This is a genomic window from Roseimaritima multifibrata (assembly GCF_007741495.1).
Lineage (GTDB): Bacteria > Planctomycetota > Planctomycetia > Pirellulales > Pirellulaceae > Roseimaritima > Roseimaritima multifibrata.
On record NZ_CP036262.1, the window covers coordinates 576713 to 634383 of the forward strand.

Annotated in this window: 37 protein-coding genes (1 of these 37 cut by a window edge); 7 read left to right on the top strand and 30 right to left on the bottom strand. The window is 54.9% G+C overall.

Annotated features, from left to right (window positions below; all coding sequences use genetic code 11):
- Both FF011L_RS26115 and FF011L_RS02260 read left to right on the top strand, forming a co-directional pair.
- Positions 1–187, top strand: the 3' portion of a protein-coding gene (locus FF011L_RS26115) for a rhodanese-like domain-containing protein (protein ID WP_218932962.1). Its footprint begins 185 nt before the window's first position; only the last 187 of its 372 coding nucleotides appear in the window; its start codon lies beyond the left edge, outside the window; it ends in the stop codon at positions 185–187.
- A gap of 55 nt (positions 188–242) precedes the next feature.
- Positions 243–1793, top strand: coding sequence for a cytochrome B6 (locus FF011L_RS02260; protein WP_145349881.1), 1551 nt, complete (start codon positions 243–245; stop codon positions 1791–1793).
- 220 nt (positions 1794–2013) lie between these two features.
- On the opposite strand, the gene FF011L_RS02265 is transcribed toward FF011L_RS02260, so the two are convergent.
- Complete coding sequence (locus FF011L_RS02265; protein ID WP_145349883.1) at positions 2014–3039, bottom strand: Lpg1974 family pore-forming outer membrane protein; 1026 nt, start codon at positions 3037–3039, stop codon at positions 2014–2016.
- Positions 3040–3672: 633 nt separating this feature from the next.
- Between FF011L_RS02265 and FF011L_RS02270 the strand changes: the two genes are divergently transcribed.
- The gene (locus FF011L_RS02270; protein ID WP_145349885.1) at positions 3673–13638 is read left to right on the top strand and encodes a dockerin type I domain-containing protein; all 9966 of its coding nucleotides are present in this window, start codon (positions 3673–3675) and stop codon (positions 13636–13638) included.
- Between the two features lie 168 nt (positions 13639–13806).
- On the opposite strand, the gene FF011L_RS02275 is transcribed toward FF011L_RS02270, so the two are convergent.
- Positions 13807–14841: an Lpg1974 family pore-forming outer membrane protein gene (locus tag FF011L_RS02275; protein ID WP_145349887.1), complete on the bottom strand. Its 1035-nt coding sequence runs from the start codon at positions 14839–14841 to the stop codon at positions 13807–13809.
- 383 nt (positions 14842–15224) lie between these two features.
- Between FF011L_RS02275 and FF011L_RS02280 the strand changes: the two genes are divergently transcribed.
- Positions 15225–23036, top strand: coding sequence for a dockerin type I domain-containing protein (locus tag FF011L_RS02280; RefSeq protein WP_145349889.1), 7812 nt, complete (start codon positions 15225–15227; stop codon positions 23034–23036).
- Positions 23037–23177: 141 nt separating this feature from the next.
- On the opposite strand, the gene FF011L_RS02285 is transcribed toward FF011L_RS02280, so the two are convergent.
- The 6 genes from FF011L_RS02285 to FF011L_RS02310 all read right to left on the bottom strand — a co-directional run bounded on the left by FF011L_RS02285 (position 23178) and on the right by FF011L_RS02310 (position 29637).
- Positions 23178–25133 carry a fructose-bisphosphatase class III gene (locus FF011L_RS02285; RefSeq protein WP_145349891.1) on the bottom strand — a complete coding sequence of 652 codons (1956 nt, stop codon included), beginning with the start codon at positions 25131–25133 and terminating at the stop codon, positions 23178–23180.
- Between the two features lie 534 nt (positions 25134–25667).
- Entirely contained in the window at positions 25668–26402 is a 735-nt protein-coding gene (locus tag FF011L_RS02290; RefSeq protein WP_145349893.1) for a sensor histidine kinase, read from the bottom strand.
- A gap of 145 nt (positions 26403–26547) precedes the next feature.
- Positions 26548–26943, bottom strand: a complete 396-nt coding sequence (locus FF011L_RS02295; RefSeq protein ID WP_145349895.1) for a hypothetical protein — start codon at positions 26941–26943, stop codon at positions 26548–26550.
- 119 nt (positions 26944–27062) lie between these two features.
- On the bottom strand, positions 27063–27275 hold the full coding sequence (locus tag FF011L_RS02300; RefSeq protein ID WP_145349897.1) for a hypothetical protein: 213 nt from the start codon (positions 27273–27275) through the stop codon (positions 27063–27065).
- A gap of 737 nt (positions 27276–28012) precedes the next feature.
- Positions 28013–28468 (bottom strand): c-type cytochrome, encoded by a 456-nt coding sequence (locus tag FF011L_RS02305; RefSeq protein WP_145349899.1) that lies wholly within the window; start codon positions 28466–28468, stop codon positions 28013–28015.
- 200 nt (positions 28469–28668) lie between these two features.
- Entirely contained in the window at positions 28669–29637 is a 969-nt protein-coding gene (locus FF011L_RS02310) for a CNNM domain-containing protein (RefSeq protein ID WP_145349901.1), read from the bottom strand.
- A 174-nt stretch (positions 29638–29811) separates the two neighbouring features.
- On the opposite strand from FF011L_RS02310, the gene FF011L_RS02315 reads away from it, so the two are divergent.
- Positions 29812–30738, top strand: coding sequence for a PAC2 family protein (locus FF011L_RS02315; protein ID WP_145349903.1), 927 nt, complete (start codon positions 29812–29814; stop codon positions 30736–30738).
- Positions 30739–30834: 96 nt separating this feature from the next.
- Here FF011L_RS02315 and FF011L_RS02320 read toward each other — a convergent pair whose 3' ends face one another.
- The 8 genes from FF011L_RS02320 to FF011L_RS26120 all read right to left on the bottom strand — a co-directional run bounded on the left by FF011L_RS02320 (position 30835) and on the right by FF011L_RS26120 (position 35754).
- The gene (locus FF011L_RS02320; RefSeq protein WP_145349905.1) at positions 30835–31305 is read right to left on the bottom strand and encodes an Hsp20/alpha crystallin family protein; all 471 of its coding nucleotides are present in this window, start codon (positions 31303–31305) and stop codon (positions 30835–30837) included.
- Positions 31306–31396: 91 nt separating this feature from the next.
- On the bottom strand, positions 31397–31789 hold the full coding sequence (locus FF011L_RS02325) for an Hsp20/alpha crystallin family protein (RefSeq protein WP_145349907.1): 393 nt from the start codon (positions 31787–31789) through the stop codon (positions 31397–31399).
- A gap of 126 nt (positions 31790–31915) precedes the next feature.
- Positions 31916–32341, bottom strand: a complete 426-nt coding sequence (locus tag FF011L_RS02330; RefSeq protein WP_145349909.1) for an Hsp20/alpha crystallin family protein — start codon at positions 32339–32341, stop codon at positions 31916–31918.
- 10 nt (positions 32342–32351) lie between these two features.
- The gene (locus tag FF011L_RS02335) at positions 32352–32639 is read right to left on the bottom strand and encodes a hypothetical protein (RefSeq protein WP_145349910.1); all 288 of its coding nucleotides are present in this window, start codon (positions 32637–32639) and stop codon (positions 32352–32354) included.
- A gap of 174 nt (positions 32640–32813) precedes the next feature.
- Positions 32814–33008 carry a hypothetical protein gene (locus FF011L_RS02340; RefSeq protein ID WP_145349912.1) on the bottom strand — a complete coding sequence of 65 codons (195 nt, stop codon included), beginning with the start codon at positions 33006–33008 and terminating at the stop codon, positions 32814–32816.
- 114 nt (positions 33009–33122) lie between these two features.
- Positions 33123–34820: an AMP-binding protein gene (locus tag FF011L_RS02345; RefSeq protein ID WP_145349914.1), complete on the bottom strand. Its 1698-nt coding sequence runs from the start codon at positions 34818–34820 to the stop codon at positions 33123–33125.
- A 7-nt stretch (positions 34821–34827) separates the two neighbouring features.
- Positions 34828–35265, bottom strand: coding sequence for a CBS domain-containing protein (locus FF011L_RS02350; RefSeq protein WP_218932963.1), 438 nt, complete (start codon positions 35263–35265; stop codon positions 34828–34830).
- A gap of 228 nt (positions 35266–35493) precedes the next feature.
- A complete protein-coding gene (locus FF011L_RS26120; protein WP_218932964.1) occupies positions 35494–35754 on the bottom strand; it encodes a BON domain-containing protein in 261 nt (86 codons plus the stop codon).
- 209 nt (positions 35755–35963) lie between these two features.
- Between FF011L_RS26120 and FF011L_RS02360 the strand changes: the two genes are divergently transcribed.
- Positions 35964–36965, top strand: coding sequence for a TIGR00341 family protein (locus tag FF011L_RS02360; RefSeq protein ID WP_218932965.1), 1002 nt, complete (start codon positions 35964–35966; stop codon positions 36963–36965).
- A gap of 203 nt (positions 36966–37168) precedes the next feature.
- Here the strand turns inward: FF011L_RS02360 and FF011L_RS02365 are convergent, their stop codons facing one another.
- From FF011L_RS02365 to FF011L_RS02415, 11 genes are all read right to left on the bottom strand, one after another.
- On the bottom strand, positions 37169–38206 hold the full coding sequence (locus FF011L_RS02365; protein WP_145349920.1) for an alkaline phosphatase D family protein: 1038 nt from the start codon (positions 38204–38206) through the stop codon (positions 37169–37171).
- A gap of 167 nt (positions 38207–38373) precedes the next feature.
- On the bottom strand, positions 38374–39057 hold the full coding sequence (locus FF011L_RS02370; RefSeq protein ID WP_145349922.1) for a hypothetical protein: 684 nt from the start codon (positions 39055–39057) through the stop codon (positions 38374–38376).
- A 26-nt stretch (positions 39058–39083) separates the two neighbouring features.
- The gene (locus FF011L_RS02375; RefSeq protein ID WP_145349924.1) at positions 39084–40622 is read right to left on the bottom strand and encodes a DUF1501 domain-containing protein; all 1539 of its coding nucleotides are present in this window, start codon (positions 40620–40622) and stop codon (positions 39084–39086) included.
- 12 nt (positions 40623–40634) lie between these two features.
- Positions 40635–44366 carry a DUF1553 domain-containing protein gene (locus FF011L_RS02380; RefSeq protein WP_218932966.1) on the bottom strand — a complete coding sequence of 1244 codons (3732 nt, stop codon included), beginning with the start codon at positions 44364–44366 and terminating at the stop codon, positions 40635–40637.
- 245 nt (positions 44367–44611) lie between these two features.
- Positions 44612–45112, bottom strand: a complete 501-nt coding sequence (locus FF011L_RS02385) for a fasciclin domain-containing protein (protein WP_145349928.1) — start codon at positions 45110–45112, stop codon at positions 44612–44614.
- A 99-nt stretch (positions 45113–45211) separates the two neighbouring features.
- Positions 45212–47653 carry a right-handed parallel beta-helix repeat-containing protein gene (locus tag FF011L_RS02390; protein WP_218932967.1) on the bottom strand — a complete coding sequence of 814 codons (2442 nt, stop codon included), beginning with the start codon at positions 47651–47653 and terminating at the stop codon, positions 45212–45214.
- A 94-nt stretch (positions 47654–47747) separates the two neighbouring features.
- Entirely contained in the window at positions 47748–49043 is a 1296-nt protein-coding gene (locus tag FF011L_RS02395; protein WP_145349933.1) for a Gfo/Idh/MocA family protein, read from the bottom strand.
- Between the two features lie 108 nt (positions 49044–49151).
- Entirely contained in the window at positions 49152–50129 is a 978-nt protein-coding gene (locus FF011L_RS02400; RefSeq protein WP_145349936.1) for a DUF4886 domain-containing protein, read from the bottom strand.
- Positions 50130–50183: 54 nt separating this feature from the next.
- A complete protein-coding gene (locus FF011L_RS02405; protein WP_218932968.1) occupies positions 50184–51749 on the bottom strand; it encodes a N,N-dimethylformamidase beta subunit family domain-containing protein in 1566 nt (521 codons plus the stop codon).
- A 186-nt stretch (positions 51750–51935) separates the two neighbouring features.
- A complete protein-coding gene (locus tag FF011L_RS02410; protein ID WP_145349940.1) occupies positions 51936–53093 on the bottom strand; it encodes a right-handed parallel beta-helix repeat-containing protein in 1158 nt (385 codons plus the stop codon).
- Between the two features lie 130 nt (positions 53094–53223).
- Positions 53224–54432 (bottom strand): sialidase family protein, encoded by a 1209-nt coding sequence (locus tag FF011L_RS02415; protein WP_145349942.1) that lies wholly within the window; start codon positions 54430–54432, stop codon positions 53224–53226.
- On the opposite strand from FF011L_RS02415, the gene FF011L_RS02420 reads away from it, so the two are divergent.
- Positions 54431–54790: a hypothetical protein gene (locus FF011L_RS02420; RefSeq protein ID WP_145349944.1), complete on the top strand. Its 360-nt coding sequence runs from the start codon at positions 54431–54433 to the stop codon at positions 54788–54790. The genes FF011L_RS02415 and FF011L_RS02420 overlap by 2 nt on opposite strands.
- Before the next feature lie 119 nt (positions 54791–54909).
- Here the strand turns inward: FF011L_RS02420 and FF011L_RS02425 are convergent, their stop codons facing one another.
- The 3 genes from FF011L_RS02425 to FF011L_RS02435 form a co-directional block, all read right to left on the bottom strand.
- On the bottom strand, positions 54910–55695 hold the full coding sequence (locus tag FF011L_RS02425) for an SMC-Scp complex subunit ScpB (protein ID WP_145349946.1): 786 nt from the start codon (positions 55693–55695) through the stop codon (positions 54910–54912).
- A 6-nt stretch (positions 55696–55701) separates the two neighbouring features.
- Positions 55702–56430, bottom strand: a complete 729-nt coding sequence (locus tag FF011L_RS02430) for an SDR family oxidoreductase (RefSeq protein ID WP_145349948.1) — start codon at positions 56428–56430, stop codon at positions 55702–55704.
- Between the two features lie 261 nt (positions 56431–56691).
- A complete protein-coding gene (locus FF011L_RS02435) occupies positions 56692–57462 on the bottom strand; it encodes a phosphatase PAP2 family protein (RefSeq protein WP_218932970.1) in 771 nt (256 codons plus the stop codon).
- Positions 57463–57671 lie beyond the last annotated feature (209 nt).

Sequence of the window (57671 nt, forward strand, 5' to 3'; positions counted from 1 at the left end):
CGTGTTCTGCGGTAGCGGCTGCATCGCCTGTATCGCGGCGAGCGTTCTGCAGCAAAACGGGTTCGCAACTGTTCACGACCTGCCTGGCAGCGTGTCGGCATGGAAGAAAGCCGGCTTCGAGTTGGTGACATCGTCTGACGCAAAACCAATGACTCGTGAGACAAACAAACTAAAAACGGATTACTAGATCCGGTGACTTACAGATTCCTCTATCTGATCTTTACTAACAAAGGAGAAGTTCAATGTGCAAACGACTAAGTTGCTGGGCCGTAATGGCGGCCATGATCCTGACCGGCGGGTTGGCACCTGTCGCCGCACAACAGAGTGAAAAGCAAACTCCTAAGGAAGCTCCCGCAGGGGATGCTGTCGCCGACGCGCAGGCATCTCGAGAAGTTCCAGTCAAGCGGCCGGAGCAGAGAAAGAACGAACATGATCGCTCAGACGTCTTTGACGCTCGGAAAGCTTGGCCCTCGTCCCCGGTCTTCGAAAAACAGCCAAAGGAAGGAAAAATCTCGGGCTTTGATTTCTATCGCGATCCGCTGAACTCCGACCGACCATACCAAACGTTTGAGGAAATCTTCGAAAAGGAGAATGCTGGAAAGCCGAATGTAATGGAGGCCCAGCGAGCGTTCTTGGAGAGCCGCTACGTCTTGGAGCCACGATTCGACGCCAAGGCAACGATGTCGCGAGGGAAACCGCTATGCGTGGGGCCGACGGCGAGACTGCCGAACGGGATGACATGGGAACAGCTTACCGAGATGACGCCAGAGGAGATCCAGAAGCAAGGCGTCTTCCCCTATCCATCGCTCCCTCATCCGCTCCAAACCAACGGAGGTCAGGTCTTCCCGCGGATGCAGATCGATATGTTTCCACGATTGGAGCGATTTGACGTGGACCACGACCTGCCCGAGGCGTTCTTGCCAGAATTCCCGCCCGCCATTTACCTCAACAGTCGGCCGGAACTGGGCGACGTCTCACGCGGTGAGGTCGTTTCGATCAACAACTACTACCGGCTGTTCAAGGACATACTGACACCCGTGCAACTCGACGGACTGCGCCTGCTTGTCACGCCATTTCCGCAGGAGGAGTTCAATCCAACCGATGACCGCAAGAGTGCTCAACCAAGCCTGGGCGTGACTTGCTTAGATTGCCATGTCAACGGCCACACGACCGGCCAGTTCCACCTCAACCCGGACATGCGTCCCGAAGAGCGGCGGATGCGGCTGGACACGACCAGTTTGCGGGGAATGTTCAACCAGCAGATCCACGGGTCGAAACGGAGCCTGCGCAGTGTCGAGGACTTCACCGAGTTCGAGCAGCGGACAGCGTACTTCAACGGCGATGAAATCCACGCCATCAAGAAGGGAATGAACATCCTGGACAGGATTCAGGTCAGCCACATGGCTCAGATGCAGAATATGTTCGATTTTCCCCCTGCACCGAAGTTGGACCCGATTACCGGACGGCTTGATTCCAAAAAGGCGAGCGAAAGAGAACTCCGGGGTGAAAAATTGTTCTTCGGTAAGGCAGGGTGCGCCCTATGCCATCCAGCCCCCTTCTATCTGGACGACAAGATGCATGACCTTCACCTGGAACGATTCCTCAAGAATGAACCGGGCGATGGACCGATCAAGACATTCACGCTGCGTGGTATTAAGGACAGCCCGCCCTACCTGCATGACGGTCGCTGTCTCACTCTGGAAGATACCGTCGAATTCTTCAACCTCGTTCAAGGACTAAAGATGACTTCTGAAGAGAAGAGCGATCTAGTCGCCTTTTTACGTTGTCTCTAATCATGAGAAATGAGACTTCCCCCAGTGAACCTGGGCAGTGAGCCAGTGTTGTCCGAAATGACCTCCGCCGCATTGCGTTCAGAAGCTCAGGCGACACACCTCCCGTCAACACGGATGACCACATGTTTGGACTGTGACGACGGTGGCTACATGAAAAAGCCTTGCGATTGCTTTCGCAAACGTAAGGCTTTTCGTCGTCGAGATAACTGATTGTTGGTGGTTAGAAGTGATACTCGACACGGGTTACGAAACCGTCGAATGTGAAGTCGTCACTGAGGTCACGGTAGTTGCCCGCGTTGTTTTGTACCGCTCCGATCCAATCCTCTGTTTTGACTGTTCCCATCCACGAGTTGAACATGTAGCCCGCCGTGACTCGCAGTCCACAGCAATGCTGCCAGCCTGCTCCGACTTCCAGATCGAGCATTGAAACCATGCGGCCTGCATCCCATCCGGAGGAAACTCGAATTGGGTCAACGTTGCTTGAGTGCAGGTAGGACGCGTCGAATTTGCCAGCCAACAAGCTGGCGTTTGTTTTGCCGTAAAGGAATGTACCGCGGCGCAAGTGATGCTCGATGTCGGCACCCAAGCGAAGGCCGGCACCGTTGAATTCAATGTCGCTTGTCACGGTTTCCGTCAGGCCCGCGCCGGTATAGACAACGCTCAGGTCCTGATCCAAACGACCGTATCGAGCACCGATCGTTAGGTTCGCTGCCGTGCACGCGTTTGACAAGACAATAAATCGATAGTCTAAATCGGCAAGCTGGAAGTCGATGTCGTAGCTGCCAGAAGCGGAGAGAACATTTGCGGCGGCATTCGCTTCGTTTGGATGAACCAGCAACTTGGCCAACGAAAGAGGAGCGTTCACATCGACTTGATCGGATTGGCTGCTGCTGTAACCGGTGTAGGACAACGAGAAACTGCTGCAGTGGTCGAGTGCTTTGGTCAGTCCCACGCGAAAGCCTAGCTCGGCTTCTGGATCCAGAATTCCGACGTCGCCTTGGGGTACGTTGCCATTGACCGGCAAAGCGTAGGAGATTTCGGCGTCGCGGGCGCGAAGGACGAGCAGTTCGCCAAAGACGCCAGAGCGATGAGCCCAGGCGGGCGTTTGATAAACGGGCGAACCGCTATTGAAAGCTGCCGGTTGGACGGCCGAACCGTTCAGGTCCACCGGCTCGTTTGCTGCAGCCAAACCGCTGTTCAACGCGAGCAAACCGAACATCGCGCCGAAAAGTGCTTTGATTTTCATGATTTTTCCTGATTATTATCCAAGCCGTTTCCTGTACAGCCTCGCCTGATAAAGGCTGTTATCGGCAAGCCGCCTTGGGGGGCATTACACCACACGGTTTCCCTCTTACATTCGCTGTAACCGTGCGTTTCATATGATTTGGTGCACCGCTCGCTAAGAGGAGAGGATGATTCCCAATTAATTTACGCAAGTCTGATAACTGCTACTCGGGGATCGCAATCGGGCATCCTCTTTGGGAAACCGGCAATGTTGGGCGATGAATTCGACGGCGATGAAGAGGGCGATCTTGAGTCGTTGGTCGATTTGATCGCGATGCGTTTGTCAAGCTGAAATTTAATAAAACGATTTAAAAGACTAGCTTTTGCAAATCCCGCACTTTACTATGCCTTCCCGGGTTGCCTGTATTGCGTAGTCCGCGAGCGGGGCATGTGGGCACGCCAGGTTTCACTTTGAAGACTCGAACGGACGCTAAAGTCCGCGCATCTATTTACCGCATCAGCACCAGTGTCGTCTCTGCGAGCGTGCTCGCACCATCACGACTGCACCTGTTTCCTCGAATAATCCCACCTTCACATCAAGAGCAGCGTCTCAACAAGCGGCCTATCCGCTTCCAGCCCGTTGAGGAACATCGCCATGAAAAATAATAATCGTCGAAGAAATCGTATTCATTTGTCCAGTGCTGAGAAGCAACGTCGCGCGATTAGGCGTCGGCGGGAATCGAAACTGCGATTCGAAACCTTGGAAGATCGCCGGTTGCTGGCAACGTTTGCCGAGGCAGGTGCGATTCTAAATCTGGAATTAGAAGCCGGCGAATCGGTCGGCATTGTTGCGAATGCGAATACCTATGAACTGACGATCACAGGTGGCACGGGAAATTGGACTGGAAGCAATAGCGGCAATGTCACCGGCGCCGGTAGCAACCCACTCACCGTCACGGCGGCCGGTCAGATCCAGTTTGATACGATCAACATCACAGATGCCGGCACAAACGCGAATACGTCGGTAACATTTGATGGCGGTGTCGGTGATTACACAGATGCCTTCTCCATTGCGCTGACCGACGCCCTCGCCGGCAATATCACCTTCGCGGCCAACAGCAATTTTGATACAGCCGATGGGATCTTAACCGCTCAAACCACCGCTGCCATTACCGTGAATGCCGGCGTAGGTGTGACGCAGACAAACGGAACGTTATCGCTGAGCGCGGGCACCAGCATCACGGCGCCTGGAATTGACAATGGGATAGCAGATATCACGGCACCAACCATTTCACTTGCTGCTGGTGGAACTGCGGCGATTGGCAACAGTGCCGCCAATCGCGTGGAAGTGGATGCTGGAACACTGAACGCAACGACTGTGGGAAATCACATTTGGCTGGCAGACACAGCGGGTGGTGTTGCGCTCGGGAACCTGGATGCTGGCAGTGCGATGATCCTGCTGGACGTCAACGGCCCCATCACCGATGGTAACGGGCCTGCAGTGAACTTGACCGCAGGCAATGGAGTCAACCTGACGACCACCGGGCCTGGTAGCGCAATCGGTACGGTTGGTGATCCGATCGAGACCGCGATCGGGGCGCTCTCGGCGACGACTAACGATGGGGGCATCTTTGTTGCCGATTCAAATGCCCCGGGACTGATCGTCAACGCCGTCGTGGCCAAACAGGGTGGCAAAACTCCGTTCATCGGCGGCAGCAATGAGGTTGTGGTGGACCTTCCAGCGGTCAGCGGTACCCATGACGTTTCCATTACCGCTCAGGGACCCGTCATGCTCAACAGCGTTGTCGCCCCGGACGCGGTGACGCTTAGCTCCGCAACCGGCGTCATTCTGGACATGAACCAGGAAGCGAACGATATCCTTGCCCAAAGCGTGACCCTGATCGCCGATGGTGCGGTCGGCCAAATCACCGACCCGATTGAAATGACGGTCGAGCGTTTCAGTGCCAACACGACCGACGGCGATATTTTCCTTTCGCAAGGAATCGTCGGTACGGCGACATCTGTTGTTGCGGGTGGCGCAAACAATGATGTGGTGGTGAAAAGTGCAGCGGAAACCTTGCGAATCAAGGTCATCGCAGCACAAGGAAACGTCACCGTGCGGAACGCCGTTGGATCTTTATTAGATGACAACGGTGGAGCGGTAAATATCTCCGGACAGGTCGTCGACTTGTCGGGAGCGACCGGCATTGGAACTACCGGTGATCCGCTGGAGACAACCGCTGTCGATCTGGTCGCAACCGTCACGGATTCAGCTGCTCCTATTTTCATCGCGGAGACGAACGGACTCAATTCGGTCGCGGCCAAAACCAACGCTGGCGACGTGACGATCACCTTCACCGGCGGGCCGCTTCAGTATACGGCAAGTACGGAAGTGCTTTCCGCATCCGGCGCAGCTGTGACCTTTGAGACAACGTCCGGAAATGTCAAATTAGACGTCGTCGACGCGGGAGCAGGCGACGTGATGGTCACTGCGCCCGGAGCGATCACAGATGACACTAGCGATAGCTTGCTGGACCTCCGCGGTGGGACGGTCACGCTGCTTGCGGGTACCGGCATCGGTGCTTTGGGAAATGAAATCGACACGGAAGTTGCGACACTGATCGCGACGACCACAAGTGGAGGTGTCTTTATTCGAGAAACCAATGCACTTTCGTTGACTGCTTCGACGCTTGGCGGGGATATTGATGTACGCACCGCGACCGCTGACATGACCCTGGGGCAGGTCTCGGCGACTGGCCTGGTAACTCTGCATGCCGGCGGCGCCATTCTGGACGGAAATGCTAACACCGACAATGTCTCAGCAGACACGCTGGACCTTGTCGCGTCGAGCGGAATTGGAACCGTCGGCGATGGGCTGGAGACGTCGGTCAACGATCTGACGGCCAGCGGAGGCGCGGGCGGAGGGCTATTTCTTAGCAATAACAAAACGTTGACGCTAACTTCGGCGTCGGCAACCGGAGGGAACGTCTCCGTCGCGGCCGCCGGAAACCTGACGCTCGCCGGCGCGTTGACCGCGACCGGTCAGGATGTTGTGTTGTCTGCCATCGGCGAATTGATTGACATGAATGTCGTCGGCGATGATATCACCGCCAACCTCGCCACATTGAATGCGGCCAAAATCGGCGTCTCTGGCGACAAGATTGAAACCCGTCTAACAGGCATTACCGCGGCAACGACATCTGGCGGCATTTTCGTAAGCAACACCGGCACGAATCTTGCGCTAGTCGCGACGGCGCTTGGACAGTCGGCCAATATCGATATCAACACCACGGGCGATATCGTGTTGGATACGGCCACAGCGCAAGGGGACACGGTCAAGCTTCGAGCGGGCGGGGCGATTACCGACGGCAACGATCCTCCGCCGCCCACCCAGGTCAACATCACCGCCAAGACGCTTGATATTGCCGCTCCCGGCGGCATCGCGACGACTTTTAATCCGTTGGAAGTGGACGTGGATCAGGTTGCCACCGTGGACGGCGGAACGAACGGCGCCAGCGTGACCAATGCCGGCCCGCTGTTGCTGACCGAAGCAGCCATCCAATCTGCAGGTGTGGGCACCCTGGCGTTCGATGCCGAGTCGATCACCATTGAAGATATCGGCGACGACATGGCAACGCTGGCAGCTAACCGATCGCTGGAACTGCGCACGCAGACGGGCGATATCGTTTTTCTCGATTCAGCCGACACGATTGAAACCAATGGCGTAGGCACGATCACCATCCAAGCCGGAATGATTACGGGTAGTGGCGGGGTGGCCGTGCTGGGCAATCTAAAGACGGCCGGCGGCGACATCTTGGTCACTGCCGATAAGCACATCACGATCGGGCAACTAGACGCGGGCAGCGGAGATGTCACGGTCCAATCACTTTCCGGAATCATCCTGGATGGCAACGGCGCAACAATCAACGTGATCGCCGGGACGACGACGCTGGTCGGTGCCGCACCGACGGCTCGCGAGGCCGAACTTCACGAAGAGTTCAAAATCGCAGAGGCGGCGGCCGCGAGCGCAGAGGCGGCCGCAAAAGAAACTTCGGCGGAGGCTTTCGGCAGTGGATCGGAAATCGTGGCTGCCGCGACGGTTCAGGCTCAGGCGGCGGTTAATAGTGCGATTACGTTGGTCGCCACCAAGCAAGCCATTTATGACCCACTTAATCAAACTGCGTCGGACTTGGAAATCGCCATCGAGGTATCTTCAGGGATCGCTTTCGGTTTGGATATCGGAGCCACTGCGGCAGAAACAGCCGCCGCAGTAGCCCAAGTCATTCCGCTTACTGGTGACGGAGGGGCGGCAACCGTTGCGTCGGTAATCATTATCGCTTCCAAGGTCGCCGACGCGGCCGTGCTGGCGGAAACGATTGCGAAAGATAAGATTGATACGAAAAAAGGAAATGCGGAGACGGCGCTGACGGAAGCGAAAGGGGAACTTGCCGCAGCTAGATCTACCTTGACATTGGCGACGCAGACTAGAAATGCGTTCCAAGAGTCCTTCTCTATCGCCGATGCATCGGCGATCAAGGCAGGGATTGTTCGTGACGCTTCGGCACGTGTTCGCGACCAGGCAGTCCTGGCCCGCGATCAGGCCAATGTGATTGGCACCTTCGCTGACCCGCTGGGCCTACAGATAACAGGCGTTATTAATGTGACTGCCGGCCCGACCGACAGTTACCTGCAGGTTGTGGGCGACACCGCCGTGGATTTGATTCAGGCTACCGGCAGTGTCACGTTGATTTCGACCGGAGTGATCAGCGATGCCGACGCGGGTGGTGGCGCGGACATCACTGGATTGGGGCTGACAACGATCGCGGTCGGTGGCATCGGGACCGCCGCCGATCCGCTTGAGACTCGCGTCGACACGCTCAACGCCAGCAACACGACCGGGGGCGATATCGCGATTGCCAACACCGTTGGCGCGCCGGCAGCCCTCGACATTACGGGTATCTCGAATGTTGGTGGCGGCGATGTGATTATCTCGAATCAGGGTAGTACCGCCGCTGGGCAAGGTATCACGATCAGTGGTCCAGTTAGTGCGGCCGGAGCTGGAGCAGGAGTCACGATCGATTCCGGTAGCCCGCTGACGGTGGCCGCCGACGTGTCGGCAGCCGGTCCTGTCACACTGACTGCGGCGGAAACCGCAGGGGCCGGCGACGACTTGACTGTCAATGCTGGCGTGACGATCGAATCGACGGGTGCGTCTGTTTTGTTGCGTGCCGGTGACAATATCAACGTTGCCTCGACAGCGACGATCAAGGCCGTTACCGATATCACGATCACCGCCAATTTCAACGACGACGCTGCCGATACAGCGGGTGCGGAAGTGGTTGTCGCTGGATCGCTGATCGCCCCCTCGGCATTGATCAATGTCGACCCAGCGGCCGATGACGATGACACGTTCATCATTACGCCTTCGGTTTCTACTCCGATCACGGTGGATGCCGAAGACGGTAGCGACACACTTAACTTTGTTGCCGATGGCCTAGCCGTCACGATCCTCGGCAACACGATCACGGCCGCTGGCCGAGCCGCGGTGACATTCAATAACTTTGAGTTCGTGAATATTCTGAATTCGGGCGGCGACGGCAGCGTCACGCTGCTGACGGCCCCCGGCGACGCCGACGTGATGGTCCTGACCGGAACCGGTCAGGGAGCGGGCACGTTCACGTTGAATGGAGGCATCCCCATCTCGTTCAGTGGCACGACCAGCTTCACCTTCAACGCTGGCGACATGGACGACGCGATCACCGTGTCCCCGTTCGCTACTTCGGTGTTGCCCTGGAATGTCGCAGTGACCATCGATGGTGGCGCCGGCACCGACCGCATCACGTACAACAACGTGGTGGGATTGTTCGATCATACAATTGTGACGGCAACCGCTCCCGGAGCGGGGCACATCGATTCACCCGGCGTGACGTCGGCGTTGAACAGCCAATTGGTCTCGTTCACAAACGTTGAAGACATCACGGCCAACGCCAATCCCGGTGAAGACGAGAGCCTGACGGTGAACCACCGCGACACCTCGGCTGTCGATACAACCTCGTTGCTCTTCGATCCCGCCCCGGGTGGCGATGATCTCCAGCTTGACGGGTTGTTTGACATGGTCATCGACACGGACAACTACGTTGGCCTAACGATCAACGGCAGGGGAGGCGACGACACCTTCAACGTGACGCCCGGTCCCATTCCTGTACGCATCGATGGCGGCGACCCTGTCGGTTCGACCGCTGGCGATCTGATTAACTTTACGCCTTCTAGCGTCTTCATTATCGAACCTGGTCCGGAAAACGATGAGGGTGGATTTAACGCGATTGGCAGCCAGCGAGTCAGTTGGGACCACATTGAGGAAATCTCTGTCACCGGTGGCGGCCCCAGCGTCTTTCTGGGAACCAATGGTGACGACGACATCACCATCATTGCGCGAGACAGTTCAACCCACGCTGCGGCGGACGGTGTGCAAGACTTTACCGTCAGCCTGAATAACGGGCCGAGCATCCTGTATCTGGACTCCCCGGTCTTCTTCGTCGATGCCCTGGGTGGGGACGATGATGTTGTGGTTCGCGAGGCGGCGCCCAACGGCGCTGCCTGGAATGTGCAACTGTTCGTCGCTCAAGGGACCCCGGGCATGCCGACCGGTGACCAAGGCGACGTGTTCGCTTTGGAAACGCCCGGCACTCAGACCGTTGACTTTACACCTAACCCAGCTTCCTTCACGATCCCCACGCTGCCCGCTGGCGTAACGCTCACCATCCCCTCCCCCTCGGGCGTTGATACGGCCATCGTCAACGATGCTACCAACACGTCTGTAATATCGCTGACGCCATTTAATCTCAGCGTTCCGCTGGCGAATTTCGTCTTCACTTCGTCGCCGGGCGGTGTTGACACGATCCTTTATAACGGTCTGGGCGGTGGGGATGCCCTGACCATGCATGGCAGCGCCTTTGACGACACCTTCATCATTAATCCAAGCAACGGTGGCAGCGGCAGTTTCCGCTCCGACCTCTCTCCTACGTTCGACTTTACTGGCGCCGACGCGATCACCGCGACAGGCGGCAGCGGCGGTTCGGACGAAGTGATTGTTGAGGGAACCAACAGTAACGATGTGATTACGGCATCGGCCGCGACGCGGATGGTGACCGTCACCGATTCCACGGGGACAACGCTGAATCCAGTTGTCCTGGGAGCAGGTATCGATATCGCGACGATCGAAGCCAAAAAGGGAGACGATTTGATCTTGGCGTCGCCTGATCCGGTAGGCGGGGCAACGGTGCAGTTCAACATCCATGGCGACCTGCCCAATGCCAGCGACCGATTGGTTGTCGAGGATCAAGGCATTGGAAACACGGTTCAACACCATCAGGGTACCGATGGGCGAAGTGGTTCGGTGATCGTGGGGGCTTGGCCGCCAGTATCGTACGAAGGTATCGAATACATCGATATCTTGCCGCTTGACGACGACAGTAGCAGTCCGACGTTTGGTGGTACTGGCTCCGATGGACTGGGACGCATCGTTGTGTTCCATCCAGATCCGTTCTCACAAAACAACAGCTTCCGTAATCCCACGGAATTGCCCGACTTGGCCCAGCATACGGCCAAGCCGAACATCAGTCCCGGTGGCTTGGCCGATCCGTTTGGACCGGGCTTTGACTTGCCAGGCGACGTGGACTGGTACCGATTCATCGCTCCGAAGACCGGGACTTTTCGGTTTGACGTGCTGTTCGATACGGTTGGCACTTTAGCAAATGGCCAGCCCGGATTGCCTGGTGACGGATTGCTTCGCGTTGATATGTTTGAAAGCGATGGGACGGCGATCGTTCGCTTGCCTACCGAGACTGACGCAAACATGCAGACGATTGGTGTCGAAGAGGGCCTGAGCTACTTATTGCGTGTGCAGGGGCAGACTGTCGATTCGATCAACTTGTACGACATCAACGTGGTCGATCTGGACTTGTTGGGGCCGCAAGTCTTTGATCCGGACGGGCCAGGTCCTCTGCACGCCGTACAGATCACTGACAATCCGACGTACAACCTCTTTGATGTCAAGCCTATCAGCCAAGGGCCAACGCCACTGGTTCATAGCTTGACCGTCAATATTCAAGATTTGCCGATTCGGTTTCCTGGGTTTGTCTACGGCGCACTAGACGCCGACGTTTCGTCAGCGGTTGGGCATTATCAGGTGGTTGGCGATCACAACGGAATCGTTGCAATCTCGAAGGTGATTGTGCGAAATGCTCCTGCCGTGCAAGGCGAATTAGCGACCGCTACGATTGAAATCCAGTTTGAGCAACCGCTTCCGGACGACCGCTTCACACTCACGATCTCCGATTCGGTTGTGGATCCTGGCGGAAACAAGTTAGACGGTGAAGGAAATGCCCAAGAACCGCAAGGCACGCCAGCCTTCCCGACTGGCGACACCATCGCCGGAGGGGATTTTGTGGCTCGCTTTACTGTCGATAGCCGAGCGGAAATTGGAGTTGCAGCTCTGGGAAGCGTCTACGTCGATACCAACGGCAACAACCTGTTCGATCCCGAAGCGGTGAACAGCGACGATACCAATGAAGACATCGTTTACAAACTGGGCTTCCAGACCGACAACACCTTTGCCGGCAATTTTGCTGCCCCTGGTGATGTGGCTGATGGCTTCGACAAACTGGGCAGCTACGGTCAGGTCGCCGGTCAGTACCGCTGGTTGATCGATACGAATAACAACGGCGTCGCTGATTTGGTGATCGCCGATCCTGCTCAGGTGAATGGTCGGCCGGTGGCTGGTAACTTCGATGGTAACGTTGCTAACGGCGACGACGTCGGATTGAAGGATGGCACGATTTGGTATCTGGACACCAGCCATGATTTCCAGGTCGATACCACGCTCAACGGCGACATGGTTGGCCTACCAATCGTGGGCGACTTCGACGGTGACGGCATCGACGATTTGGGAGCCTGGGCCGATGACGTTTTCTCGCTGGACTTGAGCGCCGACGGGATCGATGGATTTACGGACCAGCAGTTCACGTTTGGCTTCCCCGGAGTTCGCGAGATTCCCATCGCTGCGGACTTCAACGGCGATGGACTGGATGATATCGGATTATGGAATCCCGATGGCGGTGGCGTAGCTCCTGGGGAGCAGTCGGATTGGATGATCCTGCTCAGTCAACCGGCATCGAACGTTCAGTTGGACACAGGCGTCTTTAACGGGGTGGATTCGATTAGTTCGGCCAATCCGCAAGGAACCTTTCTGGCGGACGACTTTGTCCCCGTCGACCCCAGTCAAGAGTATCACCTGTCCGGTCAGGCTCGATCTGGCGACGGAGCGGGTGGCCAATTCGAAGCGAATAACCGCCAGTACTTTGGCTTTGCCAGCTACGATTCCGATCAATTACAAATTGTTCCGTTCCATGTGAATCGGTTTGCCAATGCGGCCGATACGCAGCTAGCCGCACCGCTGAATCCGGGCGATACGCAAATCGTTCTGCAAGATGCGAGCGGCTGGGCCAATGCTGGGGCCGCCCATCATCGCAGTCTTGCCTGGTATGGGTACACCAACAGCGATGGCTATACCTATCCCGACTACACCTACACTCGTAACGTAGCCAGCAATTTGACGACCGGCCTGTGGAGTGCCGGTGGGATTGCGGGGAATGTGATCACGCTGAACCAACCTTGGGCAGGACCTGCGATTCCCGCCGGAATGGCGGTTCGCAATACGATGTCTGGTGGGACGTACAGCTACGCTGCACTTTCCTACCAATCGGTTCCCGAACAGTGGACAGAGTATGGCGCGACGCTGTCGGGCAGCGGTATGGGTCTTACCCAGTTCCGCCCCGGTACAGCCTTTATTAAACCGGTTATGCTGACCAACTTCGTTGCAGGTTCGACCAACCTGATCAACTGGCGAAACGTAGAAGTCAGTGTATCCACCGCGGCAGTGCCGGTCACCGATCGGATTGTTCCGAACCCGCAAGGGGCTGGCAACGTGATCGATTTTACTCCTGAACCGTTTGGCCCTGACTTGTATGCCAGTTACGGAGATGCTTTTGCTTTGCCGGTTGTTGGTAACTTTGATCCGCCCGTCGTTCCGGCGTCGGGCTCGATCGATCCGGTCGTGGTCGTCGGCTTGAACGCCACGAACGCTGTGGATGCTTACGATGTGGATGGCAGCGGGACTGTGGAGCCGAGGGATGCTTTGGCGGTGATCAACTATCTGAATCGTCACGGTAGTGGTGCCTACGGTGAAGGCGTGCAAGTTGAAGCGAGCGGGATCCAACAGAGCTTTGGTTCAATGCCGGACGTCAATGGCGACGGCAGGGTCGAACCTCAAGACGCACTGCGAGTGATCAATCGACTGAACCGTTTGAGCCGCGATGCTGCGTTGCAGGGGGAGATCGCTGCAGGACTTTCGGCGAGGGTGACAGCAGAGGACAAGGACGCTTCGCTGCAAGCCGGCGATGAACTTGCCGTGCTGGATGCCTCGACGCGCAAGTTGACGCAGTCGGACACCGAGGAGGTCTTTTCGCAGTGGCCCGCGGATCTAGCGTTTGACTCTGAATCGGACGAGGATGAAGAAGACGATTTGGAGCAGCTGGTCGATTTGATCGCCCTGGGACTGTAGGGTTCAGGCGATCCTGTTCACGGAGACAAGCTTTTCGATGCTCGTCAGCGCGTGGTCAGGCCCAAAATTTCCACCGTCTGGCAACGATAGCTACATGGAAAAAGCCTTGCGAATACATTTGCATTCGTAAGGCTTTTCGTTGAAGGACAATCGCTGATTGTCGCTTGTTTAGAAGCGGTACTCGAAGCGAGTCACGAAACCGTCAAACGTGAAGTCATCACTGAGATCACGGTAGTTGCCCGCGTTGTTTTGTACGGCTCCGATCCAATCCTCTGTCTTGACGGTTCCCATCCACGAGTTGAACATGTAGCCCGCCGTGACTCGCAGTCCACAGCAATGCTGCCAGCCTGCTCCGACTTCCAGATCGAGCATTGAAACCATGCGGCCTGCATCCCATCCGGAAGAAACTCGAATCGGGTCAACGTTGCTTGAGTGCAGGTAGGAAGCGTCGAATTTGCCAGCCAGCAAGCTGGCGTTTGTTTTGCCGTAAAGGAACGTACCGCGGCGCAAGTGATGCTCGATGTCGGCACCCAAGCGAAGACCGGCACCGTTGAATTCGATGTCGGTTGTCACGGTTTCGGTCAATCCCGCGCCTGTATAGACAACGCTCATGTCTTGATCTAAACGACCATATCGGGCACCGATCGTGAAGTTCGCCGCGGTGCACGCGTTTGATAAGACGACAAATCGATAATCCAAATCGGCAAGCTGGAAATCGATGTCGTAGCTTCCAAAGGCTGTCGGAACATTGGCGGCGGCATTCAATTCGTTCGGATGAACCAACAGCTTGGCAAGCGAAAAGGGAGCGTTCACATCGACTCGATCGGATTGGTTGCTGCTGTAGCCCGTGTAAGCCAACGAGAAACTGCTGCGGTGATCCAGTGCCTTGGTCAACCCAACGCGAAACCCTAGGTCGGCTTCTGGGTCCAGAATCCCCACGTCGCCTTGGGGTACGTTGCCATTGACCGGCAAAGCGTAGGAGATTTCGGCGTCACGGGCGCGAAGGACTAACAGTTCACCGTACAGACCGCTGCGGTGTGCCCACGGTGGACTGCATGAAACGGGCGCGCACTCTTCGTACGCTAAATGACTCTGCTGCTGGATAAGTGGCTGATCCAACGCGGCTGGGGATTCCGCGGAGGCGGAAACGCAGGTGGTTATTAGAAAGCCAAGCAGCACTCCATGGCGAATATTGTTGGTCATTTTTATCGTCCGAATTGATATGAGCGGTCCGTCAGATGTGAGGGGTATTCAAGGGGCTTCATCGGAAGGGTACGGACCCCTCATGCACCACCGAGTGCTGTGGTGAGAAAACCGTAATAACTGGACTAGTTTGCCACGGATTGCCCGTAAAGCTGAGATCTGAGGGAAATAGGCAGGAAGGGTAAGAATTCGCATGGTGGCATGCGCCCACCAATTCAGGCTGGAAACGCCTATTAGCAATTCGATTAAGTCAAATGTTTTTTAACGATTATCCGAATTTGATTGACTTTGCGGATTGTCAAAATTAGCCTCGTTGGTTGCCTCTGGTTATTCGCTAGAGGGGGGGCGTGGTGTTGCAACTTTGATTTTTTCGGGAGATTGGTATGTTGATTCGGAGCGAACGCTTATCGAGAACCTCGGTTGGAATGAGGCGAACCGAGCGTCATATTCGCCGCCAACGTCGTCTGATAGTGGAATCTCTGGAAGATCGGCGATTGCTGGCGGTGTTTACCGAAGGCATCGATTTCTGGGGGCCTCAAGGACCTCAGCCGACGATTAATGCTCAGGTCGAAAACATCCCCAGCACGGGCGCTGGTGCGAATCCTGTTGTTGGTGCCGTCCACACGGTCCTCCCCGATCCGACTGACGCAGATGTCCTGTACCTAGGCGCGACGAACGGCGGAATCTGGAAGACCACCGACGCGACTGCAGCCAGTCCAACTTGGACGCCACTTACGGATCAGTTCGCGTCATTGTCAACCGGAGCGATGGAGTTTGACACGACTGATGGTACTAACCAAACGATTTTGGTTGGCATCGGACACACTAGCAGTTGGAGCAGGATCGGCGGCGCGCTGACCGGTCTGTTGCGGACAACGGACGGTGGAGCAACATGGGATCCGTTAGGTCAAGATGATTTGATCGGTCGAAATGTTGTTGGTGTGGCGATCCGTGGCAACACAATGGTCGTGGCTGCAAACAATTTTGGTGGCGGTGTGGGGGGAGGGATTTATCGTAGCGATGACGGTGGTGTGTCTTTCGACTTGGTTTCGGGCACTGCAGGTTTGCCGACGGGTGCTGCGTTTGACTTGGTCAGTGACCCAACCGATAGCAACCGACTGTATGCATCGGTAAGCGGCATTGGATTGTTTCGAACAGATGACCTCGGAGTCACTTGGAACAACATCACGTCAGGGGATGCATCGCAAAACGCCGCTTTTACGGCGCTGGGGAACAATAATGGCGAAATGTCCGTCGCTTCCAATGGACGCGTGTATGTGGGCGTGATCGCAAATGGACAGCCCAATTACCTTGGCTATTCCGATGACCCCACATCTCCTGCGCCGACTTGGATGGAAATGGATTTACCGGTTACGCAAGAAAGTGACGGTGATTTTGAAGGACTTAGTCCTCGCTCCAAACCTGGTGGCCAGGGGGCCATTCACTTTTCGATTTTGGCCGATCCTAATAATCCAAGTATTGTCTATGTCGGCGGTGATCGACAGGATTCACCATTCGTTAATGCAATCGGCTCAAATAACTTCACAGGCCGCTTGTTCCGAGGCGATACTACGATCGCATCGATTAACCCTGGATCGACAACAAACATTCTGTCGCCCCAGTGGGAACATTTAACCAATGTGCAAGATATGGGGTTCGTTGATGGCGGGACGGCCAGCAATAGCTCGCCACATGCGGATTCGAGAGAAATGGTATTTGATGCCAACGGAGATTTGATCGAAACCGACGACGGGGGGATTTACCGACGGACTAGTCCCACCGACAACACCGGTGACTGGTTTTCCCTCGTCGGCAACCTCCAGATCACCGAATTTCATGACATCGCCTACGATTCAAATTCGGATATTATTATCGGCGGTGCTCAGGATACCGGAACTCCCGAGCAAACTGCCACGGGTTCGCTTACCTACGACAGTGTGACGCAAGCCGATGGTGGGGATGTTGCTGTCGATACGCTTGTCGGAGGTGGCAACTCCCTGCGGTACGCGAGTACGCAGAACTTTACGACTTCGTTTCGCTACCGCGTTTTCGACGCTGGAAATAGTCAGGTCGGTGCGACAGTCTTTCCATCGCTGGCGGTCGGCGGCGGGGGGGCTGCGATTACCAGTCAGTTCGCAACTCCCGTCATCACCAATGCGGTTGCTCCGAACCGCTTGATTTTGGGCGGCGGAAATTCGACCTATGAATCGATGGACCGCGGCGAGAATCTGACCGAGATCGCGCCAGGGTTGGTCATCAATGCGCCTGGTAATGGAGACCGAGATGGGATTCCTGTGGTTTACGGGGGACGCCTGAACAACGTGGACAATCCTGAAATCCTGTACGTTGGCTCAGGCAACCAAGTCTTTTTGCGAACCACTGCTGCCGGGCCATTGAATGCCACGGCAGCCTTGCCTGCGGGGGCTACGAATGTTCAAGGGATTGCCGTCGATCCAGAGAACTGGATGACGGTTTACGTCGTCGATTCGGACCAAGTCTTCCGTAGTTTCGATGCGGGGGACGCCTGGGAAGAGGTTTCAGGGAACCTCAATGATTTCTTGTTGCGAACGGTTCGTGTTGTTAACGGACCGGGAAGCGACGCGGTGCTGGTGGGCGGTGCCAACGGCGTTTATCGAATGCTGACAACCAGTGACCAAGTTTGGACCGAATACGGTGCGGGACTGCCAAACGCGCCAGTGTCGGAGCTAGTTTACGACACGACCGACGACCTGTTTCTTGCGGGGACCTTGGGAAGGGGAGCCTGGACCGTTGACTCACCCATCAATTTGTTCACACCAAGCGTGCTCACCGTCTGTGGCGACGACGATCACCTTAACCAAGACGATCAGATTCGATTGATGCTGAATGCGGGAAACCCGACACTGCTGGATGTGTTCGTTAACAATCCGGGGACCGTCCCCGATTTTCAGATGCCGATCGGGTTATTTCAGCAGATCAACGTTTTTGGAGTCGGAGGAAATGATGAATTGATTATCGATTCTTCAAACGGTTTGCTAAGCCTGCCTATGGGGATTCGTTACAGTGGTGACGGCGTGTGTACAAGTCGCGAGGGTGACGCTGCGGATCCGATTGTTGGACTAGATAGAGGTTTTGATAGGCTGACGATTACGACGGTAGACAGCGGAACCGAATACGTCAGTGAAGAAGTCGCAGTCGGTCAGCTCCCCGGTTCAGGACGACATTCGATCAATGATGCGTCGGGCAGCCAAGTCGTTTGGTTTGAAGAACTCGAACCGGTAACGACGATCGTGAATGCGGCAACGTTTGCGATCACCAGCATTCCGGGGCTCGCCAGTTTGCTGCAAGACGACAACCATGTCACCTACGAAGCGCCGCAAATCTTGCCGGCGCCTGCAGGACGCGTGACGGTCGACAACTTTGAACCAATCGAGTTTTCCAATAAGGCGAACGTGACCATCAATCTCGGTTCGGGGGACGATTTCTTTGTCGGGAATCACAACGGTTTGCCGACCGGGCTAGAAACTCTCACGGTTAACGGCGATGCAGGCGACGATTCCGTTCAATTCGAAAACATTCCCGACGCGAGTTCGACCTCGTTTGTTTCGGTGACGATCAACGGAGGTGTCGGTGACGACTTGCTGGATGCTCGCGAGGTACAAGTGGAAACAGCGTTTGCCTTGCGTGGAGATCAGGGCCGCGACACGTTGGTCGGCGGGCGAGGCGATGATTCGCTACAAGGTGGCGACGGTGACGACTTGATGGTCGGCGGCGATCCACGGGCGTTTGCTGCGGGATTTTTGATTGGTGACAACACGTATGACGGCGGCGCTGGTTTCGACCAAATGGGCATTTACGGGACGGATCAGCTCAGTCCGTTTTTCGATGATGCGATTGCGGTGACGCAGAGTAGCACCTCGTCGCTGGTTCGCAACTTTAACGGCAACTCTGCGATTGAAACGTTTAGCGGGCTTGAGGAAGTTCGCATCGATTTGTTTGCTGGTGATGACCTGGTGACGATCAATATCGACGATTCGCTGTTCGATATTGGCAATGACCCTCGTCCCGACGTGTTGCGATACCATGTGGTTGGGGGAGACTCCAACACTGGCGATTTGTTGCGGGTCGTTGACGATGGGATTGGCGATACCATCCTGCAGAGAATCGCTCATGATCGTCAATCAGGTACCTTTACGATCGCCCCAAATCACTCATCCGTGACGCCTTTCGCGATGCCTTCGCAAATTGTCTATGAGGGTATCGCGTTCGCTGAAGTTGCAAATGCCGATCCGGTCAGCGGTGGTACCGGCACGGACGGTGCGGGACGTTGGGTGGTTTTTAAACCTGATCCCTTTGAGTCCAACAACACGCTTCCTAACGCCACGTTCTTGGGGGCGGGAGCCACGATTAACGTCGATCCAACAATTGATGGATCCCTGGCCTTGGACCGCGACTTCTATCAAATCACGGCCGCCTCCACTGGCGTGCTTGATTATCGCGTCTATTTTGAAACCCTTCCTACGCTCGCAAATGGTCGTGGCGGGTTGCCGGGCAATGGCGAATTAAGGGCGCGAGTCTACGATTCAGACGGAACGCTCGTTGGCGTCAGCACCAATCTGTTGGATGCTGCTGGCAATATGATCGGATTAAGGTTCACGCACGGTGCGGTCGAAGATCAGACCTATTACTTGCGCGTCGAAGGACAAACGAACGCAGCCCTCAATGTCTATAGCGTTGCGGTTGAAAATGAAGTGGCGCCGGTCCCTTCGGTTGTCGATTTGCAGGCGGCGTCTGATTCGGGACGCCACGATAGTGATAACATCACGAACGTCGTTACCTCCACCTTCGACATCCTTTTAGATGACGATCGATTGGACACTTTTCTAAATCTGGATTTGTTGCCCGATACGTCCGATGACAATACGGCCAATGCCGCGTTCGACTATGGCGTCGAAGTCTTTAACAACGAAGTCTCGCTTGGCTTTGCATTCTACACCGGTGTTGGCAACACTTGGCGATTCACGGCCGCCCCTGGTGATTTGCTGGAAGGTCACAATAACTTTGTTGAAGCCGCCGTCTGGGTCCGCGACAGCGCAACGCCTGAACAAATTGGGCGTGGCGAATTAGGTGGGACCCTTCAGGTGACGTTAGATACGGTTGCTCCTCCTGTCAGTATTGTCGGTATCAATCCAGGGCAGACCGACACCGGCGTTATCCCCCAGGCTCTTACCTTCACTGACCGGATTACCTCCGATGCGGAAACAGGTTTCTGGGGAATTGCCGAAGCCGATGCGATTGTGCGTCTGTATGTGGACGGACTTCAAACCATCAATAATGACAATAACCTAGTCGACAATCCTGGCGAGTTTCGATTGACTGTTGCCTCCCCGCTTGACGGTGATGAGGTTTTCGAAGTGGGGCAATGGCAAGCTAGCTTTATCCGCAATCTAAATGACCCTGCGTTCTTTGATTACGATGGCCTTCGGGAGGTGCTGGTCACCGCCGAAGACCTTGCTGGAAACGTGAATACAGTTAACGATGCCAATGGAGATGACGGGCAAGTGCTCGATGTTTTCATCGACACACAAGGCCCACAGGTTACGGATATCGAGATCACGGGGCATTCGGCTTACGATTTGTTCGATATCAAGCCGGCACAAGGTCCGACGCCGCTTGTCAATGCGCTGACGGTGTCCGTGCAGGACTTGCCGGATCGCATCATTCAATTTCTCTATGACGCTTTGGAATCGGAGACGGCCAATAGTCCTGGCCATTATCAAGTCATTGGGGATCACAATGGCAGCATTGCTATCGATAGTGTCGCGTTCACACCCGATGTGCCTGTCCCCGGTAGTCCAGCGACCGGAAAAATTCAGATCAATTTTGCCAATCCCCTGCCCGATGATCGATTTACGTTAACGATCTCCGATGCAGTGGTCGATCCTGCGGGCAACGCCTTGGACGGTGATTCCAATGCCAGCCAACCCAACGAAGCTCCGGTATTCCCAAGCGGCGATGGTCAACCCGGCGGTGACTTTGTGGCTCGCTTTACCGTGGATTCTCGAGCCGAAATCGGCACCTTTGCGTTTGGAGGCGTCTATATCGACACCAATGGTAATAACGTCTTCGATCCCGAAGACATCAATAGTGACGATACCAATGAAGACATCGTCTACAAGCTGGGTTTCCAGACCGACAACGTATTCGCGGGTAACTTTGTCGCCGGTGCGGGGGACGTCGCCGATGGCTTCGCTAAGCTGGCGGCTTATGGTCAAGTCGCTGGTCAGTTCCGCTGGTTGATCGATACGAATAACAATAGCGTCACCGATTTGGTGGTCGCCGATCCTGCTCAGGTGAATGGTCGTCCCGTCGCTGGTAATTTTGATGGCAACGCCGTCAATGGCGATGAAGTGGGATTGAAGGACGGCACGATTTGGTATCTGGACACCAGCCATGATTTCCAGGTCGATACCACGCTCAACGGCGACATGGTTGGCCTACCAATCGTGGGCGACTTCGACGGTGACGGCATCGACGATTTGGGAGCCTGGGCCGATGATGTCTTCTCACTGGACCTGAGCGCCGACGGGATCGACGGCTTTACGGACCAGCAGTTCACGTTTGGCTTCCCCGGGGTTCGCGAAATTCCCGTCGCTGCGGACTTCAACGGCGATGGACTGGATGACATCGGATTATGGAATCCCGATGGCGGTGGCGTAGCTCCTGGCGAGCAAGCGGATTGGATGATCCTGCTCAGTCAACCGGCATCGAACGTCCAGTTGGACACAGGCGTCTTTAACGGGGTGGATTCGATTAGTTCGGCCAATCCGCAAGGAACCTTTCTGGCGGACGACTTTGTCCCCGTCGACCCCAGTCAAGAGTATCATCTGTCCGGTCAGGCTCGATCTGGCGACGGAGTGGGTGGCCAATTCGAAGCGAATAACCGCCAGTACTTTGGCTTTGCCAGCTACGATTCCGATCAATTACAAATTGTTCCGTTCCATGTGAATCGGTTTGCCAATGCGGCCGATACGCAGCTAGCCGCACCGCTGAATCCGGGCGATACGCAAATCGTTCTGCAAGATGCGAGCGGCTGGGCCAACGCTGGGGCCGCCCATCATCGCAGTCTTGCCTGGTACGGGTACACCAACAGCGATGGCTATACCTATCCCGACTACACCTACACTCGTAACGTAGCCAGCAATTTGACGACCGGCCTGTGGAGTGCTGGCGGGATTGCGGGGAATGTGATTACGCTGAACCAACCTTGGGCAGGACCTGCGATTCCCGCCGGAATGGCGGTTCGCAATACGATGTCTGGTGGGACGTACAGCTACGCTGCACTTTCCTACCAATCGGTTCCCGAACAGTGGACAGAGTATGGCGCGACGCTGTCGGGCAGCGGTATGGGTCTTACCCAGTTCCGCCCCGGTACAGCCTTTATTAAACCGGTTATGCTGACCAACTTCGTTGCAGGTTCGACCAACCTGATCAACTGGCGAAACGTAGAAGTCAGTGTATCCACCGCGGCAGTGCCGGTCACCGATCGGATTGTGCCGAACCCGCAAGGGGCTGGCAACGTGATCGATTTTACTCCTGAACCGTTTGGCCCTGACTTGTATGCCAGTTACGGAGATGCTTTTGCTTTGCCGGTTGTTGGTAACTTTGATCCGCCCGTCGTCCCCGCGTCGGGATCGATCGATCCCGTCGTGGTCGTCGGACTGAACGCCACGAACGCTGTGGATGCTTACGATGTGGATGGCAGCGGGACTGTGGAGCCGAGGGATGCTTTGGCGGTGATCAACTATCTGAATCGTCACGGTAGTGGTGCCTACGGTGAAGGCGTGCAAGTTGAAGCGAGCGGGATCCAACAGAGCTTCGGTGCAATGCCGGACGTCAATGGCGACGGCAGGGTCGAACCTCAAGACGCACTGCGAGTGATCAATCGACTGAACCGTTTGAGCCGCGATGCTGCGTTGCAGGGGGAGATCGCTGCAGGACTTTCGGCGACGGTGACAGCAGAGGACAAGGACGCTTCGCTGCAAGCCGGCGATGAACTTGCCGTGCTGGACGCCTCGACGCGCAAGTTGACGCAGTCGGACACCGCGGAGGTCTTTTCGCAGTGGCCCGTGGATCTAACGATCGATTCGAAGTTGGACGATGATGAAGAAGTTGATTTGGAGCAGCTGGTCGATTTGATCGCCCTGGGACTGTAGGGTTCAGGCGATCCTGTTCACGGAGACAAGCTTTTCGATGCTTGTCAGCGCGTGGTCAGGCCCAAAATTTCCACCGTCTGGTGACGATAGCTACGTTTGCCAGAGGGTGGTTCTCCGTCAAGGGACAGGGATTGAACGGCGTTAGGCTCCCCGTTCGTGCAAGCGATTCGTTTGATAGGCTTCGATCAAACGCTTGAGCATCTGGATTCGATATCGAATTCGCTGGCCACGTTCGGTGTCGCCTGTGCATCGTGGAGAATCGTAAACACGGATGTTCTGCACCTTCGGCACAATGTCGACTCCGTCTCGGATCGCTGCTTCGACTGAGTCGAAATGGGAGTGTTGTGCTAATACGATGCGATTGGGTTCTAACACCAACGTGTAACCGTAATCGCCATAAGCTTCCGAGAATGCTCCGTCGATGGTGATCGCTTTACCGCTCCGCTTGAGCGGCGATTCGCCTTCTTCGACCTTGACGGGGACGTGTCCGTTGACAATTAAACCGCCTGCGGTCTCCATACCAAATTCGGTCAACACTTTATCGCAGAAGTCTGTTTCGTGGATCAGTGAGAAATAGGGGTCCTTTATCTCTCGATGAGATGTCTTGTCTGCGATGAAGTCGCGCTCCAGGGTGGCGATTCGGTCTTTGCCGAAAAGTGGAGACCGTGGCCCGCTCCAGAGATACCAGAGGAAATCCAGGTCGGATTGTTCTGAGTCGACAATCGCGCGCCTGACCACCTTTTCGATTTCTTCAAACAGTTCGCGACCCGACAACGCTTGCCCATCCACTTCAAGCGGAAGAAAGTTCCCCTCGGCATCGACGGGAACACACCCATGAAAGATCAGGCATTCGTCCCGTTTTAGATACATTGAACCATGCCCAACCATGAACCGCATTTGCTCACGCAGCTTTTGGCTGTTTAGGAAGGAGTGCTTAAGACATGTTAGGCAACTCGCTTCTTCTTCGGATAGCTGGTACGGGTTTTCGGGATCGACGGTGGGGAAGTTTGTATCGAGAAGTTCATAGGTTTTGCCGTCGATGATGATGGTTCCCTTTTCGTGATCGATGCGGTGCATCAGCCGTCGGTGGTCCAAGTCCCAGTTTGGGTTTCGCTGGATCATTTGACCTTCCAGCTTGAATTGCATCACCGCAGCCGCCTTTTGCATCCTTGCGACCACTTCGTTTGGTCGCATCCCTTCCCCTTTGGGCATGAAGTGTTCGGCAGGGTCGTTCGCGTAGATCGTTCTCGCTAGATGTTCCAGTGGCGTTAGCGGTACGCTGTATCCTTCATCCAGTTGTCCTAGTCGTCGGTACCTCAACGAGACCCGCAGGACCGTGCAAATGAGTGCTTCGTGGCCGAGCGATGCGCCCAGCCACAGAACATCGTGATTTCCCCAAATCAGTTCGACGTTTGGCTGCAGGCGGAGGTAGTCCATCACGCGATCGCCGCGTGGGCCTCGGTCCCACAGGTCACCCGCAATAATCAGTTCATCAACTGCAAGGTTGCGAATAAGACGCCCGAGAAGGTGGATCAAATGTAACGCTCGATCGCGTCGGACAAGTTCATTAAGCATCGCCCCTACAAACTCGGGGCCCCGTTCGGTGGAAGGGGCATGCATGATTTCCAGTAACAGTTCACGATACTCGGCCGGGAACACGTCGGTTGCCAGTCGCAGGCTGAAATTGGAAACCAGGTATCGCAGCAGTTCAAGTTGTGGCCCTAGCATCCGCAGTGCGTATGCTCGAATTTCGTCAGGATGAGTCAACGTTTCGCCGACTCGTTTGGTCACCTCCGCGGGATAGAAGGTGAGCGTCAGAAACTCTTCCATATCCTCATCGTTCATGCTTCCTGCAAACAGTTCTTCGATCAGCGGTCGCAGGGTTCCCGAAGCATTGTTGATAATGTGCTGAAGTTTTTTGTCTTCACCATGAATGTCGCTGATCACATGCACTACTCCTTTGGGCAGTGTCTGCACGGCGGTAAGTCGTGCGGATTCAGCGATCGCCGCGTCGACATTTGGGTACTGCACCGCGAGCAACTCCAGGATGGCGAGGTCGGCTTCAGGACGTTTGAAGGAGTGAGAAGGGTTTTGCACAGAAGAGCTCGGTCCAGAATAGAACGTTTAGTACTAGAAATCACGTTTTCGCGGTCTCATTCTATGCCACTTCGCAGGATCGTGCTCCCGCAGGTTCGAGCACTAAAAACTGAACGGTCTTTGCGGCGGCAATCACCTCGCCCATGCGGACTTCTTCACGTATGCCGCGTATCCTCGTCTGCCCGAGACGAGGATTCTCGCCGTTTACAAGCACGAATCGCAAGCGAGTATTCAGGACCGTCACGAATGCGATTAAATTGACTGGTTTACGGGCCGGAGGGCTCGCGCCCTTCCGCTAAGAATTTGAGTTCGTGATCACATCTCAGCGGAAGCATGCTGGACCGGCAATACGTCACCAATGAATTTCGCGTCCCGAGCGAAAGGCGACAATCGGTAAATCGATAAGCCGAAGAGTCTGGGCGATCTGCGGTTGGTTGATGGCTGTCCGCAGCTTCTTTTTTACCGGGACCGGAGCCAATTAACTTACTTCGCTGGCTCGGTTGATTGCTGCCGTGCTGATCGGCAGGTGCGTTCTTATCGCGGAATGAGCACTTGCACCTCGACGCCACCGCCCGGATGGTTTGCTATGTTGATTTCGCCGCCGTGGGCTTTGACGATCCGCCGGCTGGTGGCCAGGCCCAATCCCACGCCCCGTTGCTTGGTTGTCACGAACGGTTCAAACAGTTGGCTTTTAATCGAGGAATCCAATCCGCTGCCGTGGTCACGAATTCGGATTTCTATCGCGGGCTGGTCATCAAGTTCGATTTCGTGGCAATGCACTTCGATCCGAGTGTCGTTGTCGCTCGCGGCGATCGCATTGCGGAACACATTTCGCAGCACCAATCGCAGCTGCGTCGAATCGACCATCGTTTTGCCGCAGGGGGGCTTCTCAATGAAATCTAACGATGCGCGTTTACCAGCAACGGAACCAGCCACCTCATCAAACACCGACTGGCAGAGCTGTTTTAGATCGGTCAGCGAGTATGTCAGCTTAATTGGCGTGGCGTACGTTTTGACGTCTTCATACGTCTGGTGCAAATCTGCGAGCGCGAGGTGGATGCTGGCGGTCAGCTTCTGTTGCTCCTCATCATCGCTCGCGCCCAGTTCAAGCAGTTCCAAGCACGACTGAGCGCGTTGAATCGCATTGCGGCTTTCATGAGCCAGCCCGCTGATCATTTGCAAAACGGCCGATAAGCGTTCGGCTTCGATCCGCTGGGTATCTTCGGCATTGGCATTTTTCGCAGTTGCATTTCTGGATGAAGATGACATGAGGCAAAACCAGGACGGCTAGCCGTCTGCAAACGAATGTTTTTCTAAAACGGCCTGACAAGGAGACGGCAAAGATCGGCCCGATCCGTCAAATCTTTCGGATCCGACAACTCCGACCGATCATGCTGCCCCAGCCGGTCGCAGACTACCAACTGCCACCGGATGAACCACCTGACGAGCCGTGACTTCGAACGCGGTAGCCGCCGCTGCTGCCACCACTACTTCCGCCATAACCTCGGTATGCGCTGGTGTATCCGCCCGAGCTACCACCGTTGCTGCCACCGGAACTCCCATAGCTCGCGCGGCGGGCAGCGGCGCGACTACGAATTCGCGAGACAATCCCGCCAGAACTGCCGCCGCTGCTGCCGTAGCTTCGCGAAACGTAACCGCCACTACTGCCACCTGAACTTGCGTAGCTGGCGACACTCCCGCCGCTGCTACCGCCTGAACTTCCACCACTGCTACCCCAACCAGCGTCGGCGGTATTGCTCAACGCTACCATTGCGATAGACATAGTGATTGTTAGTGCAAGTTTCTTCATGAGCTGAATTCCTTATGGGTTTAATCTGAACTGGTTCTTCGATTCGACAAGTAGCGAAAATCTCCAAGAATTTCGCTTGGGTGCTGATTGTGGATCGCCGAGACTATTGACGACTTCCGCTACGGTTTGCTTTCTTCGGTTGCGGGTTTTTCTTTCGACGTGTCGACCGTCGTTTTCTCGGCCGTTTCGTCTGTCGCTGGTTCCGTCACTTCGGGAGTGTCCGCTGAGTCGGCTGTCGGCGTTTGGGCTGCTGGTTCGCTGGCCGTTTGGTTGCAGCCGATTAGTCCCAGTAAGCCAGTGCACAGCACGCACGTGGCTAGCAAATGTTTCATGTCAGTATCCTTTCTTTTGATGGAGCATTGACCGCGTTTGCACAAGCACAAGCGATCCTCAAAAACTTTTCGACAACGAATAACACTGCGAGGTAAAGTACCGTCGTTGGTATAAGCACGTCGCATGCCGAAGAGTCGACATATGCTGGTGCACTTGAGTTGACATCGCGTTTGAATCTCCATTGCACGAGCCATATCATGCTGGTCGGGTGCTTCGGGAAGAGTGTTTGCAAAAAAGATAGATATGAATACTGCTACCTACTCGCAATCCCGTATCCATCCAGAGGAACCGATGCGCACATTGTGGCACGCCACTTCCGCACAGGCGTGCGTTTGATACCCGTGGTGTCGTGTTCGTCGGCGACAACATTCAATCTCAAATGCCCTCGCATATAACTCGACGCCAACACTGCGTCGAAGAACTTGAAACCAACATGGCGAACTGCTGGCACCAACTCCATTTCTGCGACCGAAGGCGAGGTAACCGAGTCAGGTTGCGTTTGACGTTTTTAATAGATGACGGAGGCCAAACGTTTGGGGGCGCTCGTTCAATTTCGAACCTTGCCTTGGCATTCATCGATCGAAGTGCTTTGACAGGTGCGGAATGCCATCATGCCATTTCTGATCGGCCGTTGTACGTCGATCGCGCGCTGGCAACAATGCAGCATCACATGCCCCGGAAAACGGCCAAGTGATGGCATGGCTTGAAGGTCGGATTTGTGCTGGAGCAACGCGAATCAGTAGAAATAGGGACCGTACGGCGTTGGAGCGGGCTGGACGACCGAGTAGTGCGATTCTAGAAAGGTCACAATGTCGACCAGTTGTTGGATCGTCATTTCGTCGTTGTATAACCTCATTTTTGACTGGCCGTCCTGTGCCACGTCTTCTTCTTCATATCCTTTTGCAAATCGGTGCGACGGGTTGATGATCGATGTAACCAAGTCGCCGTAAGTTTGAACTTTCGTTTTGGCACCGCCCAATGCGATGATCTTTTGATCCGTTAACGTTTCGGTATCATCAAATGTCACACCTGCGACGGTGTGGCACGCTTGGCAATTTAGTTGTGCAAACGTTTGTTGTCCTCGCTCGATGTTTCCCTCGGGCAACGTAAAACCTTTTCCGGATTTGGGGTCGGGCGTGCATCCGGCTTGTGCGAGTAGGAGCAAGCCAATGGCAATCATGCGGACATTCATTTCAGCAACTCTCGAGGTAAACGGATTGTGATGCGAATTCGTTGAACCGCAATCTCTGTGCCGGTTTCCGTCGCTTTCAACGCGATTGGGATCCGATATGAAAACAACTCCCGCGGGAGCCTGTCCGCGGCGGTTGCTGGCATGTTCGCTTGCGGGACAGAGTATGTCAGCGTTGCCGCGACAAATTAGATCGATTTGTTCTACGCCGTATCCTTTTCGTCGTCGATTTCACCGACCAGCTGTTCCAGCACATCTTCCAGTGTGACGATACCGAGAGTCTTTCCGGCGGATTGGACCACGGCAAGATGCACACGTTGATCGCGAAACAGGACTAAAAGGTCATCGCTGCGAGTTTTCGCGTCAACGATCATCGGATCAACCACCAGCGAAAGCACTGTATGCTGCGAGTCGCCGTGAATGATCGCCTTCAGCAAATCTCGACTGAGCAAGATGCCTTGAACATCGTCGATGGTCGAACCGAATACGGGGTAACGCGAAAATTCGCTGCGCTCGACTTCCGTTACAGCTTGTGAAATAAGACTCGATGCCGCGATCGCTCGGACCTGGTCGATCGGTGTCATTATGTCACATGCCATGCGATCATTGAGCACGAACGCACGGTGAATCAATTGATTTTCATCGGTTTCAATGTGCCCGGCTTGATGCCCCATGCGCACGAGTGATCGAATTTGTGACTCGGTACCGAGTTGCCGTGTGCCCGGCGTAAATCGCTTGGTCAACCAACCCAGTGGAATCACCAGCGGAAACAACACGCGCTCGCTTGCCAGGATTGTAGGAGCGGAAAGTCGGGCCACCAAGGGAGCGAAATGGTTGCCGATTGCTTTGGGAAGAATCTCCGAAAAGACGATCGTTCCCAGCGTCAACACGATCGTCACCACCACGACTCCGCGTGACGAGAATAATTCGAACGCTTGGTGGCTGACGATCACCGGTCCGAGCACGTTGATTGTGTTGGTGGCGATCACGATCACTACGACCGCATCACGAATGCGGTGCTTGACTTCACGTAGGCGTTTCGCGCCGTAGCATTGCTGATGAATCAGCTCCTCGACTTCCGGTCCCGTCACGCTCAGCATCGCGGCGTCGATCGCAGCCATCAGGCCCGATAGTGCGAAGAAAATGACAATCATCAAGATCAGTGTTAACACTTCGCATCCTTGGTAGCGGAAGTCGAGATGACTTTTGTTAAGTAACGCCGAGACTGGGTGATGAGAATATAGTGTGCGGGAATGGCGGATGCCTGAAACGGACGATGCATATATTGCAACTAACGGACCGAAGTGGCCTGTTTTTTGCTCTCCTCACGATACGGAGGTTTCCCAATGAATGACTCACCACAACTTAATCGTCCCTGGTTGATCGCTGTCTGGCCTGGTATGGGGCATGTCGCCTTGAGCGCCGGGTATTACTTGATGTCCAAGTTGCGTATGAATCTGCTTGCCGAATTCGAAGCGAGCGAACTATTTGACGTGGACGCGGCGATCGTGAAAAACGGATTGGTACAAAAACCGCAGCGACCGCGTAGCCGCTTGTTCGCATGGAAGGCGCCCCCAGGGGGACGCGACGTGATCGTGTTCATCGGTGAATCGCAGATTCAGCAGGACAAACTGGCGTTTTGCGAGCAGTTGATCGACTTTGCTCGCGATCAGGGCGTCGAACGGTTGTTCACTTTTGCCGCGATGGCAACCGATATGCAGCCCGGAACCGATGCCCGCATTTTTGCAGCCGCAACTCAGCAGTCACTGCTCGATGAGATGAGCGGCTTTAACGTGCAAGTCCTTGATGATGGACACGTCGGCGGACTTAACGGTGTGTTGTTGGCGGCGGCAGCGGAAAAAGGAATGCCCGGCGTCTGCTTGCTTGGCGAGATGCCACATATTTTTGTTCAGTTGCTGTACCCGAAAGCATCATTGGCGGTGCTTCGTGTCTTCTTGAAGATGGCGGAGATCGATTTGGACTTGGCTGAATTGGCACAGCACTCTGAGCAAACAGAGCATCGGTTGGGACAGATCGTCGCCGAGATGCGGCGACGCTTGGAACCGGAACCCGACGAGGGTGAAGAGACGACGGGCGAAGATTGGAAATCGGCGTCACAACTTTCACCCGAAGATGAACAGCACATTGAATCGTTGTTCAAAATCGCCGCGGCAGACCGAAGCCGGGCGTTCGAGCTAAAAAGCGAACTGGATCGACTAGGTGTTTTTGAGGACTACGAAGACCGGTTCCTGGATTTATTCAAGACGCCCTAAGGGAGCGAAAGTCGCAAAGAGTTTCGGCCCGCATTCCTAAAAAAAGATCGGCCGGATCCTATTGATCCGACCGATCTTTTGCCTCGCGAGCTCGCGTTACTTCGCTTGCACTGCGATTCGTTTTGACTTCGCTTCTTCGCCCTTGGGCAGGTGAACCTCCAAGACGCCGTTCTTGTACTTGGCTTCGATTTTTTCCGCTTCGATGCCTGCTGGTACGCTCATTGCGCGGTAGAATTTGCCGTAGCTGCTGTAGTGACCGTTGCCGTTTTCGTGCGTTTGCTGCTCGGTCTTGTGTTCGGCTTGCATGACCAATCGCCCCGCTGACAAACGCACGTCGATTTCTTCGGGTTCAAAGCCAGGAGCTTCGGCACGGACAACGATTTCGTTTTCGGCATCTTGCACGTCGCAGCCCCAGCCTTGGTTCCAGGCGTCATCCAAATCGCCGGCCCACATCTTGTTAAGCATGCGATCAAAGTTGGCACGGAGCTGTGCCAATTCGGTCTTGGGGTCGACTTCCATCATTTCGGTGTCGTTCTGGTTTGTCCAAGGGATTAGGTTTTTAAACATGGTTAGATTTCCTTAAAGGTTCGTTTGGTATTCAAGAAAACACTCAGAATTAACAGATTGAACTAATCGGTCCGATCTTCGCTTGCGACAATCAGATCGCTTTGACGGTAATTCGCTTGGGCTTGGCCGCTTCCGCTTTGGGCAAATGCACGATCAAGACACCGTTGTGAACCTCTGCATTGATCGCGTCAGCTTCAATCGACTCGCCGATCGTGAACGTGCGTTGAAAATCACCAATACCATATTCTTGATGCAGAACTTGCAATTCTTGATTGCGGGCCGCAACCTTGCCGGAAATATGGAGTTGCTCGTTCTCGTAGCGAATGTCCAATTCGTCTTGTTGGACGCCTGGCAAGTCGCCGTAGAGTGTCAGTTCGTTCTCGTTTTCGGTGATGTCAAAACGAGGTTGGAACAACGGTACCTGACGAGTCGGTTCGGCCGAGGCTTGCGCAGGAGTGGTTTTTGTAAGTGTGGTTTCTACCATGGTATTGGTCCTCGTGGTTTAGGTCGTTTAAGTACGGGCGGTTCGGTCACAAATTTGAACCGATCCGTCTGTTCGAAAAGGGGAATCCATCGAAACGGCCAGACCAAGCTGACCGATCTTGCTTTTCTAACCTGCTGCGACTTCAATTCGTCGCGGTTTGGCTTCGGGCTTTTTCGGCAGTGTGATCTTTAGCACGCCAGCGACGTACTCCGCAGTCGTCGCATCGCCATCGACAAGCGACGGCAGTGCGATCATTCGCGAAAAGCGACCGAAGACTCGTTCCTCGCGGTGCCGCGCCGTCGTTCCGCCATTGGGTTGCTTGCGTTCGCCCTGCAGCGTCAACTGGTTTTCAGCATTGACAAACAACTCAAACTGGTCCAGCTCCATGCCAGGAATCTCAGCCTCGACGTATAAGTTGTCGTCGTCTTCGAGCACATTGATTGCCGGATACGCTTGCGGCCGAGTGAGCGACCCGTTGCCGCGACCAAACAGTTGGTCCATCTCGCTTTGCAGTCGGTTAAGTTCGCGCGGCCAAGTGAACTGAAACGCCATCTTGTTTCTCCTATTGAATTGGTTTCGTAGCGGAAGCCGTTAAGGCTTTCGGCGGACACATGACGAAACTCATGTCGAGTTCCACTATCAAAAACCGTTCGCAATTTTTGTACCAATGTCTATTCCGCACATCGTCCTTTCCATCGCGGTCGTGTGAGCCGCTGGCCAGGAAGACAGCTCTTTTGCTGCGTTGTTCCGGCGCTCGTCCAATTTCTGAAAGCAAGTCAGCAATCTGTTTGGACGCGCCCAGTGCATCGACTTGTTCAGGTTTCACGATTGCAACGTCATCGGTCACCATTTCCAGGTCGCTTTGCTAGTAGCGATCGTCGGGGTGAGATTGGGAGATGGAGCTCAGGTTGTTAGGCGTTGGCTGCATCCCTGTCCAATAAGAAGGGGCCTTGTTCTCCCTGGATCACTAGCAGCAGCTAGCTGCATGCATACGAATCACCGCTTGCAGGTTATCAATATGGATTCATCGAAGCGGAACCTGATTAACCGTTTTGGAATGGGGTAAACCGCGGGCAGGTCGGTCGGCATCATCACGCGCCACGGTGACGGCGGTGCAATGCCCGCACGTGATCTCTTTGCCAAGCAACATGATTTGCACACGCATTCGACGATCGCAAACCAGACAAACTAGGTTGAAGTAGAGTTGGCTTGGTTGCATCGTGATCTTTCAGTGTGGTGAGGTAAAGTGGCCCTGCCCAACCACAAGAGAAGTGTGGAGGAAATGCATGCGACCTTCGGACACCGTCCCGTCGCGAACCACTGAAGCGGAGTGTTAGGAGTTTTCTGGTGGATGGATGTGCGCTGAACTTGTGTCAGCATTCCTCCGCATCGCGATTCGTTTCAGCTCGCCAAGGTCAAGTTTTCCTAAGCTGGATACTGGGATTTCGGCGACCTCGATGAAGTCGGCGGGTTTAGGAATCCAAATCGCAGGGAAATGTTTTGAGTCAAAAAGTTTTCTGGCGATGTCGGTGGCCGAGGTGTGCTCCAGCGGGGTGTGAACAACGATCAGTCGCTCACCTTTGCTCGGGTCAGGAATCGCAGTGACCGCAACCTGCCGCACTTCATCATCCGTATTGGTGCGAATCAAGTCAGCAATTGCGTCTTCCACCGCAGCATGGGGGACCATTTCACCACCGATTTTTGAAAAGCGATGCTGTCTTCCGGTGATGGTGATGAATCCGTCTTCGTCGATATTCGCAAAGTCACCCGTGTCATACCAACCATCGTGAATCACCTCGGCAGTCTTGTCGGGCTGATTCAAATATCCCAGCATCACGTTTTCGCCGCGAACCAGAAGTAAACCTTGTTTGCCAGTAGGCAATTCGGCGCGCGTTTCGGGATCAATAATCCGAATTTGCACACCTGGGGCGGGTTGTCCGACGGTTCCCCCTTTGTACGCGGGTTCCAGTGCAGAGATCGTACGATGTGCAGGCACGTTGACTGACGCCCAGGGTGATAGCTCCGTCGTCCCGTAGCCTTCAGCCGGTGCGACCCCAAATTTCTCGGTAAACGATTTTGCTAGGCTCGCGTCCAGTGGTTCACCACCGACAACGGCTACGTCTAACGCTGGGAAATCGTCCGCATGGCAACGACGCAAGTAAAGCTTTAAGAAAGTCGGCGTCGCGAATAGAACGGTGACGCGATACTTTCGAGCCAGCTCGCCGATCGCTTTCGCCGCGAAAGGATTGAAGTGGTAGGCTGCTGCCATGTTTAATCCGAACGGTAGCCACAATGCGGCTGAGTATCCGAAAGCGTGGAAGAACGGCAGGATGCCCAGAGTGACATCATCGGGGCGAGTGCGGTAGAGTCGCCGAATCGCGTTGATGCTAGCGGCGATGTTTCCGTGCGATAGCATCACGCCTTTGGGATCGGCTGTCGTGCCCGAGGTGAACAGCACCGTCATTAAGTCGTCGGACTTGGTGCGTTGCAGCCCGAGCATGCGGTCGAGAAGAAAGCTAGGCAGTCCGTATGCGGTAAGTCCGCAAACCAGTTTGTCCCACCAAGTGGCCTGCCGAGCTAGGTCTTCCATGCAGACAAATTTTGCAGAAAGTTCAAAGGGTCGCCGTTTCATGAATTGACGGCTGGTAATAACGTGCGAAATCGCGCATGCGGTGAGACATTTTTCGACACGCTCATCGGTAAGCGTGTAGTTTAAGTTCACCGTTGCCTTGCCGGACAGGCCGATGGCTGTGTTGGCGATCACGGCGGCGACCGACGGTGGCAACAGCACACCGACCATGGCCTCCGCTTCGTTCACCACGCCCGATCGCGCTAGCAATCGCCGTGTGACCAGCACCGCTGTCAATAAACGCCCACCGGTCAGGTCCACCCCTGTTGAATCAACAGCCTGCCGCCGGAAAAGACGCGATCGGCAAGTGCGGATAAAATCTCGCAACGGGAACATGGTTTTGACCTGCGGCGTTGAGGAAAACAGATTGGTCGGATCCGCCAGATCAAACTGATCATTCAAGGAAGCGTTATGCTTCCAAGATCGGTTGGCAAGGCTGGGACACCCGTTCGATCAGTTCCGCTGACAAGCCTTGTTGGTTTGATTTTGCGACGATATCGCCTAGTGAAACGATGCCGACGATCGTATTGTCTTCGCCGCCGACCAAAACTCGTCTAATCTGGCGTTGCTCCATTTCCTGGGACGCGTCTTCGATCGAAGTCGTTTCGGGCAGCGAACACAGGTTGTCACTCATTATTTTTTCCACCGGCTTTTGAGAACAATCACACCCGCTAGCAACCGCTCGGACCGTAATGTCACGATCGGTAACGATGCCGACGGGTTGTCCGTCGCGGAATACGGGTAGCGACCCGATGCGCATTCGACTCATCATCTCCGCAGCCTCGCGTACGCTTTGATTCGCGGAGATTCCTCGCACGTGCGTCGTCATTACATCTTTCAGTTGCATCGGTAGGTTCCTTGCATATCTGGGTAAGAAAAGCAGTGCCATTCGATTGAAGCTTCTCGCGAGGAACCAGACTTGCAAACGGTGTTCCGCATTGTGGCAACCGACGTGGGGTCAGGGGCATCCCCGCTGGATGGCGCGATGGCAGGACGATAAGGTTGACAAGCGAAGTTGCTAGCCAAAAGTCTTAACGGCTTCCGATATGTGGGTATGGCGGTAGCCGCTGGTGGGTTAGGTCGTCACAAAAATGTTGTTGACGATATGCGTCACGCCGTCGACGCGGCGAGCGTGTTCCTGGGCAAGTTGCTTTAGGAAGTATGTGTCGACTTGCCCCATTAAGTACAGGATGCCATGCCGATAGTCACAGCGGATGTGACGAAGGGGCGCGCGGTTGGTGTTGGCAAGTTCTTGCTCAACTTCGGTTCGAATTCGAGCCGCATTGGAGGAACTAGAATGGGATGAGAGTTGTGCGATTTCGAGCAGAGCGTTCATTCGGAAGCCTTCGGGATAGATGTGGGGGAGCGGCGATGACGAAGACGCAAACTGTGTGCCACACGGTAGTGATTGACGCCGGCTCAATCGATCCGACCGATTGCCCCACTCGAACGTATAAAGAAAGATCCTCTTCAAGCGATGGCCGTGATCGCGATTACAGCCATAGTATTTGAACAATCGTGCTAATATTTCAACGAAAGTAACCGGTGGCATTACGCCTGATTGAACTGATTTTGCCCGCCGATGCGGCGGTGGATATCGAGAAGCTAACGCGCATCGATGAAGTGCTTGAACGCTGGGACGATTCTTTGTCCGGTGGCATGATGTTGGTACGGATGTTAGTCCGCACCGAACAGACCGAGATGCTTCTTGACCAACTGGAAAGCCGATTCGGCAATATCGATGGTTTCCGAGTGATATTGTTGCCAATCGAAGCGACGCTACCTCGTGTTCAAGATCGACGGCTGGACAAAGAACTTAAATCAGTAGAAAAGATTTCGCAGCGAATCAGTCGCGAAGAGTTGTACACCGACATCGTCGAAAGCGCTAAGCTTTCGCGAGTGTTCCTGGCCTCGACCGTGCTGGCGACACTGGTTGCCGCCGTGGGACTCATGCGAGACGACACGGCGATCATCATCGGTGCCATGGTAATTGCACCGCTGCTTGGCCCTAATATGTCGCTGTGTCTGGCGACGGCACTCGGTGATATCGATCTTGCCATCAAATCGCTGCGTACCAACGCGGTCGGTTTGCTGTTTGCACTGGTGGTCTCTTTTTTGGCGGGCAGTTTCTTGACCCTGGATTGCACTAGCCATAGCGTGCTCGATCGCACGAGTGTGAACATGGGCGATGTCGTTTTGGCACTGGCCGCAGGAACTGCAGGAGTGCTGGCGTTCACGACCGGTGCGCCCTCTTCGTTGATCGGCGTTATGGTCGCGGTCGCCTTGCTGCCGCCGTTCGCTGTATTCGGTTTGCTACTCGCGAACGGCGAATTTGCACTGGCACGAGGCGCGATCATGCTGGTCGCGACCAACGTGATCTGTGTCAACTTAGCTGGCGTGTTGACGTTTGTAGTCCAAGGTATCCGCCCACGGACTTGGTGGGAGGCCGAGCGAGCCACCAAGTCAACGCGAATCGCCGTCGCCGTTTGGGTCACTTTGTTGGCGGTTCTGATCGTGCTGATCACTATGGAAAGTCGCACACCATAGACAACTTTCCATTCAGCTGGCCGTTTGATTCGCGGCAACGCTAACGGGCAAAAGAATGGGGGCAAGAAAATACGGATGCTGGTAGCTTTTGCAGATCAGGATTCACGCACTCACCATGGCATCCGGTCTTTTATTTTCTTGCCCCCATTTTCTTGCCAAATTTCGGTGATCAGTTGTTACCGGTGCGATTGGCGGCTGAGTGCTTATTTGGGTTGGAGCTTACTCAAGCGATACGAGCCTTGGATCTGCGGTTGGTTGTCTGTGTCTCGGATTTCGAAATTTATTGTTGGATCGGAGGAATCCCAGTCAATCGACAAAACGCCAAAGTTGGCTTTGTGGTAAGTGGTATTGATCGAACGGAATTGATTTTCGGTAGGCGTGCCACGGGGATGGATTTGGTTAAGACTGCTGGAGGTAATGTCCAGCAGAGGATAGGCCGTTTGTTCCTCCGTCACCGAAACTTCGGACCAATGTCGATCCCCACTTAAAATAACCACACCGCCAGCGCGGGTTTCACGAATCAAATCGATTAGCCGTTGGCGTTCACGCGGCAAATTTGCCCACGCTTCTTGGCCGGCTGCGGAGGGAACAAATTGAATGCTGGAACCGATCACGCGAATTTCGGCAGGCATTCGCAATTGCTTTTCAAGCCATTTCCACTGCGCGTCGCCCAGCATCGTTTTTTGGGGATCATCGTCCGCCGTGTAGGGGCCACCGACTCTTCGAGGCCCCTTTTTAAGCGGCGAGCGAAAGTACCGGGTGTCCAGCATGATCACTTGCAGCCGTTTTCCCTCGGGCCCAAAGATTTTGGCATCGTACACTCCCGCTTGCCTACGCCGGGGCGAATCGGTTGGCTCGTCCCAGAAATCTAAGAACGCTTCTTGAGCCTTGTCACGGAGGGGGAAATCTGCGCCGCCATCGTTCAAGCCGTAGTCGTGATCGTCCCAGGTGGCCAGTATCGGACAGGCCGACCGCAACGCGATGAATTCCTGTTTGGCACCCAGTTGCTTGTATTTGGCACGCATTACGTCGATGTCGGATGTATCCGCATAGATGTTGTCTCCCAAAAGTAACAGCAGCTGTGGCTTGGCTGACAGCATCGTGTTCAGGATCGGCATCGGGCGATCCTGTTGGATACAAGATCCGAACAACAGTCGTGAAATCGGTTGGTCAGGAGCCTGCCCAGGGGACATGGTGGCGCAGGCTAATAAAAGGGAACCGCAAAGCAGAATTCGCAACATGGGAGTACTCAAGCAATCACCGAGGTAGGAAAAGTATCAGGGCGTCAAACGGAACCAGGTCAATAGACTCGCTCAAAGACGTTCGGGACGGACGAACAGCGTGATGACTATTCGACAATTTGGGATTGCAATTGGTGCTCCGTTGGTCGGAGCCGTCTGCGATCGTTTCAAGTATCCAAATCAGGTGGGAGTGTTTCTATCAAACCGGCGTTCAGTTTTCCGCCCAGCATCTTGTTGTTCTTTCCGTCCCCCAGGTTGGTAGCCAAGGCTTCCATTGTACGCCGAATCATATCTGGGCTATCGTTGGGCCCGGGGATGAAACAGGGTTCGCCATCTTTGCCGAAACTGAATTCGCGGTCGCATTGCGTCTGGTCGACATCCGCCCAGATTTTACTGACGGTCGTATAGTCCTGATGGGGCACGAGCCCAAATTGTTCTGCCCACAGAACGGAATCGACAACATACTTCTTTGCGAATGCGGGGTCGCACCGGCGAAGATCCGAACGTTCACTCAACCCGCTGATATGATCTGAAAACTGGCGTGGAGTTACCGCCCGCGCAAATGCATCTTTCACACCCAAGCAAAATTGATCGACTAGGAAGCAAGCGAATAGGATGTTTCCATCGGGTAGCAGTCGACCAGCGATCACAGCCCCAATTCCGGTACCGTCCTTCTCTAAGAGGGTCTCATAGATATAACATTGATGAAATTTCCCCCGGGAAGCCGCTGCGATTTGTCCTCCAATAGAGTTCAATGCATTTTTCTCAGCCGCTAACTGTTTTCGTTTTGCGATTTCTTTACTACGCTTTTTAGCGAGTTTCTTCTGACGACTTTGTTCAGACTTGGCCATTATTTCTTTCCGGTGCTCTGGCTAAATCAACGCAGCAGTTCCCGCACGACGTGGGCTTTTTCAACTCCGGTTAACTTTTGTTCCAGTCCTTGCATTTTAAACGTTAGCCGCTGGTGGTCGATACCCAAGCAGTGCAATATGGTCGCGTTTAGATCGCGAATGTGAACCGGATCCTCGGTGATCGAGAATGAGAAATCGTCGGTGGCGCCCCGTGAGATTCCCCCGCGGATTCCGCCGCCGGCCATCCATAGGCTAAAGCACTTGGCATGGTGATCGCGGCCGTAATTGTCGCGGGACAGGCCGCCTTGGGAATAGATGGTCCGGCCGAATTCACCGCCCCAGATCACTAGGGTGTCATCCAGCAGGCCTCGCTGTTTTAGGTCGGCGACCAACGCGTGCGTTGCGGCGTCGGTTTCCGCACACAGTTTGGGCAAATCACCGACGACATTCCCGTGAACGTCCCAGCCTCGTTTGTAGACCTGAGTAAATGGTACGCCACGTTCGGCAAGTCGGCGGGCCATCAAGCAGTTGAAGGCAAAGCTGCCAGGCTGTTTAGCGGTTTCGCCATACAGGTCCCAGGTGCTTTGGGGTTCATCCGAAAAATCGGTTAGTTCCGGGACGCTGGTTTGCATCCTAGCAGCCATTTCGTATTGGCTGATCCGCGACTGGGTTTCTGGGTCGCCCAATTCATCGAAAGTTTGTTGGTTTAAGCTCGCGACGGCGTCCAGCATTGTGCGGCGAACGTTGCGGTCCATGCCTTTCGGGTCTTGCAGGTAGAGCACCGGATCTTTGGCCGATCGCAGCAGTACGCCAGCGTGTCGCGAAGAGAGAAAACCGCTGCCCCACAGTCGTGAATTAATCGGTTGAGGGTTGCCGACGGTGAACTTTGAATTGAGCACCACAAAGGCTGGGAGGTTCTCGTTGGTGCTCCCCAATCCGTATGACATCCAAGCGCCCAACGATGGTTTACCCGGGATCATGTTGCCGGTATTCATCAGCAGGATCGCTGGTTCGTGGTTGATCGCATCGGTGTGCATCGAACGGATCACGGCGATGTCGTCGACTGATTTAGCTGTCGCAGGTAGCAGGTCGCTGACCCAACGTCCGCATTGACCGTGTTGTTTAAAACCCCATTTCGACGGAGCGACAGGGAATCGGGTTTGCCCAGCCGTCATGCCCGTTGGCATGGCCGTACCACGAATCGATTCCGGTAGATCTTTGTCGAACCATTTGGCTAGATTGGGTTTGTAGTCCCACATGTCCATCTGCGGGGGACCGCCGGACATGAACAAATAGATGACGCGTTTGGCAGTCGGTTTGAAGTGTGGGCCATCCAGGATGCCACCTTGGCCGCTGGTGGCTGCCGCGGTTGCCCGTTGTTCGCCGGACAAGCCACCCGCCAGCAACGAAGCCATCGCCGCCCAACCGAGCGCGTTGCTGCCCCGTCCGAGGAAGTGACGCCGCGTTTCCAGTTTTTTCCACTCTTGCTTCAGTTCCAAGGGGATTGGCAAGTCGCAAGGGGACGGGCCGTAACCATGGTTGTCAGAGCATTGGGGATGATTCATCGAATTTCCTGGTTACTTGTTGATCGCCGCATCACTGTTCATCACCGTCGATGCCATCATCATCCAAACCGCCAACTCCGTCGCTGCGATCCCATCTTGCGCGGTTACCGGAGCGGCCTTGGGAAATGCCATCACTTCTACTAAATGCCGTCCGGGATTGGCCGAGTTGTACGTTTGGTTGACGCGGATGTATCGCACCTCCCGCGGTTCGAATTGACAGTCGATTCCCTGTGGAGTCGATGGCTGCTTATTGTCGCGATGGTCGGCGACCAGGTCCCACTGCTTGCCGTCCAGTGAAGTTTCGACCGTGAAACCGTAGTGGCGTGAATCACCAAAGTAACCGACTACCACCACACTTCCGACCTCGGTCGGCGTTTCCAGGTCGACCTCCCACCAAACGGGTTTTCCACTTCTTGAATCCATCGACCAATAGCTGTCGGTATCGTTGCGAATACCATCGTTAGCCCGCGAAGGGTGATGAGGGGCTTGGAAATCGGAGCTTCGCGAAGGTTTGCCGGTTGTTAAGCTTGGTAGATCGGGAATTTCTCGGGCCGAAGATTCGCCGATCGAAGTTAACGCGACAGCATCGTTTGGGGTTTGGGAAAGGCTGGCGGTGAAGCGATCGTAGGCGGATCGCAGCGTCTGTTTGTCCGTGTTGGAGAAGCCGCGTGAAAGTAGGATTCGGCCGAGGAAGTCAATCCGCTCTGCCGTTGTCTCGCCGCCCTCTCGTATCGTGCGTTCACCGAGGTGGCGGGCCGCTTCTAGGTATTGCGGATCGTTCATCAGAACCAACGCGGCCAGCGGAGTGTTGGTGCGTTGTCGCCGCACGCAGGTAGCCGATCGATCGGTTGCATCAAACGCTTCCAGATTGGGCATCGGCGCCATGCGTTTGGTGAACGTGTATAGGCTCCGGCGATATAAATCATCACCGTGGTCTTGTTTGTAAATGCGTGTGTTGCTGCCTCCGTAACTGCCCGTCTCCCACACGCCTTCAGGTTGATACGGTTTGACGCTGGGACCGCCTAGCTTTTCCACCAGCAATCCGCTCGCCTGCAAGGCACAGTCACGCAGCATTTCGCCATCCATTCGGAAGCGTGGTCCGCGCGCGAGCAGACGGTTGTCCGGATCGAGTGCCGCCATTTCAGCGGATGCTTTAGGAGACTGTCGATAGGTGGCCGACATCACGATCGTCTTGTACAGTCGCTTGATTCGCCAACCGCTGTCGACAAATTCGACCGCCAGCCAATCTAATAAATCGGGGTGGGAGGGTGGTTCGCCCACGGTGCCAAAATCGTCGCTGGTGGCTACTAACCCGATGCCGAATAATTCCTGCCAGATTCGATTCACTGTAACTCTGGCGGTCAGCGGGTTTTCAGGCGACACGACCCACTCGGCCAGCCCCAAGCGATTATGCGGTGCTTCCGGTGGCAAAGATGGCAAGAATTTTGGCGCGTCGGCTAGGACTCGCTTAGCACGGTCGTTGAAGACGCCGCGGGTGAGCACATCGGCGTATGCCAGCCCGGTTTTTTCGCGACAGACCAATGAAATCGCACCGCCAGCCGATAGCCGTACCAGTTCCGCATCCAACGCGGGCAGTTGCTCGTTCAAAGCGATCGATTCGGAATCTACCGTTGCAAAGAAATGGTCTTCGATTACTTTTCGCTCATCGATCGTCCACGTTTCAGGTTCCTTGTTGGCGACGATTTCCGCGGCGTAATCTTCTCGTGGCAGGCGGGCGACTTCGGCTGCTGATAGTTCACGTTCATAGATTCGCATGTCTTGATACGCGGTCGCCTGCATCGGATCGCCGTCGTGCCGGCGGCCCAGCCACAGCGGGGCCGGAGTGCGGATGGAGCCGGTTAAAGCATCCCCCACAACTTTTACTTTTTGCAGCAGGCCATTGACGTAGATTTTGACGCCTGCAGCCTTGCCGGATCCATCGTAGGTAAAGCAGACATGGGACCAACCGCCGCGAGGCAGCGTGACGTCCGGTTCGGTCCCTTCATAAGAACCTTCGGGCAGTCGGAAGGGACTGCGGTATTCGGTTGTTCCTACGGTCTCCAGCGAGATCAGATCGTCGGGCCATTGATGAATCAGTTGGACGTGCAGCGGCCCGCCGGAGTAATAAAGGTTCCAACCACGATAGCCATTGTCGATATCCATTTTCGCGATTAGTGCACCGGCTTTGGTGTTCCATGATTTGCCGCCGGGCACGTTACGCGGCTTGATCCAACCGCCGCAGGAGAAGGGTTGATCTTTATCGAAGTCAGCGGCCTGTCCAAGGTTGACTTTGGTGTTGGTTTCCAGGCGAAAGCTCGGCCATAAACAGGTCTCTTCACCCCATTGAGGGGCGGGGCCGGTGGCGGTGAATTCTGACGCTACAGCGTCGGGGGCTGTGTTGTGCAACACCTTCTTTTGCTTCTCGCCGGTTTGAAGATTTTCGTCTAATCGAAGGTGTAGTTGCAAGCCGTCTTCGGCTACTGCGATCGGGCGGTTTCCGCCCTGTAGCCATGCTTTCAGTAATTCGTCGGCGCGGTTGCGACGTTGTTCCAATTGCCGTAGTACGTCGGCTTTTTGGGCTAACACGTTGTCGTATGCCGCTGCGTTTTCCGTTTTCGGAACCGTTACATTTGGCGGCCAGTCCGCGCGGTCGTCGCAGGAGGCCTTTTCGGTCAGATTGTTGAAAAATGCCGTCAACGCATAAAAGTCCTGTTGGCTAATCGGGTCGTACTTGTGGTCGTGGCAGGCGGCACAGCCGGTGGTCATTCCCAGGTAGACGGCGCCAAACATTTCGGCTCGTTCGCGGCTGAGGTTGGTTTTTAATTCCTCGATAATCGTACCTCCTTCGCCGGTCGCGATGCCACATCGGATCAGTCCGGTTGCCACCAGCTGATTGATCCGCCGGGGCGGCAATAAATCACCTGCCAATTGCTCGCGAGTGAACTGGTCATAAGGCATGTCGTCGTTGAACGCGTTGATGACGTAATCACGGTAGGGCCAGCGGCTCTGGTAGTTGTCGACGTGTAACCCTTGCGTGTCGCCGTATCGGGCATAATCCATCCAGTAACGCGCACGGTGTTCGCCAAAGCGTGGTGAATTCAGTAATCGGTCGACTACTGTTTCGTAGGCATTGGCGGAGGTGTCGGAAACAAACGCGTCGACTTCGGTCAACGTTGGCAGCACACCGGTTAAATCGAGGGTCAGTCGACGAAGTAAATCGCTACGCTGCGTTGGCGAGTTGGGAACCAGATGACCTTGATCCAGCCTCGCCATCACAAAGCGGTCGATGGGGTTGTTGCACCACTGGGGAGACGAAACGTCGGGCAAGGCAGGTTTCTGCGGCCGCACAAATGCCCAGTGGTCCCCCCACGAAGCCCCTTCGGCGATCCAGCGCCGCAGCAATTCGATCTGGTCGTCTGTCAGGCGTTCGCCGTTGTCGCTGGGGGGCATGACTTCATCCGCATCATGAGAGCGGACACGCGTTAACAACAGGCTTTGGCCCGGTTTGCCCGGTGCGATCAACGCTCCCTCGTCGCGGTCGGCAAACATCCCGTCTTGCGTATCCAGACGCAAGTCGGCCTCGCGATGCGCTTCGTCAGGACCATGGCAGGTGAAGCAGTTGGCCGACAGGATGGGCCGGATGTCATGGTTGAAACTGACGGCAGCCTGGGGCGAATCGTCGGCCGCATGTGAGAAGGCGACACCAAAGCAGTAGATCGTCGCAACCATCAGCAGGGTAGACAATGGTCGGACACGAGAGAGGCAAATCATGCCAGTGTTCGACTTGTTTAGTAAGGACGGGACTGAAGACGGAGGGGGAACGGTCCATCATAGTCTTCTGCAGCCCAACAACCAAGTTATCCGCTTCTGTATCGTTTGCGGGCACCTCTTTCGTAGGGGCAGAACGGTCTTTACCCCCACCCAAAAAAAACGCCTCATGTCAGGCATGCTGACATGAGGCGGGCAAGACAGTCGTGATTCTGGCTGCTCTATTCCTTACTTGCGGGAGGAAGCAAAACTTTGTCGATGACGTGGATGACGCCATTGCTGCACATCACGTCCGCTTTTGCGACCTTGGCATTGTTGATCATGACCGCTCCATCGACGACCGAGATCTTTACGTCATTGCCCTCAAGCGTTGGTGCTTTGTCTAATTTGACCACTTGTTTCGCGGTCACTTTTCCGGATACGACATGGTACTTGAGAATTGCCTGCAGCTTGGCTTTGTTGGCGGGTTCTAGCAGGCTTTCAACGGTTCCGGCGGGCAGTGCTGCGAACGCTTCGTCCGTTGGCGCAAATACGGTAAACGGTCCATCACCCTTGAGAGCTTCCACCAACCCGCCTGCTTTGACAGCAGCGACAAGGGTATTGAATTTTGCCGCTACCGCCGTGTCGACAATGTCTTTGTGGTCATGGTGATCCGCCTGTGCTTTGGGAATTGCGGTCAGAGCAAGAGCGGCCAGACAGAGAGCGAAAATAAAGCGTTTCATAGTGTTTAAATCCTCGAAATGTGAAACTGATTGGGAGACGTTTCACATTAGGAGGACGGCAAGACCTCGCCCAGAAAATAAACGGTTTTTGGGGAGACACTACTGCTTCGCGGGGACGACATCGCGGATGACGCCGTCTAAGTAGGCTTTCAATTCAGGGTTCTGGTCCGCGATTTTAAATCCTGCAGAAGTCGTTGGCTGGTCGACCGCACGACGCATTAGATTGTGCATTAGGTAACGGCCTTCACCAATCGTCATGTGAATCGCATCGCGGTACAGGTCCGAAAGGTTTTCAATGGGAGCCTCCCCTGCCTTGATATCGGTGGCGATTTGGTGCAGGGCCTGCGTTGCATAGGTTTGGCGAAATTCACGCTCGGGGTGGCGAGTTTTTAGGCTTTCGATCAGGGCTTCAAAATAGGCCGCGTTGTGGATCATTTTTTCATGATCTTTTGAAGCGAATTCTGCGGTCGCTTTCTCGCTGAACGCCCACCCGGTGTGGATGACCACAATGGCACGGGGTTGCATGTCCATCCATTGTTCAATGACCTGTTGATCTTGCTCGAGCGTGGTTCCATAGTGCGGCTGGACCACCAAGTAGTTGTAGTGCAGCTGGGTTAATGCGGTCGGCCAAAGTCGTGATGAGCCAACGCAGGGTGCTGCTGGACGGTCGTGGATAAACTGCAAACTTTTGCCACAATCGACGTGCCAATTGACATAGTGGTCTAGGTTTGAGGGACGTGTGTCCCAGGTTAAGGAATTACCGATTAAGTAAGTCCGCGGCTGGTGGGCTAAGACTTGGTTGTCACGCAGGGTGATGTTCTCCTGCGGAGTGGCGTTGTATCGGACGTTTGGTGTCCGATCGGTTTCCAGTTCCCAGCGATTTGCAACGGCTTGATTGTTCCCTGCTTTATGGAACCGCAGCGGGCTTTTCGCGATCCGCCTGAACTGATTGTCAGTGATCGTAAAACCGGTGGAGCCTTCGTCCAAGAACATCCCATTGGATTCCGCTCGTCCCGCATTAAGTGGAACATCGGAAATGGTATTGGATTCCAACCGACTGTTGGGCTGGTTGCCTAGCGTGTAGATGCCTCCTCCGTCACTTAGTACTTGCATGACGCGGCGGATTTGGTTGTGATGAATCTGATTGTCCTTGGCCGGTGACGGACTGTCATTCCAGATCCAGCCCAGCGAGATGCCTGTGTAGGGGCAGTCCTCAATCAGGTTCTGGGCGATTTGCAGTTTTTCGTGAAGAGCCGCCCAGATCGCGACACTGCCGAATAGAACTTGACCACAGTTGCGGATTTCGCAGTCGGTTACCTGGTTGCCAACGGGAACCTGTTGCGGAGCCGAGCGGTACCATGGTTTGCCTTTCACATGCCGCGCGTTGTCCTCGCCCAAGTTAATCGCGTTGCCACCGATGTCACTAAATTTGGAGTGAGCAATGACGCAATGGTTCGAGCGACTTCCCAGCCACAATGCGGTATTTCCAATGCCATTGAAGCGACAATTTTCGACTCGGCAATTCTGCCCTTGATCGATCTGAACGGCGGCCGAAAGCATTGGGCGATGCGGGGTGGATCGCGAACCATCGGCAGATCGCGGTTCGTGCATCGTTGCCTGCGCGCCGGAAAGACCGCCGGCCGGCATGGGGAACGGGGTGCCTGTAAAGACCAAGCCCTGTAGAAGCAGGTTTTTGATCGTGTTGTCACCTGTGGCTTGGGCAACAATTAGTTGCTCGGTAACTGGCAGCTGGACACTGGGGGCGGGTTTTGTCGTGTCGCCCAGAAGAATCAATTGGTTCTTTTCCCGATCGATGTACCACTCGCCGGGCAAGTCCGCAAAGGAACGGTGCCCTTCCAGCCAGTACCGAGGCTGTTTTTCAAAATGGTCGATCGCGTAATGAGGCGCTGAACATCCGATGGGCCCGAGTGTTTCCAGCACATCGGTCTGATGATTAATTGAACGGATGGGCAACCGACTGGAAGACCAGTCATGCAGAAATACCAGATCGCAGACACCCGTTTCCGGTGAGACATCCGCGGGTAGATCGGCCGGGGTGAATTGGAAACCGCTACGGCGATCGGGAACCGAAGCAACGATACGTGAATACCCCACATTCGGATGTCGGGCCGCGGTCTGTAAGGTTCCGTTAACGAGGATGACACGAGGCGGAAGGCCCTTGTAATCGATCGGTAGATCGTATCGCCAAGAAGATCCCGTTTCGGATGCGGTACCTTTTAAGTTGACGGCACCCGATAGGATGGTCTTGTGAGGTGATTCTGCTTGCAGGGTTAGCCCTTCACCCACGATCGAATCATCCAACCGCAGGGGCGTTTCCAGTTGATAGGTTCCGGCAGGCAGCACGATCTTTATCGGCGACGTGTCTCCCGCTTCCCGTAAATCGCGAAGTTCGGCAAGACTGTTCGTCAGAGATTTCGCGGACGCAGAAGAGACGGTTAATTTCTTTTCAGCAAGAGCCGCCGAGCTGAACAACAGCGTAGCAACTAGGCTGCACAGCAGTCGAGAAATTGTAGGTCGCATGGTAGCATTCGTTAGTACAAAGGAATTACTGTCGTCGTCCGCCACTCTCGCCAGAGCGTGGGGCCCACCGTCTGGCGACGGTAGAAACGGTTGCCTAAGCCCAATCGCGAGGCTGGCGATATCGCAACCGGTTGGCTTCATCATCGTTCACGAATTCTTCCGTTTGTGGATCGATCGTCAGCGGACGTTTTAGCATCCAAGCGAGGGCCGCCGCATGGCAGGCGATGTGCGACCGGCGCATGACGGTCGGATTGCAAACCGTTGGTTTGCGGCTTTTGACGCAGTCAAAGAAATTCCGAGCGTGTGCCGACACATCCAGTCCTCGAACACGTTTGGTTTGCGCCAGTTCGCTTGTCAACGTTTGGGAACTTGCCACGATTTCGCCTTCGTCCCCGGTTTCTATCGATCCTTCCTCGCCATTGAAACGAACCGGGCAAGTGCCCAGTCGCGTCAGCCAGCGTGGGCCGCGGTCTCCAAAGGGGTCGGGTAGGAAATCAATCATCAACTTGACACCGTTTTCATAGGTGCAGGTGATATTCTTGTCGGTAGGGTGGTAAGTGATTGGCAAGGTGTCGTCCGCTTGGTTTGCCCACTGGCAGAGGTCGACGGTATGAGCGCCCCAGTCCAACAGTCGCGCGCCACTGTCGAAATCGAATTGGTCTCGCCATCCACCTTGGACGTATTTTTGATTGTAGGGTCGCCATGGCGCTGGTCCCAGCCACATGTTCCAGTCGCAGACCTCGCGGTCGGGCGTGGGTTGTCCGGGCAGCCATTCGTTTCGAAGCGACGGGATATAGACGGTTGCATCGAGGGATTGGATTTTGCCAAGTCGTCCGGTCTGAGCTAGTTCCACGGCTTTTTGGAAATTGGGAACGCTTCGCCGTTGTGTGCCGGCTTGAAAGATTCGTCCCGTCTTGTCAAAAACCTTGGAGATGTTTTGGCAATCGCCAATTGTGATGCCGCAAGGTTTCTCGCTATATACATCCTTGCCAGCCTGAGCGGCCAGGATGGATGCTGCGGCATGCCAGCGGTCGCCGGTCGCGATGATGACGGCATCCATGTCATCGCGAGCTAACATCTTGCGGAAGTCTTGATACAGTTCGCAGTCGGTGTTCCCGTTGGCGTCGTCGACCAGTTTCTTGCCTGCGTCGCGGCGAGATTTTTGGACATCGGAAATGGCAATGCACTGCACGTCCTTTAACTGCAAGATGGACTTCATGTCGTAGGTGCATCGAGGCCCAATACCGATGACCCCAAGTGTGATCTTTTCCGATGGTGCGACGTTGTCAGCGGCCCCCAAGGCTTTGGATGAAACGAAGTAGGGGACGGTCAACGAAGATACCGCGGCCGCTGTGGCAAGGAAATTGCGGCGATTAGGAGCATTGGTCATCGTGTTGGTTTCCGATCAAGAGTGAGTGCTGCAGTCGTTTCGTCCCCGGTGTGCAAGCAAGGACGAAGACAAGTAAGAGGAAGACCTCAGTCTGAATGTTAAAGCGAGCTATTGATCCGCTCTGCCCTGTACCGCTTGATGGGCGATTTCTCGAAAGAAGGTCCCCTCTGCGGGATCAAACCCTTCGGGCAAATAGGTTGTTTGGCGGGCGTCCTTTCCCGTCAGGACTTCGTACCAAACAAGCCCCCCCAAGAAACATCCCTTTTTGTTTGCATGATTGGTATCAAGCTGCAGTTTTGGCTTGCCATTGACGTCACGCCAGTACCAGCCGGTAGTCAAGGAATTCGTCTGTTTTGGCAAGGAACCGGCAACCGGATTTTTGTAATCGAAATCGGGATCCACGACTAAGACTTCGTGACCGGGCGCGTTACGTGCAAGTTGGAAAGCGATTCCAACCGGAATGATCGGTGCCGAAATCTGACGGGAAGCATCCGCGTAGGCAGCCTGAAGCCCCTCATACATTGCTTGCTGATCCATTTTCTTGCTCTTCAGCAGGCGGGAATCAGAGCGATAGGCCCAGGTCTGGTGCATCAGCATCGCAGTTTCAGGAGCATTCTCCTTAATGTGGCCGACCAGTTGTTCAAGGTATGGGTGATACGATTCTGGTTGGAAACTTAATGCACTCATCTGTTGAAGCGTCACAAAATCCCATTTTTGGGAACGCAAATATTCCTGTAAACTCTTCTTTTCTCTGCCATCCCTGTAAGGTTTGACGGATGGATCTAGGTCCGATTGAGCGGCCAGACGGGCGTGCCGTTCCAGCGTGCAACCGCCTAGATTTGCCGTCCCAATTTCGATCCGAACGTTTGCGCTTTCAGCGATCGGTTTTAGATAAAGACACGCGTTGTTGGCAAAACTGTTTCCAATTGTGAGCACGCGGACGACTTCGGTTTTATCGTCCGCTTCAACGGTTTGTTGGGCGGACAGGCCCGAAGTCAAAAATAGGATGGCGACAAGCGAGAGGAGCGGACGGATCCACGTTTTCAAGTTCACGCCGGTAGTCGCCGGTTTGTAATTTTTTGACATGTGCGGTTCAATCACTGAAAAAGATGTAACAGGACGTTGCAGTGCGAATCGTGTTTACGAAAGCGCTCGCTTCAACAAGTTGTGGGTGATTTGCTGAACACGTTCGTCAGGTCCGTGGGGACGCGACCAGTGCGACCACGGAAGCCAATGACCCGGAGGACTGGCCAGGTCCTGGCACCACCAGATGGTCGACGCGTTAAAGACGAAGTTCCCTTTCGGTCCAGGGTAAATTGTCGACGCCCATTTCTGTGGATTGACTCCGCTTTGCAAAGCCGTCCCCTGTGCGACAATTTCAAGTCCTGGAATATCTTCCGGAGGATCGCCGTGGTATTCCCAACCGATCAGCCCCGGAATCGCCTCTCCTTCTTTCATCCCGGTTCCGTCAAAGATCCAGTGTTGCGGATTGGTGCAAACCCAATCGCCTCCACCGTTAACCGGTTCGACGTTTCTCACGCCCATCAAGTAGCCCTCATCCGGTCCACGATGGGGGAACGGCCCGTGCTCTTGTTCCCGTAATTTCGCCCAGCGGTGTTCTCCACCGTAGGGACCCCCTCGAAAAATAATTCGATTCGGGGCTCCGGATTCACTGCTGCGGAACGGGCTAACCCAGCAAACCGAATTCCCCGATAGGAATAACAGGTTGACGCCTGCATCACGCAATTTGACAACACTCTCGTACTGGCGGATGTCCCAGTATTCGTCGTGCCCATTACTGATGAAGGCTTTGCACTTTAGGGCACGGTCGGGTGTCAACATGTCGCTGTTGGAGCAATAGCTGACATCGTAACCATGTTTTTCCAGCCAGTAGGCAAGCGGGAATTCGAAACAAAGCCATTCGCCTGAGCCGAATGTTTGCGGGTTTTCAAAAATCTGTGGGTATTTGCCGTACGGTCGGTCGAAGCTGACATCGGCCCATGGGCCTTGGTTTCCCTGAGGGTGTGTATAGACCGAGTAGCCGTCGGGCCATTGGTTGTAGGCTTGCCAAGTGTTGTCCGAGCATTGCAGAAGGATGTCGGCCGGGCGTTCGTCCCGAACGATAAATACAACGTAGTTTTGCCAATAGCCAAAACCGGATGTGTCCGATTCGGTTGTCAAGCGACCGAGGTAGACTCCACTAGGCCAGTCGTCCGGGATGGTGAAGGAGGTGGCAGGATCCCAGTCGCAAATTCGGATTCGCTTTTCGCCGACATCCGGTAAAGGTTGCGTGTGCCCATCAAATGGCCCTAGCGTTGTCATCAGTCGAGCACCTCGCCCAGCGTAATAGCCGGTTCGGAAGATTTCGATCTTGAAGCGACTTGCTGGAGTGGTGGAAACGTGAAAGTCGATCGATTCACCCGCCAGCACACTTTGTTTCGAGCAGTAGCCTTCGATCGGCGGGCTCCGCAGACCGCGTGTTTTATCTAGACGCACTCGCGTTAATTGCCAATCGCGGGCTCCTGGTTTGGCGTTTTCATCCGCGATCAAGGGATTGCGATCCGGTGCTTTGATCGGCCCGTTTGCTGATTTTTCAGCCGCTTGAGTGGGCCTTCCGAATGCACCCACGGCGCCAGCTAACGAAACGGAAGCAACGTCTTTCAAAACCCGGCGACGATGGATATCGTTTGATTCTTGGGGATCCACGATTGCTGTACCTCAGGAGTGCGGTTGTTGGCATCAAGCGACAGGGCCTGCCGCTTGGTTTATGTGAAATAGGCTGTGCTGGGTTCTAAGCGAAGGCGATAGGTTGGCTCGCTGCGGCCTGTCTGCAGCGATGCCAGGATGGTTGGTTTTCAGTTGGCTATCGTCTGTTCGCCTTCATTTGAGTCTTTACTTTGAATCCTTTTTGGAGTGATCGCCGTTGCTATTGATCAAAATCTTCTGGCAATCCCCTTCTTGGCGGACCGCTTCGGTGACTAGGCGAGAAAAGAGGTTTCCAGAAATAACGACCGCTTCGCAATCTTGCAGGAGGATGCCGGTCGCTTCGTTGGGATTGTTCTCAAGCTTGGTTGGTTTCTCATAACGTTTCTGAGCCTGTTTGCCATCTTTGTCTTTTCCGATCCAGGTGTCGCTAAAGTTGTTGGCACTGATCGTGATGCTGCCGGACGACTCGCGGACCGCGATCGCTGCGTTCTTCACGATGGTGAAGGTGTTGGCCGAAATTGCACAACCATGGGCATCGCGTAAATCAATCCCGCCGGCGAAATCGTGGGCGATCACGTTGGCCGACATCGTCGTGCCGTAGCAGTCGCGATCCAGGATGATCGCCCAGCCTTGGCATTCTTCGATCATGTTGGATGCAATCACGCTGCCGTAGGTGTTTTCGATGACAACCCCATTTCCTAAATGGTCATCCAGATTGTTGCCGCTCATCGTCAGGTTGTATCCATCCAAACAGGTGACGCCGTCCTGATTTTCTTCGAACTGGTTTGCGGAGACGATGATGTCGTGGCAGCCATTGATGCGCAGCCCGGACGCTTTGTTGTACGTAAACAGGTTGTTGCTGACGCGTGGGTCTTCGTAACAGAAGTGAAGGTTCACGCCGTCGCCACCGTGGTAGCTGGAGGTAACACCTTGAATGAAAATCTCTTCGATGTAGTTGGCTTCGATTCCTGCTCCGCTCTTTTCATTTCCGGTCACGCGGAGGTTTGCGACATTGACGCGCCAAAGCCGGTCCTTGGTCGGTGTCTTCTTCCCTGCAAAGGCAGGATTTTCAATCAAGATTGCAGGTTGTCCCTCGGTGTTTGTATTAACGATATGAGATGCTGTGCCGACGCCAACGATCCGCGTGTCACCTGTCTTAATACGCAGAGGCTGAGAGATCTCAAATTTCCCCGCGGGGATTTGCAACAGACCTCCTTCACTCGGGATCGCATCGGCGGCTGCCTGCAGCGAGTCATATTTGCTGGCGTCAATCACACTTTGTGAGTAAGCAGGAAGCCCAATACAAAAAACAAGGAAGGCAAACGCAAGGTGTTTGATGATCATGTTGAAACCATTGGAGGTGGGTGGTTTTCGTAGCGGAGCAGTGCAAGCTGTGCCGCCAATTTCGGAGGGTTTTCAATCGGTTGATCGGAAGGCTTGCTTTCGTCAATCCGCTGAGGGGCGAGGGATTCGCTTATTTCGAGGTAAGACCTAAGTCTTGAAGTTGGAAGGTTAGGAAGTCGATTCGGTTTGCACTCTTGCTTCCTTTGTCACCCGCTTCAAATAGGACGCCGATATGTCCTGGTTTAAGTTCGACCATGTCGCTGTATGCGGCTGGGCCTGTGTGCAGTAGCGGCCCGTCCTGCCATGTTTTCGTGTCATCGGTTGAGAAACGGATCCGAAGGTCGCTGCGTCCTTTTCCGGAGGGCCCGTTTTCGTCGGGACCGGAAAATAGGATTACCGAAGTCGCTGCGGAATTGTCGGCAGACGCCGCCCGTAGCAATGAACATTGGACGACTGGAGGATCAAACGGAGCGGATAGTGGAGAGAACCACTTGTAATCTTTGTTGGTCGCCGGTTCGTAGGACTCTCCGCCATCGCTGCTGTAGGCAGCACCACGCGTGCCCGAAGATTTGCCTTGTTGGTCACGAGTGTTGATGTATAGACGGCCGTCGCTTAGTTCGACGACGGTTGTTTCATTGGCTCGCAGGTCGTCCTCGTAAGTATCGTCGACGGCTCCGAGCCGCCAGGTTTTTCCATGGTCATCGCTGAGCAGCAGTTGCGATCCTTCGGGGCCACGGTCGGCTCCCTTGTCTCCAATGCGATGATTGGACGGGATGACCAAGTGGCCTTTGTGTTTCCCGTTTTGAATTTGAATGGAATGTACCGGTCCTGTGGCATACCAGCCCCACGAATCCCGTTTGACATCCGTTGTCAGTTCTCGACGCGGAGCCCAGGTCTTGCCATGATCATCGCTGTAGGTAATGAAAACGCGATCGTTTTCGAGGGTGAATGGCAGCCATAATCGACCGGGATGCTGGGGGTCTAGCAGGTCAACGACCGGGGCTGGATTGCCGATCGTAATTGGCGGGGGCGTCCCTTCGAAGAGGCTGACGAAATCAGAATGATCTTGGACGACTTCCAATGCTTGCCATGTTTGGCCTTGGTCGGTCGAGCGTTTCGAAACCAGGTCGATTTCGCTGGCGTCCCCTCCTGTGCGCGCTTCGCAGAAAGCAAGCAGGTCGCCGTTGGCCGTCTGAATGATCGCGGGAATTCGAAAAACTTTGTACCCGTCGGCTCCGTTTTGAAAAACGGGGACCGAAGTGAAGGAATTCGCGGCAGAGAGTGGAGCGGCGATGAGGGCAAGGAATAGGACGACAAGATGTCGTGATTGAAAAATCATGATGATTCGCTGCGGTGTGGCAAGGCTTGGTGGGAATCGTGTCAGAGGGATGGAGACTCTCTTGTTCGGAGCCTCTTTCGCATGGTGGGAAGATATGATTTTAGACGGAGATCCGACCGCGGTGGGGTTTTGGGCGATATTTTTGCGATCGCCGCTGTCCCTTCCGCATCGGGCCGGCGTTTTAAGCGGAAGCGGAGAAAAATTGTCGTCCTTCGCTTGGGACGTGCAATTCGTAGGTGACGGTTTCCGAGTGGGGATGCTGCTGTGCGGCAATGCATCCGAAAATCCCAACCCGCTGCGTAAGCAAGGGACCGGGACAACGGTCTGCAATCCCTCGCTTACCGGCTTGTTGATCTAATCGAAAGCGGAGAAAGGCGACATTTCTAATTTTGATATCGAATTGACTGCGTCGGCGCACCGGGAGCGCAGGCTGCCGTAAGAGCCTGACGGAAACTAGCAGGTGCCATTTCGCGATCGCTACGAATCGGTTGGCGGGCTGATGATCCCTTCTTCTTCGACGTGCGGCAGATCTTCCAGGCTGCTGAGATGAAAGAACTGGAGGAATCGATCGGTTGGGAAATAGGTCGATACCGTTCGCCCGCCTCCGGCCGGTTTGTTCCGCTCGACTCGCAGCATTCGACGACGGACCAGCTGATTTAATAGAGGGCCACTCTCTTTGCCCCGTTGGTCTTGAACGGTTTGTGCATCGACGCCCGGCTGGTACGCGACCAGTGCCAGAACTTCGACAGCTCCTTGGGAGAGGTGGGCGTCCCGGACTTTGCCATAGAATGCCCTTCGCACCGTTTCCAGTTCCGGTGCCAAGAGCATTTGAAATCCGCCTTCTTCGCGAAGGATCCGAATCGCTTGACCTGCTTCGGCGTAGGAGGTGTTCAAGTCATCAATTGTTTGTTCGACTTCTTTCGGAGAAACATCGCGGATCATTCCTGCCAACTGCTTAGCGGTCAGACGTTGATTGTCGGGGTGTCCAACAAACAGGGCCGCTTCGATAATCCCTTCGATAGTTACCGGACCGGTTGATACTTCTTCTTCCTCCACGGGCGGTTCGAGTGGCGGATCCCCCGTGTCGTCGCGATTCGCGGCTTCTTCGTCGGTTGGTTCCGCTTCATTCCCGTCCGCTTCGGCTAATACCTTGGCGTAGACCGCCCCCAGTTCCTCAAGCGAAACTTCCTCCCACTCTTCTTCAGGCTCCTCTTCAGAAGGGGTGTCGTCGTCAGGGAGGTCGGAATCTTCAAGATTACTCATCGATACCTAAACCCATTCCTGGGTTGTTGGCTTGATGACGATTTCAGGAACATGAGCTCGTGGCGGCAAGTGACAGATCGCAGTGACAAGGGCTGCGATGTCTTCCGGCTGAAGGATCGAATCTTTGTGTTCCTGGGTGACTTTGACCGGACGGTTGTCCAAGATCGGAGTGTTCACTTCACCAGGATAGACGTTGGTGATGCGAACGCCTTCGTTGCGGACTTCGTTGCTAATCGCTGTCCCGAGTGCCGTCATGGCAAATTTCGAGGCACAGTAGACAACACCACCTAAAGAGATCGCTCGTTTGCCGGCGATCGAGGAAATGTTAATCACCAAACCATCTTTGCGGCGACGCATTGCGGGAAGGACTTGGTGGATGCAGTAGTAGGCTCCGCTGGCGTTCACCTGCAGGACTTTGTCCCAGTCGTCCGGTTCCATCGCGTCCATTCGCCGGTTGGCAATGTTGATGCCAGCACTATTGACCAGGATGTCGATTTCTCCCAATTCCTTTTCGGCGAACTGAAAGAAGGTTTCGACGCTTTGGCGGTCAGCTACGTCCAGCACATGGGTTAGAACTTTTCCAGACATTTGGCTCGCTGCCGATTCCAATGTCGGTTGGCGACGGCCACCGATCAGGACGTGGCAACCCGCTGCGGCTAGGGCGGTAGCAATCCCGGCGCCGATTCCAGAACCACCGCCTGTAATCGCGACTTTTTTCCCTTCTAGACTACTCATCAATATCGTTCCAATTTCCATCACGGTTGCGAAATGTTTTTTGCGGTAGGAGCTTAATGTAATGGATGAAATATCCAAGCACTAAGGGACCGTCCAGAAATCAGTGACGGTTTTCGAGTGGGGGCTACCGTCTGGCGACGGCCGTTATGGCAGGCACGTTGCTACGCTCGCCAAAGCGTCGACAGACCGGCGATAAGTCACTTGCCGTTTTCATGTCCCGAGCGAAAGGCGACACTGGTTGCTAAAAATGCTGAACCTGGATCAAGCCGCTTGCTGGATCGGTTCTTCGGTTGTCTTCTTGCGTCGGCGCTGGGTCGGTTCCATGTGCTGAAAGAGGGCTCCCAAAAGTCTTGGGTGGAGGCAGATATAGCACCAGAACAATCCAAGGCCCATGCCTCCGATCACATCGCTGAAGAAGTGAGCCCCCGATTGCATCCGCTGCATCATTGTCATTATGGCAAAAGTGACAAACAGATATCGGCCTCGGGGAATCAACATCGAAAGAGCTAACGTCAGTGCGATGGCGGTTGCCACATCCCCACTGGGAAAGGCTCGAGTCCCCGCATCGAATGCGGCAACATGGTCAAGCGTCCAGTCGAAGGACCACAGCCAGGCCGCATCATTGGAGGCTAAGTTTAAATTGATTTGGCTGGGACGCGGCCGGAGGACAAACATTTTGACGACCGTCGCGATCGCACTTGCCCCCAAAGCCATCGTGATTAAGCGTGGCATGCACCAGCGGTGTTGGGGAGCGATCGTGAGGATGGCAACCACAGTGAACAGGACACCGATCCCATGCGAATAGACTTCGCTTAACTGGACCGCTTTCCCGACTTCGGTCGCCAGTGGGTCACTGGCAAACCAGCGGGCGATTGGTAGGTCGACCAGAGTGACCACGGGAACCAGCATCAATGCGATGAACGAGCTCCAGAGGACAACTCGCATTGCTGGCGTTGCGATGTCGGACGTTGGTTCACGATAAAGTCGCAAATTCGTCGTTTCGGTACTTACCGAAGGGGCTTCCGTGCTCATCGTTTCTGACATCCTTACACTGCTAGCATTTGGTCAGCTGTGGGCAAACCTGTCTATAGCATATCGTGCCATTGGGCGGATATGCCGTCTTTGCTTAGCGCGAAAGTGCACAACAGGCATTCTAATCGTTCTAATCGGCATAACTCGGCTTCGAAAATACTCACAGCGCATAAAAAAACGGTGGGTTGGTACCAAACAAGTTACCTTCC

Excerpts from the sequence above, each read along its gene's own strand:
- FF011L_RS02425 (WP_145349946.1), bottom strand. The coding sequence starts at position 55,695 with ATGAGTAATCTTGAAGATTCCGACCTCCCTGACGACGACACCCCTTCT.
- FF011L_RS02300 (WP_145349897.1), bottom strand. The coding sequence starts at position 27,275 with ATGAAACATTTGCTAGCCACGTGCGTGCTGTGCACTGGCTTACTGGGA.
- FF011L_RS02260 (WP_145349881.1), top strand. The coding sequence starts at position 243 with ATGTGCAAACGACTAAGTTGCTGGGCCGTAATGGCGGCCATGATCCTG.
- FF011L_RS02340 (WP_145349912.1), bottom strand. The coding sequence starts at position 33,008 with ATGCAACCAAGCCAACTCTACTTCAACCTAGTTTGTCTGGTTTGCGAT.
- FF011L_RS02320 (WP_145349905.1), bottom strand. The coding sequence starts at position 31,305 with ATGTTTAAAAACCTAATCCCTTGGACAAACCAGAACGACACCGAAATG.
- FF011L_RS02395 (WP_145349933.1), bottom strand. The coding sequence starts at position 49,043 with ATGACCAATGCTCCTAATCGCCGCAATTTCCTTGCCACAGCGGCCGCG.
- FF011L_RS02350 (WP_218932963.1), bottom strand. The coding sequence starts at position 35,265 with ATGCAACTGAAAGATGTAATGACGACGCACGTGCGAGGAATCTCCGCG.
- FF011L_RS02400 (WP_145349936.1), bottom strand. The coding sequence starts at position 50,129 with ATGTCAAAAAATTACAAACCGGCGACTACCGGCGTGAACTTGAAAACG.
- FF011L_RS02390 (WP_218932967.1), bottom strand. The coding sequence starts at position 47,653 with ATGCGACCTACAATTTCTCGACTGCTGTGCAGCCTAGTTGCTACGCTG.
- FF011L_RS02330 (WP_145349909.1), bottom strand. The coding sequence starts at position 32,341 with ATGGCGTTTCAGTTCACTTGGCCGCGCGAACTTAACCGACTGCAAAGC.
- FF011L_RS02375 (WP_145349924.1), bottom strand. The coding sequence starts at position 40,622 with ATGAATCATCCCCAATGCTCTGACAACCATGGTTACGGCCCGTCCCCT.
- FF011L_RS02410 (WP_145349940.1), bottom strand. The coding sequence starts at position 53,093 with ATGATCATCAAACACCTTGCGTTTGCCTTCCTTGTTTTTTGTATTGGG.
- FF011L_RS02415 (WP_145349942.1), bottom strand. The coding sequence starts at position 54,432 with ATGATTTTTCAATCACGACATCTTGTCGTCCTATTCCTTGCCCTCATC.
- FF011L_RS26120 (WP_218932964.1), bottom strand. The coding sequence starts at position 35,754 with ATGAACGCTCTGCTCGAAATCGCACAACTCTCATCCCATTCTAGTTCC.
- FF011L_RS02295 (WP_145349895.1), bottom strand. The coding sequence starts at position 26,943 with ATGAAGAAACTTGCACTAACAATCACTATGTCTATCGCAATGGTAGCG.
- FF011L_RS02365 (WP_145349920.1), bottom strand. The coding sequence starts at position 38,206 with ATGTTGCGAATTCTGCTTTGCGGTTCCCTTTTATTAGCCTGCGCCACC.
- FF011L_RS02385 (WP_145349928.1), bottom strand. The coding sequence starts at position 45,112 with ATGAAACGCTTTATTTTCGCTCTCTGTCTGGCCGCTCTTGCTCTGACC.
- FF011L_RS02420 (WP_145349944.1), top strand. The coding sequence starts at position 54,431 with ATGATGATTCGCTGCGGTGTGGCAAGGCTTGGTGGGAATCGTGTCAGA.
- FF011L_RS02265 (WP_145349883.1), bottom strand. The coding sequence starts at position 3,039 with ATGAAAATCAAAGCACTTTTCGGCGCGATGTTCGGTTTGCTCGCGTTG.
- FF011L_RS02335 (WP_145349910.1), bottom strand. The coding sequence starts at position 32,639 with ATGGTGACCGATGACGTTGCAATCGTGAAACCTGAACAAGTCGATGCA.
- FF011L_RS02275 (WP_145349887.1), bottom strand. The coding sequence starts at position 14,841 with ATGACCAACAATATTCGCCATGGAGTGCTGCTTGGCTTTCTAATAACC.
- FF011L_RS02435 (WP_218932970.1), bottom strand. The coding sequence starts at position 57,462 with ATGAGCACGGAAGCCCCTTCGGTAAGTACCGAAACGACGAATTTGCGA.
- FF011L_RS02370 (WP_145349922.1), bottom strand. The coding sequence starts at position 39,057 with ATGGCCAAGTCTGAACAAAGTCGTCAGAAGAAACTCGCTAAAAAGCGT.
- FF011L_RS02290 (WP_145349893.1), bottom strand. The coding sequence starts at position 26,402 with ATGTCATCTTCATCCAGAAATGCAACTGCGAAAAATGCCAATGCCGAA.
- FF011L_RS02280 (WP_145349889.1), top strand. The coding sequence starts at position 15,225 with ATGTTGATTCGGAGCGAACGCTTATCGAGAACCTCGGTTGGAATGAGG.
- FF011L_RS02315 (WP_145349903.1), top strand. The coding sequence starts at position 29,812 with ATGAATGACTCACCACAACTTAATCGTCCCTGGTTGATCGCTGTCTGG.
- FF011L_RS02430 (WP_145349948.1), bottom strand. The coding sequence starts at position 56,430 with ATGAGTAGTCTAGAAGGGAAAAAAGTCGCGATTACAGGCGGTGGTTCT.
- FF011L_RS02305 (WP_145349899.1), bottom strand. The coding sequence starts at position 28,468 with ATGAATGTCCGCATGATTGCCATTGGCTTGCTCCTACTCGCACAAGCC.
- FF011L_RS02270 (WP_145349885.1), top strand. The coding sequence starts at position 3,673 with ATGAAAAATAATAATCGTCGAAGAAATCGTATTCATTTGTCCAGTGCT.
- FF011L_RS02325 (WP_145349907.1), bottom strand. The coding sequence starts at position 31,789 with ATGGTAGAAACCACACTTACAAAAACCACTCCTGCGCAAGCCTCGGCC.